The organism is Amycolatopsis endophytica (assembly GCF_013410405.1).
GTDB lineage: Bacteria > Actinomycetota > Actinomycetes > Mycobacteriales > Pseudonocardiaceae > Amycolatopsis_E > Amycolatopsis_E endophytica.
In genome coordinates, this window is sequence record NZ_JACCFK010000001.1 from 4,576,502 (window position 1) to 4,634,172 (window position 57,671).

The 57,671-nt window shown below is 70.9% G+C and carries 53 protein-coding genes (1 of these 53 cut by a window edge); 32 read left to right on the forward strand and 21 right to left on the reverse strand.

The window, feature by feature from the left end:
* Together sufU and HNR02_RS22550 are read left to right on the forward strand one after the other, a co-directional pair.
* Positions 1-282: the 3' portion of a Fe-S cluster assembly sulfur transfer protein SufU gene (gene sufU / locus HNR02_RS22545; protein WP_179775118.1), read on the forward strand. 162 nt of this gene lie to the left of the window's left edge; 282 of the gene's 444 nt are visible here — the last part of the coding sequence; its start codon lies off the left edge, out of view; the stop codon is at positions 280-282.
* Positions 279-671 (forward strand): metal-sulfur cluster assembly factor, encoded by a 393-nt coding sequence (locus tag HNR02_RS22550; RefSeq protein ID WP_179775119.1) that lies wholly within the window; start codon positions 279-281, stop codon positions 669-671. The genes sufU and HNR02_RS22550 overlap by 4 nt, the downstream gene beginning before the upstream one ends.
* On the opposite strand, the gene HNR02_RS22555 is transcribed toward HNR02_RS22550, so the two are convergent.
* Positions 668-1,171 carry a hypothetical protein gene (locus tag HNR02_RS22555; RefSeq protein WP_312861092.1) on the reverse strand — a complete coding sequence of 168 codons (504 nt, stop codon included), beginning with the start codon at positions 1,169-1,171 and terminating at the stop codon, positions 668-670. The two genes, HNR02_RS22550 and HNR02_RS22555, sit on opposite strands and share 4 nt — an antisense overlap.
* A gap of 3 nt (positions 1,172-1,174) precedes the next feature.
* The gene (locus HNR02_RS22560) at positions 1,175-2,881 is read right to left on the reverse strand and encodes a GGDEF domain-containing protein (RefSeq protein WP_179775120.1); all 1,707 of its coding nucleotides are present in this window, start codon (positions 2,879-2,881) and stop codon (positions 1,175-1,177) included.
* 109 nt (positions 2,882-2,990) lie between these two features.
* Here HNR02_RS22560 and HNR02_RS22565 point away from each other — a divergent pair, with 109 nt between their 5' ends.
* The 3 genes from HNR02_RS22565 to HNR02_RS22575 all read left to right on the forward strand — a co-directional run bounded on the left by HNR02_RS22565 (position 2,991) and on the right by HNR02_RS22575 (position 7,135).
* Complete coding sequence (locus tag HNR02_RS22565; RefSeq protein WP_179775121.1) at positions 2,991-4,553, forward strand: deoxyguanosinetriphosphate triphosphohydrolase family protein; 1,563 nt, start codon at positions 2,991-2,993, stop codon at positions 4,551-4,553.
* A gap of 565 nt (positions 4,554-5,118) precedes the next feature.
* Positions 5,119-6,747, forward strand: a complete 1,629-nt coding sequence (locus HNR02_RS22570; RefSeq protein ID WP_179775122.1) for an ABC-F family ATP-binding cassette domain-containing protein — start codon at positions 5,119-5,121, stop codon at positions 6,745-6,747.
* A 178-nt stretch (positions 6,748-6,925) separates the two neighbouring features.
* Entirely contained in the window at positions 6,926-7,135 is a 210-nt protein-coding gene (locus tag HNR02_RS22575) for a helix-turn-helix domain-containing protein (protein ID WP_017982988.1), read from the forward strand.
* Here the strand turns inward: HNR02_RS22575 and HNR02_RS22580 are convergent.
* Entirely contained in the window at positions 7,122-8,423 is a 1,302-nt protein-coding gene (locus HNR02_RS22580) for a glycosyltransferase 87 family protein (RefSeq protein ID WP_179775123.1), read from the reverse strand. The genes HNR02_RS22575 and HNR02_RS22580 overlap by 14 nt on opposite strands.
* Before the next feature lie 164 nt (positions 8,424-8,587).
* Here HNR02_RS22580 and HNR02_RS22585 point away from each other — a divergent pair, with 164 nt between their 5' ends.
* Positions 8,588-10,453, forward strand: coding sequence for an ABC transporter ATP-binding protein (locus HNR02_RS22585; RefSeq protein WP_179775124.1), 1,866 nt, complete (start codon positions 8,588-8,590; stop codon positions 10,451-10,453).
* A 162-nt stretch (positions 10,454-10,615) separates the two neighbouring features.
* Here the strand turns inward: HNR02_RS22585 and HNR02_RS22590 are convergent, their stop codons facing one another.
* Complete coding sequence (locus HNR02_RS22590) at positions 10,616-11,329, reverse strand: sugar isomerase domain-containing protein (RefSeq protein ID WP_179775125.1); 714 nt, start codon at positions 11,327-11,329, stop codon at positions 10,616-10,618.
* A gap of 81 nt (positions 11,330-11,410) precedes the next feature.
* On the opposite strand from HNR02_RS22590, the gene HNR02_RS22595 reads away from it, so the two are divergent.
* The 5 genes from HNR02_RS22595 (at position 11,411) to HNR02_RS22615 (ending at position 16,524) form a co-directional block, all read left to right on the forward strand.
* Positions 11,411-12,088, forward strand: coding sequence for an alpha/beta hydrolase (locus HNR02_RS22595; RefSeq protein ID WP_179775126.1), 678 nt, complete (start codon positions 11,411-11,413; stop codon positions 12,086-12,088).
* 99 nt (positions 12,089-12,187) lie between these two features.
* On the forward strand, positions 12,188-13,354 hold the full coding sequence (locus tag HNR02_RS22600; RefSeq protein ID WP_179775127.1) for an LCP family protein: 1,167 nt from the start codon (positions 12,188-12,190) through the stop codon (positions 13,352-13,354).
* A 67-nt stretch (positions 13,355-13,421) separates the two neighbouring features.
* A complete protein-coding gene (locus HNR02_RS22605) occupies positions 13,422-13,970 on the forward strand; it encodes a GNAT family N-acetyltransferase (protein WP_179775128.1) in 549 nt (182 codons plus the stop codon).
* A 281-nt stretch (positions 13,971-14,251) separates the two neighbouring features.
* Positions 14,252-16,069 (forward strand): diguanylate cyclase domain-containing protein, encoded by a 1,818-nt coding sequence (locus tag HNR02_RS22610; RefSeq protein ID WP_179775129.1) that lies wholly within the window; start codon positions 14,252-14,254, stop codon positions 16,067-16,069.
* Positions 16,069-16,524, forward strand: a complete 456-nt coding sequence (locus HNR02_RS22615) for a peroxiredoxin (protein WP_179775130.1) — start codon at positions 16,069-16,071, stop codon at positions 16,522-16,524. The genes HNR02_RS22610 and HNR02_RS22615 overlap by 1 nt, the downstream gene beginning before the upstream one ends.
* A gap of 16 nt (positions 16,525-16,540) precedes the next feature.
* On the opposite strand, the gene HNR02_RS22620 is transcribed toward HNR02_RS22615, so the two are convergent.
* The 3 genes from HNR02_RS22620 to HNR02_RS22630 all read right to left on the reverse strand — a co-directional run bounded on the left by HNR02_RS22620 (position 16,541) and on the right by HNR02_RS22630 (position 21,888).
* Positions 16,541-17,983 (reverse strand): cytochrome P450, encoded by a 1,443-nt coding sequence (locus HNR02_RS22620; protein WP_179775131.1) that lies wholly within the window; start codon positions 17,981-17,983, stop codon positions 16,541-16,543.
* 69 nt (positions 17,984-18,052) lie between these two features.
* On the reverse strand, positions 18,053-19,120 hold the full coding sequence (locus HNR02_RS22625; RefSeq protein ID WP_312861093.1) for a ribonucleotide-diphosphate reductase subunit beta: 1,068 nt from the start codon (positions 19,118-19,120) through the stop codon (positions 18,053-18,055).
* The gene (locus HNR02_RS22630) at positions 19,117-21,888 is read right to left on the reverse strand and encodes a ribonucleoside-diphosphate reductase subunit alpha (RefSeq protein WP_179775132.1); all 2,772 of its coding nucleotides are present in this window, start codon (positions 21,886-21,888) and stop codon (positions 19,117-19,119) included. The genes HNR02_RS22625 and HNR02_RS22630 overlap by 4 nt, the downstream gene beginning before the upstream one ends.
* 299 nt (positions 21,889-22,187) lie before the next feature.
* Between HNR02_RS22630 and HNR02_RS22635 the strand changes: the two genes are divergently transcribed.
* The 8 genes from HNR02_RS22635 (at position 22,188) to HNR02_RS22670 (ending at position 31,485) form a co-directional block, all read left to right on the forward strand.
* Positions 22,188-22,970, forward strand: a complete 783-nt coding sequence (locus HNR02_RS22635) for a TIGR03084 family metal-binding protein (protein WP_179775133.1) — start codon at positions 22,188-22,190, stop codon at positions 22,968-22,970.
* A complete protein-coding gene (locus tag HNR02_RS22640; protein WP_179775134.1) occupies positions 22,967-24,661 on the forward strand; it encodes an acyclic terpene utilization AtuA family protein in 1,695 nt (564 codons plus the stop codon). Before HNR02_RS22635 ends, HNR02_RS22640 begins: the two co-directional genes overlap by 4 nt.
* On the forward strand, positions 24,658-25,806 hold the full coding sequence (locus HNR02_RS22645) for an acyl-CoA dehydrogenase family protein (RefSeq protein WP_179775135.1): 1,149 nt from the start codon (positions 24,658-24,660) through the stop codon (positions 25,804-25,806). The genes HNR02_RS22640 and HNR02_RS22645 overlap by 4 nt, the downstream gene beginning before the upstream one ends.
* Complete coding sequence (locus HNR02_RS22650; protein ID WP_179775136.1) at positions 25,803-27,401, forward strand: acyl-CoA carboxylase subunit beta; 1,599 nt, start codon at positions 25,803-25,805, stop codon at positions 27,399-27,401. Before HNR02_RS22645 ends, HNR02_RS22650 begins: the two co-directional genes overlap by 4 nt.
* A 5-nt stretch (positions 27,402-27,406) precedes the next feature.
* Complete coding sequence (locus tag HNR02_RS22655) at positions 27,407-29,353, forward strand: acetyl/propionyl/methylcrotonyl-CoA carboxylase subunit alpha (RefSeq protein ID WP_179775137.1); 1,947 nt, start codon at positions 27,407-27,409, stop codon at positions 29,351-29,353.
* Positions 29,350-30,507, forward strand: coding sequence for an acyl-CoA dehydrogenase family protein (locus tag HNR02_RS22660; RefSeq protein ID WP_179775138.1), 1,158 nt, complete (start codon positions 29,350-29,352; stop codon positions 30,505-30,507). Before HNR02_RS22655 ends, HNR02_RS22660 begins: the two co-directional genes overlap by 4 nt.
* 12 nt (positions 30,508-30,519) lie before the next feature.
* On the forward strand, positions 30,520-31,134 hold the full coding sequence (locus HNR02_RS22665; RefSeq protein WP_179775139.1) for a TetR/AcrR family transcriptional regulator: 615 nt from the start codon (positions 30,520-30,522) through the stop codon (positions 31,132-31,134).
* Positions 31,135-31,224: 90 nt separating this feature from the next.
* Positions 31,225-31,485, forward strand: a complete 261-nt coding sequence (locus tag HNR02_RS22670; protein WP_179775140.1) for a hypothetical protein — start codon at positions 31,225-31,227, stop codon at positions 31,483-31,485.
* A gap of 253 nt (positions 31,486-31,738) precedes the next feature.
* On the opposite strand, the gene HNR02_RS22675 is transcribed toward HNR02_RS22670, so the two are convergent.
* The 3 genes from HNR02_RS22675 to HNR02_RS22685 all read right to left on the reverse strand — a co-directional run bounded on the left by HNR02_RS22675 (position 31,739) and on the right by HNR02_RS22685 (position 33,996).
* Positions 31,739-32,197, reverse strand: a complete 459-nt coding sequence (locus HNR02_RS22675; RefSeq protein ID WP_179775141.1) for a nucleoside deaminase — start codon at positions 32,195-32,197, stop codon at positions 31,739-31,741.
* Between the two features lie 9 nt (positions 32,198-32,206).
* Complete coding sequence (locus HNR02_RS22680; RefSeq protein ID WP_179775142.1) at positions 32,207-33,304, reverse strand: epoxide hydrolase family protein; 1,098 nt, start codon at positions 33,302-33,304, stop codon at positions 32,207-32,209.
* A gap of 80 nt (positions 33,305-33,384) precedes the next feature.
* The gene (locus tag HNR02_RS22685) at positions 33,385-33,996 is read right to left on the reverse strand and encodes a TetR/AcrR family transcriptional regulator (protein ID WP_179775143.1); all 612 of its coding nucleotides are present in this window, start codon (positions 33,994-33,996) and stop codon (positions 33,385-33,387) included.
* A gap of 110 nt (positions 33,997-34,106) precedes the next feature.
* On the opposite strand from HNR02_RS22685, the gene HNR02_RS22690 reads away from it, so the two are divergent.
* Genes HNR02_RS22690 through HNR02_RS22700 form a run of 3 tightly spaced genes read left to right on the forward strand, consistent with a single transcriptional unit; the run spans position 34,107 to position 36,257 of the window.
* The gene (locus HNR02_RS22690; protein ID WP_179775144.1) at positions 34,107-34,862 is read left to right on the forward strand and encodes an SDR family oxidoreductase; all 756 of its coding nucleotides are present in this window, start codon (positions 34,107-34,109) and stop codon (positions 34,860-34,862) included.
* Positions 34,859-35,644 (forward strand): SDR family NAD(P)-dependent oxidoreductase, encoded by a 786-nt coding sequence (locus HNR02_RS22695; protein WP_179775145.1) that lies wholly within the window; start codon positions 34,859-34,861, stop codon positions 35,642-35,644. Before HNR02_RS22690 ends, HNR02_RS22695 begins: the two co-directional genes overlap by 4 nt.
* Before the next feature lie 37 nt (positions 35,645-35,681).
* Positions 35,682-36,257: a TetR/AcrR family transcriptional regulator gene (locus tag HNR02_RS22700; protein ID WP_179775146.1), complete on the forward strand. Its 576-nt coding sequence runs from the start codon at positions 35,682-35,684 to the stop codon at positions 36,255-36,257.
* Between the two features lie 372 nt (positions 36,258-36,629).
* On the opposite strand, the gene HNR02_RS22705 is transcribed toward HNR02_RS22700, so the two are convergent.
* The 7 genes from HNR02_RS22705 to HNR02_RS22735 all read right to left on the reverse strand — a co-directional run bounded on the left by HNR02_RS22705 (position 36,630) and on the right by HNR02_RS22735 (position 43,196).
* A complete protein-coding gene (locus HNR02_RS22705) occupies positions 36,630-37,730 on the reverse strand; it encodes an acyl-CoA dehydrogenase family protein (protein WP_179775147.1) in 1,101 nt (366 codons plus the stop codon).
* Positions 37,727-38,914 carry an acyl-CoA dehydrogenase family protein gene (locus HNR02_RS22710; protein WP_179775148.1) on the reverse strand — a complete coding sequence of 396 codons (1,188 nt, stop codon included), beginning with the start codon at positions 38,912-38,914 and terminating at the stop codon, positions 37,727-37,729. The genes HNR02_RS22705 and HNR02_RS22710 overlap by 4 nt, the downstream gene beginning before the upstream one ends.
* Positions 38,911-40,131, reverse strand: a complete 1,221-nt coding sequence (locus tag HNR02_RS22715; RefSeq protein ID WP_179775149.1) for an acyl-CoA dehydrogenase family protein — start codon at positions 40,129-40,131, stop codon at positions 38,911-38,913. Before HNR02_RS22715 ends, HNR02_RS22710 begins: the two co-directional genes overlap by 4 nt.
* A 2-nt stretch (positions 40,132-40,133) precedes the next feature.
* Positions 40,134-41,150 carry a phosphotransferase family protein gene (locus HNR02_RS22720; RefSeq protein WP_179775150.1) on the reverse strand — a complete coding sequence of 339 codons (1,017 nt, stop codon included), beginning with the start codon at positions 41,148-41,150 and terminating at the stop codon, positions 40,134-40,136.
* An 80-nt stretch (positions 41,151-41,230) separates the two neighbouring features.
* Positions 41,231-41,683 (reverse strand): MaoC family dehydratase, encoded by a 453-nt coding sequence (locus HNR02_RS22725; RefSeq protein ID WP_179775151.1) that lies wholly within the window; start codon positions 41,681-41,683, stop codon positions 41,231-41,233.
* Between the two features lie 2 nt (positions 41,684-41,685).
* On the reverse strand, positions 41,686-42,447 hold the full coding sequence (locus tag HNR02_RS22730) for a beta-ketoacyl-ACP reductase (protein ID WP_179775152.1): 762 nt from the start codon (positions 42,445-42,447) through the stop codon (positions 41,686-41,688).
* Positions 42,448-42,518: 71 nt separating this feature from the next.
* Entirely contained in the window at positions 42,519-43,196 is a 678-nt protein-coding gene (locus HNR02_RS22735; protein WP_179775153.1) for a DUF998 domain-containing protein, read from the reverse strand.
* 78 nt (positions 43,197-43,274) lie between these two features.
* Here HNR02_RS22735 and HNR02_RS22740 point away from each other — a divergent pair, with 78 nt between their 5' ends.
* Positions 43,275-44,252, forward strand: coding sequence for an aldo/keto reductase (locus HNR02_RS22740; RefSeq protein ID WP_179775154.1), 978 nt, complete (start codon positions 43,275-43,277; stop codon positions 44,250-44,252).
* A gap of 219 nt (positions 44,253-44,471) precedes the next feature.
* Here the strand turns inward: HNR02_RS22740 and HNR02_RS22745 are convergent, their stop codons facing one another.
* Both HNR02_RS22745 and HNR02_RS22750 read right to left on the reverse strand, forming a co-directional pair.
* Positions 44,472-45,788 carry a glycosyltransferase 87 family protein gene (locus HNR02_RS22745; RefSeq protein ID WP_179775155.1) on the reverse strand — a complete coding sequence of 439 codons (1,317 nt, stop codon included), beginning with the start codon at positions 45,786-45,788 and terminating at the stop codon, positions 44,472-44,474.
* A 167-nt stretch (positions 45,789-45,955) separates the two neighbouring features.
* Positions 45,956-46,738 (reverse strand): thioesterase family protein, encoded by a 783-nt coding sequence (locus HNR02_RS22750; RefSeq protein WP_179775156.1) that lies wholly within the window; start codon positions 46,736-46,738, stop codon positions 45,956-45,958.
* A gap of 149 nt (positions 46,739-46,887) precedes the next feature.
* On the opposite strand from HNR02_RS22750, the gene HNR02_RS22755 reads away from it, so the two are divergent.
* Positions 46,888-47,457, forward strand: a complete 570-nt coding sequence (locus tag HNR02_RS22755) for a hypothetical protein (protein ID WP_179775157.1) — start codon at positions 46,888-46,890, stop codon at positions 47,455-47,457.
* Positions 47,458-47,549: 92 nt separating this feature from the next.
* Positions 47,550-47,996, forward strand: a complete 447-nt coding sequence (locus tag HNR02_RS22760) for a DoxX family protein (protein WP_179775158.1) — start codon at positions 47,550-47,552, stop codon at positions 47,994-47,996.
* 66 nt (positions 47,997-48,062) lie between these two features.
* On the opposite strand, the gene HNR02_RS22765 is transcribed toward HNR02_RS22760, so the two are convergent.
* Positions 48,063-49,049 (reverse strand): PHP domain-containing protein, encoded by a 987-nt coding sequence (locus tag HNR02_RS22765; protein ID WP_179775159.1) that lies wholly within the window; start codon positions 49,047-49,049, stop codon positions 48,063-48,065.
* A 56-nt stretch (positions 49,050-49,105) separates the two neighbouring features.
* Complete coding sequence (locus HNR02_RS22770; protein ID WP_179775160.1) at positions 49,106-50,512, reverse strand: AAA-type ATPase lid domain-containing protein; 1,407 nt, start codon at positions 50,510-50,512, stop codon at positions 49,106-49,108.
* Between the two features lie 197 nt (positions 50,513-50,709).
* Here HNR02_RS22770 and HNR02_RS22775 point away from each other — a divergent pair, with 197 nt between their 5' ends.
* The 7 genes from HNR02_RS22775 to HNR02_RS22805 all read left to right on the forward strand — a co-directional run bounded on the left by HNR02_RS22775 (position 50,710) and on the right by HNR02_RS22805 (position 57,551).
* Entirely contained in the window at positions 50,710-51,723 is a 1,014-nt protein-coding gene (locus HNR02_RS22775; protein ID WP_179775161.1) for an amidohydrolase family protein, read from the forward strand.
* Positions 51,723-52,430 carry an iron-sulfur cluster assembly protein gene (locus HNR02_RS22780; protein ID WP_179775162.1) on the forward strand — a complete coding sequence of 236 codons (708 nt, stop codon included), beginning with the start codon at positions 51,723-51,725 and terminating at the stop codon, positions 52,428-52,430. The genes HNR02_RS22775 and HNR02_RS22780 overlap by 1 nt, the downstream gene beginning before the upstream one ends.
* Entirely contained in the window at positions 52,427-53,452 is a 1,026-nt protein-coding gene (locus HNR02_RS22785) for an NAD(P)-dependent alcohol dehydrogenase (protein WP_179775163.1), read from the forward strand. The genes HNR02_RS22780 and HNR02_RS22785 overlap by 4 nt, the downstream gene beginning before the upstream one ends.
* A gap of 261 nt (positions 53,453-53,713) precedes the next feature.
* Complete coding sequence (locus HNR02_RS22790; protein WP_246338617.1) at positions 53,714-54,073, forward strand: alpha/beta fold hydrolase; 360 nt, start codon at positions 53,714-53,716, stop codon at positions 54,071-54,073.
* 652 nt (positions 54,074-54,725) lie between these two features.
* On the forward strand, positions 54,726-54,878 hold the full coding sequence (locus HNR02_RS22795) for a hypothetical protein (protein ID WP_179775164.1): 153 nt from the start codon (positions 54,726-54,728) through the stop codon (positions 54,876-54,878).
* 419 nt (positions 54,879-55,297) lie between these two features.
* Positions 55,298-56,878 carry an FAD-dependent monooxygenase gene (locus tag HNR02_RS22800; protein WP_179775165.1) on the forward strand — a complete coding sequence of 527 codons (1,581 nt, stop codon included), beginning with the start codon at positions 55,298-55,300 and terminating at the stop codon, positions 56,876-56,878.
* 76 nt (positions 56,879-56,954) lie between these two features.
* The gene (locus HNR02_RS22805) at positions 56,955-57,551 is read left to right on the forward strand and encodes a ClpP family protease (protein WP_179775166.1); all 597 of its coding nucleotides are present in this window, start codon (positions 56,955-56,957) and stop codon (positions 57,549-57,551) included.
* Positions 57,552-57,671: the final 120 nt, after the last annotated feature.

Below are 57,671 nucleotides of genomic sequence, written 5' to 3' on the forward strand. Positions count from 1 at the left end.
GACGTCTCCTACGAGGGGCAGGGCTGCTCGATCAGCCAGGCATCCGCCTCGGTGCTGACCGATCTGGTGACCGGTCACACCGTCGGCGAAGCACTGTCCACGATGGACAACTTCGTGGAGATGATGCAGAGCCGCGGCCAGGTCGAGCCGGACGAGGACGTGCTCGAGGACGCGGTCGCCTTCGCCGGGGTGTCGAAGTACCCGGCGCGCGTGAAGTGCGCCCTGCTGGGCTGGATGGCGTTCAAGGATGCGCTGACCCGCACGAACGGAGCCGAGAAGTGACCGAGGAGCAGACACGCGAGGGCCGCACCGCGGCGGACCTGCCCGAGCAGGCGCAGCCCGCGGCAGCGGACGTGGCCAAGATCGAAGACGTCGAAGAGGCGATGCGCGACGTCGTGGACCCGGAGCTCGGCATCAACGTGGTCGACCTCGGGCTGGTCTACGACATCCGCGTGGAGCCGGACAACAGCGCCACGATCGACATGACACTGACGTCGGCGGCCTGCCCGCTGACCGACGTGATCGAGGACCAGACGGCCTCGGTGCTGGTCGGCCAGGCCGGTGTGGTGACCGACTTCCGGATCAACTGGGTCTGGATGCCGCCGTGGGGCCCGGAGAAGATCACCGACGACGGCCGGGAACAGCTCAGGGCGCTGGGCTTCACCGTCTAGAGCCGGATTTCCGCCCGCGGGACACCGCCGCCGCACCCGGGCCCGTTCGGGTACCCGAGCCGCGCGGCGGTGTTCCGCGTTGTGCGGCCGACTTCGGTGCCGCCGCTGGTGAGCACCACCGTGGTCTCGTAGGGGCCTGCCCGCAGGTCCGGCACGTCGGCGAAGCCGTACCAGCCGCCGGTCGCGCGGGCGCGAGCGCCGCAGACATCGTCCGGGGCCGCTCCCGTGCATCCCTGCGGCTCCATCACCGTGGCCGGGCGCAGCTCTGCGTGGCCGGTCCGGCAGCCGGTGCCGTCGCACACCGTGACCCCGGCGCCCGTGAGGTTCTGCCCCGGCCTCGGCGCGATGTCCAGACTCACGCCCGGTCTCGCGCCGATCGTGGTGCACCCGCGCTCCCCGCCGCCGGACGCGCCGCAACCAGCCAGGGCCACCACGCCGAACGCCAGTACCGGCACGATCCGCATGCACTCCGGACGCGCCACGCGGCCCGCGGGTTGCACGACCTATCCGGCGCGGCTCAGGCCCGCGCCGCGGTCCCGCTGCTCCGGCAGCGCGTGCCGGGACCGGCCGCGTAGCACCTCGACCCGTTCCGAGCCCGGCCGTCCCAGCACCCAGCTCGATCCGGGCACCGCCTTGGCCTGCTTCTTCAACGGCGCCAGACGACGGGACGCCTCCCGGTAGGACTCGATCGTCGCGGTGGCGCAGACCAGCGTCGCCAGCGAGACCGTCACCGGCATGCCCTCGGCCGACCACGGCGTGTCCAGCAGGGCACCGGCGATGGTGCCGATCTCGTCGACGTCACACGCGATGAGGAAATCGTCGCCACCGACGTGGCTGACCACCATCCGCGGCAGACGCGACGCCAGGTCCGTCAGGGTGCGCCCGATCGCGCGGATCAGATCGTCACCGGCGGCGAAGCCGGCGTTGTCGTTGACCGTTTTGAAGGAGTCGACGTCGAGCCAGGCCGCGACGAACGCCTCGCGGCTGCCGACGCGCCGGTCCACGTCCCGCGCCACCGTGTCACTGCCGGGCAGCCGGGTCAGCGGGTTGAGCGACGCCGCCTCCTCGACCTTCGCCTCGGCCACGCCGCGCACCACCTCGGTCACGAGCACCACGCCGAGGCAGCGGCCCTCGTCGTCGACCACCACGACGTCGTCGCCGGTGCGGCCCCAGTCCGCGTCGGTGACCAGTTCGAGCAGCTCCAGCGCCTGGGCTTCGGCGTGGATGGTGTGCGGGGTGTCCGCGAGCCGCTCGGCGCTGCGCTTGGCGTGCAGCGCGTGTCCGTACGGTCCGGTGACCGACACCAGGAAGCGGGTCCGGTCGATCGACCAGCGGGCGAACCCGTCGGGGTCGACGCCGACGATGCCGCTGGGGGCGTCTCCCGCCGCCAGTGCCGTCCGCACGTCGTCGCAGGTCGCGTCGTGCGGCAGGGTGCTGGCGGGGCGCAGGAAGTCACGCACCCGCGGTGTGGTGAGCGGCCCGGGCGCGAGACGGGTGTCCGGGTCGGGGATCGCCGGGGTGAGCAGGTGACCGAGGTTGACGCCGTTGCGGGCGGGGGAGAACAGGTTGCCCTGGGCGATGCGGACCCCCAGGCGCCGCACCGCTTCCAGCTGGGCTTCCGTCTCGATCCCGGTCGCCACCAGCCGCGCCGAGGTCCGGCTGCTGAAATGCAGCAGCGACTCCACGATCGCGACCGAACCGGCGTCGCCGGGCAGCCCGCGCAGCACGCTGCGGTCGAGTTTGAGGACGTCCACCGGCGCCGCCGCGAGCATCGCGAACGGCAGGTCACCGCGGCCGAGACCGTCGAGCGCGAGCCGGAAGCCCAGCTCGCTGAGCCGGTGGAGCCCGGCCAGCAGCTGTTCGGGCCACACCGAGCAGAACGGCGGGCCGATTTCGAGCACCACCTCGCGGGGCCGTTTGCCCAGGCGGGCGAGGGTGTCGAGCAGGGGGTCGACGGCAGGCCCGGCGGCCGCGACCGTGGCGGCGGTCATGTTCAGGTGCAGCGGCAGCAGGGTCTGCTGGTCTGCCTCGGCACGGGCGGCGTCGCAGGCGAGTGCGATGTCGGTCTCGACCAGGCGCCGTTCACGGCGCGCGGCGTCGAGCAGCTCGTGCACGGATCCTTCGGCGGGGCGGGCCAGCGCTTCGAGCGCGACCATACCGCCGGTGTGCAGGCTGTAGAGCGGCTGGAAGGCGAACCGGACTGGGCGCACGGACCGATCTTCGCTGGTGACGCGGCTGGTTGAAAGAGATGTTCACTGATGTTCACCTCGGGGGCGCGTACCGTACGCCCACGGCCCAGAGCGTGGGACAGATACGGTGATGCGCATGGAACCCGATCCGCGGACGCTGCGCCGGGAGAACGCCACGGAACCGGCGTGGTCCGATCTGGCCGACAACCCCTTCCGCGCCGACCGGGACCGCATCGTGGTGTCCCCGTTCTTCGCCCGGCTCGGGGGCGTGACGCAGGTCGTCAGCGCCGCCGGGTCCGGGTTGCTGCACAACCGGCTCACCCACAGCCTCAAGGTCGCCCAGGTCGCCCGCGCGATCTCGCAGCGGCTGCTGGCCTCGGTGGACTCCGCCGAGCTGGTCGCCAAGCTCGGCGGGCTGGACCCGGACGTCGCCGAGGCCGCGGCGCTGGCCCACGACCTGGGGCATCCGCCGTTCGGGCACCTGGGCGAGCAGGTTCTGGACCGCATCGCGCGGCACCGGTTCTCGCTGCCGGACGGGTTCGAGGGCAACGCGCAGACCTTCCGGATCATCACCACCACCGACGTGCGGGGGCCCGGCGCCGTCGGGCTCGACCTCACCGCGGCCGTGCGCGCGGCGGTTTTGAAGTACCCGTGGGCGCGGCTGCACTGGCCGGACCCGCACCCGTCGGCGATGCGTATCCCGCCACGCGGCGCCGCCGAACCGGACGACGCGCCCGGCACCGGTTCGAGCAAGTTCTCGGCATACGGCACGGAGCTGGACGACGTGGTGGCGTCGCGGCGGCCGTTCGCCGGGCGGATCGAGCCGTGGCAGCAGACGGTGGAGGCGTCGGTGATGGACACCGCCGACGACCTGGCGTACGCGATCCACGACATCCAGGACTTCCACCGCATCGGCGTCCTGCAGCACGCCCCGGTGGCCGCCGAACTGGGGGAGTGGCTGGACCACGCTCTCGACCTGGCCGCGCTGGACGCTGCCACGCTTGCCGCGCAGGTGCGCCGCCCCGGCCGTTCCCTGGAGCAGTTGCGACGCCGCATGCACGCGAAGGACGCCTGGATCGTCGACGACGACGCTTTCGCCCACGCGGTGTCCAGGATCCGCGCCGAGCTGGTCGACGGGCTCCTCGCGCACCCCTTCGACGGTTCGATCGAGGCCGAACAAGCCACCGCCGCGTTCTCGGCACGCTGGACCCACCGCCTGGTGGACGGGGTGATCGTGCTGCCGTCCCCGTCGACGAGGGCCGGGCACGTCTCGCTGCGGACCGCGCAGTGGCACGAGGTGCAGGTGCTGAAATTCGTGCACCGGCGCTTCGTCCTGCTGCGCCCGGAGCTGGCTCTGCACCAGCGCGGGCAGGCTTCGCTGCTCACCACGCTGGTCGACGCGCTCGACGCCTGGCTCGGCGACCGCGACGAGGCGTCCCGCTTGCCACGCCGCCTGCACGACCTCGTGGAGCTGGCCCAGTCCGAATTCGAGACGCTGGCCCGCACCGCGCCGGAGCTGCTGGTCGGCGCCACCGGCGAACCAGTCGACGGCACCGACGCCGTCCGCGGCCTGGCCAGGGGCCGAGCGGTGATCGACTTCGTGTCGTCGCTGACGGACAAGCAGGCGGTCGGCCTGCTGGACGCACTCTCGGGCCGCTCCGCGCAACCCTGGTCGGACTCCTTCGTCCTCTAGCGCCAACACGCCGCCCGGAGCGGCCAACACGCGCGTGTTGGCCGCTCCGGGCAGCGTGTTGGCCGTTCCCGCTGGCGTGTTGGCCCTTCCAGGACAACCACCCGGCAACGCAAGCCGACCCAAGAACGGCCCGGACCTCCCCCGCCCCTCATCCCCAGCCCGCCTTTGGTCGCTGATCAGCGGGGTCAAGGTACTCTTTCCCGCCTTGACGCCGCTGCTCAGCGACTGAAACCCTCCTCGAGGAGGGGCGGGGGAGGTCGAACCTGAGGCGACCGACTACTGCACGGCGGCGCGCCCACCTCAAGCGCGCAGCGCTCGGCTTCACAGATCAAGGGATAGTCCTCGCCGGACGGGCTGGCTCCGGGATGACCACCCAGCTCGGATCAGAGCAGGCTCGCTGACGCTCGCCATGCGCCGTCACACGTGAGTCCGGCCACCGCGCCGAAAACCGGTGGACACCGGTCCGTACACTGGAGTCGTGGACGTCCAGTTGGAGTAGCTCCGGAGCCGGTCGCATGCCGGTCCGTCGACGCCCCCTGTCCACCCCCGAAGTCCGGGAGTTCCCTTGATCACGGCCACTGGCCTCGAACTGCGCGCCGGGTCGCGCATTCTGCTGTCCGACACCACGCTGCGCATCCAGCCGGGCGACCGGATCGGGCTGGTCGGGCGCAACGGTGCCGGCAAGACGACCACCCTGAAGGTTCTCGCGGGAGAGGGCGAGCCCTACGCGGGTGAGACCCGTCGCGGCAGTGAGCTGGGCTACCTGCCGCAGGACCCGCGCGAGGGTGACCTGTCCGTCACGGCCAAGGACCGGGTGCTGTCCGCGCGTGGCCTGGACAGCCTGCTGCGCGACATGGAGAAGGCGCAGACCGCCATGTCGGAGCTGGTCGACGACAACGAGCGCGACAAGGCGATCCGCAAGTACGGCCGCCTCGAAGAGCGCTTCGCGGCCCTGGGCGGGTATGCGGCCGAGAGCGAGGCGGCCCGCATCTGCGCCAACCTCGGCCTCGCCGATCGTGTCCTGGGCCAGCCGCTGCGCACCCTGTCCGGTGGTCAACGGCGTCGCGTCGAGCTGGCGCGCATCCTGTTCGCCGCCTCCGACGTCGGCGCCTCCGGTCGGTCGGACACGATTCTGCTGCTCGACGAACCGACCAACCACCTCGACGCCGACTCGATCAACTGGCTGCGCGGCTTCCTCAAGAGCCATGAAGGCGGTCTCGTGGTGATCAGCCACGACGTCGACCTGCTCGCCGAGGTCGTCAACAAGGTGTGGTTCCTCGACGCCACCCGCGCCGAACTCGACACCTACAACATGACCTGGAACCGTTACCAGGAGGCACGCGCGACCGACGAGAAGCGCCGCCGCCGCGAGCGGGCCAACGCCGAGAAGAAGGCATCCGCCCTGCAGGCCCAGGCCGCCAAGCTCGGCGCGAAGGCCACGAAGGCCGTCGCGGCGAAGAACATGGCGCGCCGCGCCGAGCAGATGCTCGCCGGGCTCGACGAGCAGCGCCAGGCGGACAAGGTCGCCCACATCAAGTTCCCGGCCCCCGCCCCGTGCGGCCGCACCCCGCTCACCGCCGACGGACTGTCCAAATCGTACGGCTCGCTGGAGATCTTCACCGGCGTCGACCTCGCGATCGACCGCGGCACCAAGGTCGTCGTGCTCGGTCTCAACGGCGCGGGCAAGACGACTCTCCTGCGCCTGCTGGGCGGCATGGAAAAGGCCGATACCGGCAGCGTCGAACCCGGCCACGGTCTGCGGCTGGGCTACTACGCGCAGGAACACGAGACCCTCGACCACGACGCGAGCGTGTGGGAGAACATCCGCCACCTCGCGCCGGACACCGGCGCGCAGGAACTGCGCAACCTGCTCGGCTCGTTCCTGTTCACCGGCGAACAGCTCGACCAGCCCGCAGGCACGTTGTCCGGTGGCGAGAAGACCCGGCTCGCGCTGGCCGGCCTGGTTTCCAGCGCCGCCAACGTCCTGCTCCTCGACGAGCCCACCAACAACCTCGACCCGGCCAGCCGCGAGCAGGTCCTCAATGCCCTGCACAGCTACACCGGCGCCGTCGTACTGGTGACGCACGACCCGGGCGCGGTCGAGGCGCTCGAACCCGAGCGGGTGATCCTCCTGCCGGACGGTACCGAGGACCACTGGTCGGACGATTACCTGGAACTGGTCCAGTTGGCCTGATGTAAACAAAGGCCGGGGTTTGCTTAGTTGGACTAGGCAACAACCTGAAATGGCGCAATTTTTCCGCCATTGGGCAGGTTTTTCGCCCGTCGTCTGGCATATTCGCGGCTCGTGTTCGATCATTGCGTGACGAGGCCCACTGTGGCCTGCCAACGCGATCGGTGGAAGGCGGAACGACGTGGCTGACCTGAAGAAGGGCGCGCGGATCACCGGCAGTACGCGTGACAAGCTGGCCGCTGACCTGAAGAAGAAATACGAGAAGGGTGCCAGTATTCGAGCCCTGGCCGAGTCGACCGGACGCTCGTACGGTTTCGTGCACCGCGTGCTTTCGGAATCCGGCGTGCAGTTGCGCGGGCGCGGGGGCGCGACGCGCGCTAAGAAGAAGTAGGCCGCGCGCCGGCCTCGGCACGGCGGAAGCACACCATCGCGCCGAGCAGCACGCACGGGTACACCAGGTACCCGAAGCGCGTCGCGGGCGTCAGGAGTGTGAAAGCGCCCAGCCCGACGGCGACGCGCCACAACGCGTCCGAACCGGTCACGGGCGGACGCCGCAGCAACCAGACGAGGATCGCGGCAGCGGCGCCGGCGAGCAGGACGAACGCGGCCACCTTGCCTGCCGGTCCGGTACTGGCGATGAGGTAGCCCGGGAGCGGGCTCGCCGCCGGTGACGTCACCTGGCCGAGCCCGGCCGGGAACCGGATCACGTGCTCGACGAACGCCCGTGGGTTCACCAGCAGCACGGGGATGTTGAGCACGGCGCACGCGGCCACCGTCGTGGCGAGGAAGCGCGCCAGGGCCCCGCGGCCCAAGCGCGCGAAGACCAGCACGGCCAGCACCACGGCGGCCGGTGCCACGATGAGTTTCGCGCTGATCACGAGTGCGAGGACGACGCCGCTCGCCATCGGCCGGTCCCTCGCCGCCAGCGCGGCGGCGACCAGCATGAGGCCGACGATCGCCAGGTCCGGCCCGGCGACCGCCCAGGTGAGCGCGGTGAGCGGGCAGGCCATCGCGAACTGCGCCGCGCGCACCGGGACCCGCGACGTCCGGGACAGCCGCACCGTGAGCCACGCGCACACACACGCGGTGAGGACGAACATCAGCCGCGCGTCGGTGAGGGCGTCGGCCACCGGGCTGCCGCCGAACAGGGCGCGCGGCAGCCCGAACACGGCCATGACCGGGCCGTAGGGCGTGTAGTCGTTGACCTCCGGCGCCCGGGTGAGCGCTTCGATGTCGACGTAGGGCGTGCCGTGGTCGAGGAGCAGGCGCGCCGAGCGCTCGATGACCCACACCTCGGGCTGCGCGCTCCACGAGAACGGCGTGTCCAGCCAATCGGTGCCGGTGAGGCGCCGGATCACCAGCACCGTCAGCGGCAGCAGCATCGACAGCACGCCGATTCCGGCGAGCCCGACCCACCGTGACCCCAGCAGACCTCGTGGTCGTTTCGCCAGCATCAGCCAGCCGGTGTGGGCGGTGGCGAACCCGTAGCCGAACGCGGCGCAGGTGCCCCAGATGCGGAAGCCGTAGAACTCGTTGGTGAGCGCCAGCACGACGGCGTAGACGGTGCAGCCGAGGTAGAAGATCAGGTCGACGGTCAGCGGGTGCGCCGCGAGCAGCGCCCGCCAGCGGTCCGGTGCGGCGGTGGCGGGGGCGCGCACCGCGGTGCGCTCGGTGGTCACCGCGCGCCACCGGATCGTCTCAGGCCGGGTTCCCTCCCCATGGGCAAAGGTTACCGGGGGCGGAATTGACGGCAACGTCCGGGAAGCTTTCGGTGCCGCGGCGCGTTGGCCTCCACGTCGTCGGTGTAGACCTCCAGCATTGTAGAGATTCTAGGGTGGGCGGCGTGGACAACACCTGGTCTTTGATGAGTTCGGCGATGCGCTCCGCGGACGCGCCGAAGGGGCTTGCGCCCGGCACCGTGCGGCGGGTGGCGCGATTCGCCCGGCCCTACTGGCGGAGCCTGTTGCTGTTCCTGGGGCTGACAGTGGTGGCGGCGGTGATCGCCGTGAGCACGCCGGTACTGGCCGGCCGGGTCGTGGACACGATCATCGGCGGCAAGGACGCGGGACTGGTCGTCCTGCTCGCCGTCGTGGTGGCGGCGCTGGCCGTCGCCGACGCCGGGTTCGGGCTGGTCGAGCGCTGGTTCTCCGCGCGCATCGGCGAGGGCCTGATCTTCGACCTGCGCCGCGCGGTGTTCGAGCACGTGCAGCGGATGCCGATCGCGTTCTTCACCCGCACCCGCACCGGCGCGCTGGTCAGCCGCCTGAACAACGACGTGATCGGGGCGCAGCGCACCTTCACCGCGACCCTGTCCGGGCTGGTCACCAACGTGATCCAGCTGGTGCTCTCGCTCGCGGTGATGGTGACGCTGTCCTGGCAGGTCACGCTGCTGGCGCTGGTGCTGTTGCCGGTGTTCGTGCTCCCGGCGCGCCGCATCGGCCGCCGCATGGCCGACCTGCAGCGGGAGTCCGCGCAGCTCAACGCGGGGATGACCACCCAGATGACCGAGCGGTTCTCCGCGCCCGGCGCGACGCTGGTCAAGCTGTTCGGGCGGCCGCGTCAGGAGGCGGGCGACTTCGGTGCCCGCGCCGGGCGGGTGCGTGACATCGGCGTCCGCACGGCGATGCTCACCCGCTGGTTCATGACGAGCCTGACGCTGGTGTCGGCGCTCGCGCAGGCCCTGGTCTACGGGCTCGGTGGCTGGCTGGCGATCCGCGGGCAGCTGGCGCCGGGCACGGTCGTGGCGCTCGCGCTGCTGCTGACGCGGCTCTACAGCCCGCTGACCGCCCTGGCCAACGTGCGGGTGGACGTGATGACCGCGCTGGTGTCGTTCGAACGGGTCTTCGAGGTGCTCGACCTCGACCCGATGATCACCGAGAAGCCGGACGCGCGGACCGTGCCCGCGGGCGGGGTGCCGGTCGAGTTCGACGACGTGCACTTCGCCTACCCCGCGGCCGGGAAGTACTCGCTGGCCTCACTGGAGGAGGTGTCCACACTGGACACCCGTGGCGGGGAGGAGGTGCTGCACGGGATCAGCTTCCGCGCCGAACCGGGGCAGATGGTGGCGCTGGTCGGGTCCTCGGGTGCGGGCAAGTCGACGATCGCCTCGCTGCTGCCGCGCCTCTACGACGTGGACTCGGGTGCCATCCGCCTGTCCGATGTGGACGTCCGCGACCTGGGGTTCGCCTCGATCCGCGACACGGTCGGCGTGGTGACCCAGGACGGGCACCTGTTCCACGACACGATCCGGGCGAACCTCGCCTACGCCCGGCCCGGGGTCGGCGAGGACGAGATCTGGGACGCGCTCGAGCGGGCACGGCTGGCCGCGCTGGTGCACAACCTGCCGGACGGGCTGGACACGGTGGTGGGCGAGCGCGGGTACCGGCTCTCCGGCGGCGAACGGCAGCGCCTCACGATCGCGCGCCTGCTGCTGGCCCAGCCGCGGGTGATCGTGCTGGACGAGGCGACCGCGCACCTGGACTCCGAATCCGAGGCGGCGGTCAGCGAAGCACTGTCGCACGCGCTGGAGGGCCGGACCGCGCTGGTGATCGCCCACCGGTTGTCCACCGTGCGGGCGGCCGACCAGATCCTCGTGGTCGAGGCCGGGCGCATCGTCGAACGCGGTACGCACGAGGAACTGCTCGCCGCGGGCGGCCGCTACGCCGACCTGCACCACACCCAGTTCGACGAGGAACCGGCGGCGGCCTAGCGTCGTTTCATCAGTGGCGGAGCCGCTCGCGGGGGCCGTGCGCCGGCACCGCCTCAGGTTTGACCCGGCTCCGTCGCGCGGAGCGCGTCGGTTGAGGGTGGTGGTGGGCGACGGGTGGGGCCGCCACCCGCGCCGGTCCCGCAAGCCACTCTGAAACAGTCTCTAACGCAGGGCGGGGACGCGGGGGCGGTAGTGCTCCAGGAGCGAGGCGTTCGCCGCGTCCCCGCCCTCGACGTTCGAGCTGCGCCACAGCGGCACCTCGACGCCCTGCTCGCGCGCGGCGGTGAAGACGTGCGCCAGCACCTCGTTCCACAGGTAGACGTTGAGCAGCGACGACAGCGCCACCGTGCGGGGGTCGCCGTCCGGGAAGGCGGCGTCGCCGGGGCGGACGCCGGTGTCGAGCACGACGTCGGCCTGGTCGAGCAGCGTGCTGGACGAACGGCGCGGCGCGGCCGCCACCGAGGCCCGCGAGGTCACCGCCACCACCGGCGCACCCGCCGCGCGGGCTGCCTCGGCCAGCTCCACGGGGTAGGGATTGACGCCGGAGTTGGAGAAGACGAACACCACGTCGTCCGGGCCCGGGGCACGCGCTGCCAGCACTTGCCCGGCCAGTCCGGAGCGCCGTTCCGCCGCGGTGCTGGCGGCCGCGCCGTGCAGGGGCAGCAGGTCCGGGTGGTAGAGCGGGTACACGCAGGCCAGTCCGCCCGCCCGGTAGAACGTCTCGGCGACGGAGGCCAGCGAGTGCCCCGCGCCGGCCGTGAACACGAGCGCGTCGGCCCGCACCGCGTCCAGCACGAGTCCGGCCACCCGCTGGATTTCCCCGGAGTTGCGTCGGCCGGCCTGCTCGAGCGCGCCGGCGACCAGATCGTTGATCACGAGTACCGAGGGTAGGGACCGGACCACCGCGGGCGGGTGGTCGGCGGAAGGTTCCCGGTGCCCGTGGTGTTGGCTGGTGGTGTGACGGAGGAACCGGTGCTGACCACGTGGCGCGCCCGCGGCCCGGTGCGGGCCGTGGTGCTGGTGCTGCACGGTGGCGCCGAGAACGGCCTGAACGTGGTCCGCCCGTGGGGGCTGGCGTATCTGCGGATGGTGCCGCTGGCGCGCACGATCCACCGCGCCACCGCCCGGCACGGCGTCGAGGTGCGGCTGTTGCGCAACCGGGTCCGCGGCTGGAACGATCCCGACCTGCACCCGGTGTCGGACGCGCGCTGGGCGCTGGAGCGGATCCACGCCGAGCGCCCCGGAGTGCCGGTGTTCCTCGCCGGGCATTCGATGGGCGGCCGTGTCGCGCTCCGGGTGGCCGACGATCCGCGGGTCCGCGCCGTGCTGGCCCTGGCGCCGTGGACCCCGCCGGCGGAGCCGGTCGAGCCGGTCGGCGACCGGAAGGTGCTCATCGCGCACGGCACCCGCGACCGCATCACCCCGCCCGGCGAGTCCTTCGCCTACGCCGAGCGCGCGCAGGCCGTCGCGGAGCGTGTGGTGCGCGTCGAAGTCCGGTCGGAGGGGCACGCGATGCTGCACCGGCCGGGGGTGCGGAACCGGCTGGCACGGGAGTTCGCGCTGGAGGCCGCCGGTGTGGCGCCGCTCACGGCCTGGTCGGCGGGCCCCGACCAGCGGCTTCGCCTGTCCGTGTAGTGCCGCGCAACCCTTTCGGGGTGGTGAACGTCCTCGTTCGAGAGGTTTGCGGTTCACTAGGGACGTCCTAGGGCCGGTCGATCGGGGAACGGTGATGGCGTGACGAACCAGGGCGGATACCCACCGCGCGTGCCCCCGCGCGGTCCACGACAGCACCAGCGCGCGCAGATGCTGCCCGTGCCCGGACGCGAGGGCGGCTACCGGCAGCCCCCGCCCCGCAGGCCGGGACCGCCCCCGACCCGCGCCATGCCCGCGGGCCCGCCACGTCAGAACGTGCCGCCGCCCGCCGGGCCGCCGCGCAGGCGCCGCCGCCGGTTCGGGCCCGGCAAGATCCTGCTCACCCTGCTGTCGGTGTTCGTGCTGTTCCTCGCCGGCGTATGGGTGTACCTGGAGTTCTCCATCAACCGGATCGCCGCGCTGGAGGACTACGAGGGACGCCCCGCCGCGGCGTCGGGCACGAACTGGCTCATCGTCGGCTCGGACAGCCGCGAGGGCCTCACCGCCGAGGACGAGGAGCGCCTGGTCACCGGAGACGTCGAGGCCGCGGGCGGCGGGCAGCGCACCGACACGATGATGATCGCGCACCTGCCCGACAACGACACCAAGCCGACGCTGATCAGCCTGCCGCGCGACTCCCGGGTCGCGATCCCCGGCCACGGCACCAGCAAGATCAACGCTGCGTTCTCGATCGGCGGCGCGCCGCTGCTGGTGAAGACGGTCGAGCAGGCCACCGGACTGCACATCGACCACTACGCCGAGATCGGGTTCGGCGGGTTCGCCAACATCGTCGACGCGATCGGCGGCGTGCACATGTGCGTCGACCAGGAGATGCACGACACGATGACCGGCATCACGATCCCCGCGGGCTGCGGGGACCTGGACGGCGCGCAGGCGCTCGGGTTCGTGCGGATGCGGCACAGCGCGGCGACGCCGCGTTCGGACCTCGACCGCGTCGAGAACCAGCGCAAGTTCATCGGCGCGCTGGTCAGCGAGATCTCCAGCCCCGGCACGCTGCTCAACCCGTTCGACGTGTTCCCGCTGCTGGGCGCCGCTCCGGACGCGCTGACCATGGACGAGGGCGACCACCTGCACAACCTGGTCGGCCTGGCATGGGCGATGCGCGGCATCTCCTCGGACGGTGTGCTGTCCACGACGGTGCCGGTCACCTCGGGCTCGGCGGAACACTGGGACAAGACGAAGTCGAAGCAACTGTTCGACGCCCTCCGGAACGACGCCACCGTTCCGGAAAGCGCCATCATGACCTAGCCCCACCGGTTCCGCGCCCCGGGCGGAAAGTCCTGCGGGCACCGCCGGGGGCGGCGATGATCGGTGGATGCAGATCCCCGCGGAGAGCCTCTCGGACGGCGTCATCCTGCTGCGGCGGTGGTGGGCCGGCGACGCGGAGGAACTGCACCGGGTCGTGAACGAGTCGCTGGACCACCTCGCCCCGTGGATGCCGTGGGCCGTGGGCGGCTACTCGGAGCGTGACGCGCGCGAGTTCCTGATGCTGACGCGGGAAAGCTGGCTCGCCGCGGAGACGTTCGACTACGCGATCCTCGCACCGGACGGCGCGGTCGCCGGCAGTTGCGGGCTGATGACGCGCACCGGCCGGGGTGGTCTGGAGATCGGCTACTGGCTGGCCAAGCCGTACACCGGACGGGGATGGGCGACCCGTGCCGCCCGGCTGCTGACCACCGAGGCGTTCCGCGTGGGCGCGAACCGCGTGGAGATCGTGCACGACACCGCCAACCACCGCAGCGGCGCGATCCCGGCGCGGCTGGGGTTCACGCGTCTCGGCGAGCGTCCGTCGCAGCTCCCGGGCGGTACCGCGGGCACCGGTCGCGTGGCCGTGTGGCGGCTGACGGCCCGCCACTCCCAGTGAGATCGACTGCCGCCGAGCGCTGGTCCGGCTACGGCCGATCTGTTGACCGCGCCCGGACGCGGTAGCCGAAAAGATCACGAGCAGTGACGACATCTACACTGATCATCACACGTTCGGCCGGTAGACAAGTCTGTCCGGGCGTGATGGCGTGGCATGACTCCGGGCCGGAACGGTCCCGGAGTGGGCCTGTCGGCTCCCGGACCGGGGCTGACCTGGCCTTCGTCGTTCTCCGGAAGAGGTGGAGCGTGTCGGAACCTGGTCCCGCACCAGGGTTGGCGGACGTGGCCCGGCAATGGGCCGCGCGGTTGGCGGACACGGACGGAGTATCGCTTCCCCCGGAAGAGCTCGAGCGGATCCTGTTCGACCTCGCCCGCGACGCCGTCGCCGAGATCGAATGGCTCCGTGACGCCGCCATCAGCCGGTTCGCCACGCTCTACGGCACAGCGCCCGTCGGCATCGCGATGGCCGACCGCGACGGCACGATCGTCGAGGTCAACAAGCACCTCGCCCAGTTCCTCGGCCAGAAGCCGGACCGGCTGGCCGGCCGCCGCCTCACCGAGCTGGGCTTCGCCGACCGCGACCGCGCGAAGCTGGCCGGCGGGCTGGAGGAGCTCGCGGAGACCGATCTCGAGGAGTTCACCGACCGCGTCCAGCTCGCCCACGCCGACGACGCGGGTGTGTGGGCCGAAATCGTTCTGACCCTCATGCCCGGCGACCGGCCCGGCACGCGCTTCCCGGTGCTGGTGGCCGCCGACGCGAACGAGGTCCACACGCTGCAGGAAGCCCTGCGGCACCAGAGCATCCACGACTCGCTGACCGGCCTGTCCAACGCCTCGCGCTTCCATACGCTGCTGGAGAACGCGCTCAGCCCGTTCGCGACCGGCCAGGTCGCGTTGGTCTACCTGGACCTGGACGGGTTCAAGGTCATCAACGACGGGCTCGGCGCGGGTGTGGGCGACCAGGTGCTGCGCGGCGTCGCCCGCAAGCTCAAGGAGTCCTTCACCGAGCACGACGCGCTCGTGGCGCGGCTGTCCGGTGACGGGTTCGCCGTCCTGCTGTGCGGTGAACTCACCGCGGCCCAGGTCATCACGCTCGTCGAACGGGCGCTGGAGGACCTCGTCGAACCGATCTACATCGGCGAGCACGGCGTCGGCGTGAGCGCCAGCGCCGGGATCGTGGTGCGCGACGTCGGCGAGGGCAGCGTGGAGGACATCCAGCGCGCCGCCGAGATCGCGCTGCACCGCGCCAAGGAAGCGGGCAAGGCGCAGTGGATGCTGTTCGACCCGGAGCTGGACGCGCGGGACCGCGCCCGCTACCGGCTCGGCGCGGAGATCGCCGGTGCGCTGGAGAACGGCCAGTTCGAGCTGATCTACCAGCCGACCGTGAAGCTCGCGAAGCCCGACGAGATCGCGGCGGTCAACGCCGGCCTGCGCTGGCACCACCCGCGGTTCGGCGACCTTTCCGCCGACGAGTTCTACCCGCTGGCCGACACGACCGGCATGACGATCCCGCTCGGCAAGTGGCTGCTGACCGAATCGCTGCGGGCGACCGCGCGCTGGCGCGACCGCTACGGCGACGCGGCGCCCGACGTGTGCATCCGGCTGCCGAACCGGCTCGCGATCGAGCCGGATCTGGTGGCGATGGTGAAGGAGGAGCTCGACCGCAACGAGCTGCCCGCCAAGGCGCTGCGGGTGTGCACGGACAGCTCGTCGATCCTCGACCCGCGCGGCGAGGTGCTCGACTCGCTCACCGTGCTGTCCGATCTCGGCGCGAAGCTGGTGCTGACCGTGCAGGGTTCGTCGGATCTGGAGCTGATCCCGCGGCACGAGCTGTCGGTGCAGCACGTGATCCTGTCCGGACCGGTCGTCGACGCGCTGGCCGACGACGAGCCGGACGTCGCCGCGCGGCATCTGGACCACCTGGTGGAGCGGGCGCGTGAGCTGAAGCTGCGGATCGGCGCGGAGGGCGTGCGCAACTCCGGGCAGGCCGACCGGTTGCGCAGGCACGGCGTGATCGCCGCCCGCGGCGCCTTCGTGGCCGAGACCGCGACCGGTGACGAGGTGGACGAGCTCATCGAACAGCACACCAAGGAGACGTAGTGCGCACAGGGGATCTGGCGCCGGACTTCACCCTGCCCGACGAGCGCGGCGAATCGCGTACGCTGTCGGACTTCCTGGGCGCCGGACCGGTCGTGCTGTTCTTCTACCCGGCGGCGATGACGGCCGGGTGCACCGCCGAAAGCTGCCACTTCCGGGACCTGGCGAAGGAGTTCGCGGAGGTCGGGGCGCAGCGGGCCGGGATCAGCCCGGATCCGGTCGCGAAGCAGCGGGAGTTCGCCGACACGCACGGGTTCGACTACCCGCTCCTGTCCGACGCCGACGGCACGGTCGCGAAGCAGTTCGGGGTGCGCCGCTCGTTCGGGCCGCTGCTCACGCGACGGCACACGTTCGTCATCGGCACCGACCGGCGCGTGCTGGAAGTGATCAAGAGCGAGCTGCGGATGTCCGTGCACGCCGACAAGGCGCTGGCGGTGTTGCGGGCGCGCGGCGCGTAGCCACGCGCCCGCCGCTTCACCACCGCCGCAGCCGCACGGGCAGCCCGTCCACCGGCACCGGCAGTGACACGTAGTCCCACTTGACGCGGTAGCCCTCGGGCACCGACCAGCGGTAGGCGCGCAGCATTTCGTGCAGCAGCAGCTTCACCTCGTTGTTCCCGAAGTGCATGCCGATGCACTTGTGTGCCCCGCCGCCGAACGGCATCCACGCGAAGCGGTGCGATTTGTCCTCCCGGCGCCCCTCGGCGAAACGCTCCGGGTCGAACTCGCGTGGATTCGTCCAGTGGTCCGGTGAGTAGTGGTTGGTGTTGGGCGAGACGCTGCACATCGTGCCCGCCGGGATGTGGTGGCCCAGGACCTCGGTGTCCTTCACCGTCTTGCGGGGCAGTGACGGCACCGGCGCGGTCAGCCGCAGCGCCTCCTTGATCACCAGGTCCAGCGTCGTCAGTGAGTCCAGTGCGTCCAGGTCCGGCGGGTCGTCGCCCAGTGCCAGGGACTCCGCGCGGGCCCGCTCCTGCCAGCCGGGGTGCTTGGCGAGGTGGTAGGCGACCGCCGAGCTGGTGATCGTGGACGTGTCGTGCGCGGCCATCATCAGGAAGATCATGTGGTTGACGACGTCGTCATCGGTGAACTCCTCGCCGTCGTCACCGCGCGCGTGGCACAGCGCCGAGAACAGGTCGGTGCCGTCGCCGCGCCGCTTCTCGGGCAGCTTCTCCGCGAAGTACCGCTCCAGCACACGCCGCCCGTTCAGGCCCGCCGCCCACCGGCCGCCCGGCACCGGCAGCCGCACGAGCGCCGTCGCCGCGCGCACGGTGCCCACGAACGCCCGGTTGATCGCCTCCGCGTCCACGCCGGGACGCATGTCCATGAAGACCCGCGTCGCGACGTCCAGCGTGAGCCGTTTGAGCAGCCAGTACAGCCGCGGCCGCTCGCCGGTGCCCCAGCCGCGCACACCGTCACGCAGCACCGGCGCGGCCTGCCGCAGGTAGCCGGCGAGCCGGTCCCGCGTGAACGCCTCCTGCATGATCCTGCGGTGCAGCAGATGCTCCTCGAAGTCGAGCAGCATCAGCCCGCGGTGGAAGAACCGCTCGATGAAGAACTGCCAGCCCTCCTGCGAGAACGCCTTGTCCTTGTTGACCAGCGCGGCCTGGGTGGCGTCCGGGCCCGCCAGTACGACGATGCGCTGCCCGAACGCCCCCATCCACGACACCGGCCCGTAGCGGTCGAACCGGTGCAGCGCGAAGTCCGGCCCGAACCGCATCGACTCGACGGCGTGCCCGACGACCGGCGCCCCCGCGTCACCGAGGACGGGTTGCAGCCCGCTGCCCGCGGGCGGGGTGGCGAGCTCCCGCACCGGCCACCGCTGGTCCAGCAGACGCCGGTCGACGGCACGGGGGAGGGGGATGGCGGTCAGTGGTGGAACGCGTTCTCGGAACGCCCTGGTGACTGCGCTGGTCACGATCGCGCCTCCTTGCGAAAACGTGGCTGATCACCACCGTCCCGCACCACCCCCGTCCCCGGCAAGGGCTTAGTCCCAGTCCAGCGAACCGCCCGTCTGGTACTCGGTCACGCGGGTCTCGAAGAAGTTCTTCTCCTTGCGCAGGTCGATGGCCTCCGACATCCACGGGAACGGGTTCTCGTTCTCGCCGAAGATCGGGGCCAGGCCGATCTGCTGGGCGCGCCGGTCGGTGATGAAGCGCAAGTACTGCTCGCACAGCGCCGCCGAGAGCCCGAGCATCCCGCGCGGCATCGTGTCGCGGGCGTAGGCGATCTCCAGTTCGCACGCCTGCGTCAGCATCGAGCGCACCTCGGCCTGGAACTCCGGGGACCACAGGTGCGGGTTCTCGATCTTGATCTGGTTGATGCAGTCGATGCCGAAGTTCAGGTGGATCGACTCGTCACGCAGGATGTACTGGAACTGCTCGGCGATGCCCACCATCTTGTTGCGCCGCCCCAGCGACAGGATCTGCGCGAACCCGGTGTAGAACCACATGCCTTCGAAGATGACGTAGAAGGCGACCAGGTCACGCAGGAAGTCCTGGTCGGCCTGCGCCGTGCCGGTGGCGAAGTCCGGGTTCTCCAGGTTGCGCGTGTACTGCAACGCCCACGCGTCCTTCTCCGTGATCGACGGGACCTCGCGGTAGGCGTTGAACAGCTCACCCTCGTCCAGGCCGAGGCTTTCGCAGATGTACTGGAAGGTGTGCGTGTGCACGGCCTCCTCGAACGCCTGCCGCAGCAGGTACTGGCGGCACTCCGGGTTGGTGATCTGCCGGTACACCGCCAGCACGAGGTTGTTCGCGACCAGCGATTCGGCCGTGGCGAAGAAGCCGAGGTTGCGCTTGACCATGCGCCGCTCGTCCTCGGTCAGCCCGGACGGCGACTTCCACAGCGCGATGTCGGCCTGCATCGCGACCTCGGTCGGCATCCAGTGGTTGGTGCAGCCCGCCAGGTACTTCTCCCACGCCCAGTGGTACTTGAGCGGCAGCAGCTGGTTGACGTCGGCGCGGGCGTTGATCATCGCCTTGTCGTCGACGCGGACGCGCTGGGCGCCGCGGCTGATGGCGCCCAGCCCGGTGGTGCCGGTCTCGATGGTCACTGGCAGGCCTCGCAGTCGGGGTCGTCGATCCGGCACGCTGCCGGTTCCGGGGCGGCGGCGGGAACGGTGGCGGGAACAGCGGCGGGCACGGCGTTGAGCTTGCCGTCGGTGCCGCGCAGGGTGGACTTCTCGACGCTGGTCGCCGCCTGCGCCCGCAGGTAGTAGGTGGTCTTGAGGCCCTGGTGCCAGGCGTAGCGGTACAGCTCGTCGAGCTTGCGGCCGCTCGGCGCCGCGAGGTACAGGTTGAGCGACTGGGCCTGGTCGATCCACTTCTGCCGCCGCGACGCGGCCTGGATCAGCCAGCGGCTGTCGATCTCGAACGCCGTCGCGTACAACCGCTTGACGTCGGCCGGGACGCGGTCGATCGGGGCGAGGCTGCCGTCGAAGTACTTGAGGTCGGCCACCATGACCTCGTCCCACAGGCCCCGTTCCTTGAGCGCCGCCACCAGGTGCGGGTTGATCACCGTGAAGTCGCCGGACATGTTCGACTTGACGTAGAGGTTCTGGAACAGCGGCTCGATCGACTGGCCGACCCCGCAGATGTTGGAGATCGTCGCGGTGGGCGCGATCGCCATCACGTTGGAGTTGCGCATCCCGCCGCGAACCTCCTCCCGCAGCGTGCTCCAGTCCAAAGTGGCGGAGTAGTCGACCTCCAGTGCGTCACCTTCCCTGGCCTCGGCGAGCAGCTTGAGGGAGTCGATCGGCAGGATGCCCCGGCTCCACAGCGATCCGTCGAAGGATTCGTAGGCGCCCCGTTCCCGCGCGAGCCGTGCCGATGCCGCGATCGCGTGGTAGCTCAGGTGCTCCATGCTGCGGTCGGCGAACTCGACCGCCGCCGGCGAGTCGATCGGCAGGCCGAGGGTGAACAACGCGTCCTGGTGGCCCATCAACCCCAGCCCGACGGGGCGGTGCCGCAGGTTGGACCGGCGCGCCTCGGGGATGGTGTAGAAGTTGATGTCGATCACGTTGTCCAGCATCCGGACCGCCGTGGTCACGGTGCGCTCCAGCTTCGCCGCGTCCAGCCCGCCGGGCGTGACGTGCCGGGCGAGGTTGACCGAGCCCAGGTTGCAGACCGCGACCTCGTCGGCGCTGGTGTTCAGCGTGATCTCGGTGCACAGGTTGGACGAGTGCACCACACCGGCGTGCTGCTGCGGCGAACGCAGGTTGGCCGGGTCCTTGAAGGTGATCCACGGGTGCCCGGTCTCGAACAGCATGGTCAGCATCCGCCGCCACAGCTCCACGGCCCGCACCCGGCGGAACACCCGGATCTCACCGCGGTCGGCGGCGGCCTCGTACTCGCGGTAGCGCCGCGCGAAGGCGTTGCCGTACAGGTCGTGCAGGTCCGGCGTCTCGTCCGGGGAGAACAGCGTCCACTGTGCGTCGGCTTCGACGCGGCGCAGGAACTCGTCGGGCACCCAGTTGGCGGTGTTCATGTCGTGCGTGCGGCGCCGGTCGTCGCCGGTGTTCTTGCGCAGGTCGAGGAACTCCTCGACGTCGATGTGCCAGGTCTCCAGGTAGGCGCACGCGGCGCCCTTGCGCTTGCCGCCCTGGTTGACCGCGACCGCGGTGTCGTTGGCGATCTTGAGGAAGGGCACCACACCCTGGGACTGGCCGTTGGTGCCCTTGATGTGCGCACCCAGGCCACGGACCGGGGTCCAGTCGTTGCCCAGGCCGCCGGAGTACTTCGCCAGCAGCGCGTTGTTCCTGTAGGACTGGAAGATGGCGTCGAGGTTGTCCTCGACCGTGGTCAGGAAGCACGACGACAACTGCGCGCGGGTGGTGCCGGAGTTGAACAACGTCGGCGTCGAGGCCATGAAGTCGAAGCTGGACAGCAGGTCGTAAAACTCGATCGCTCGGGCCTCGCGGTCGTCCTCGCGCAGCGCCAGCCCCATCGCCACGCGCAGGAAGAACGCCTGCGGCAGCTCGAACCGCACACCGCGCTCGTGCAGGAAGTAGCGGTCGTAGAGCGTCTGCAGGCCGAGGAACCCGAAGTCGAGATCGCGCTCGGGGCGGATCGCGGCCGTGACCCGGTCCAGATCGAAGCGGGCCAGCTCCGGATCCACGAGTTCCAGCTCGATCGCGTGGGTGAGGTAGTCGCGGAAGTAGCCGGGGTAGTCCAGCTCGTCCTGGCGGGCCTGCCGCGGCTGCCCGGCGAGATGACTCAACGCCTCGCCGCGCAGCTTGTCCAGCAGCAGTCGCGCGGTCACTGCCGAGTAGTTCGGCTCGCGCTCGACCAGCGTGCGGGCGGCCATGATCAGCGCCGAGGCCAGCTCGTCGGCGCCGATGCCGTCGTAGATGTTGCGGCGGGTCTCGGCCAGCACCGGCTCCGCCGCCACGTCCGCGATCCCGGCGACCGCGTCCGCCACGACCTGTTCCACCCGGGCCCATCCGGCCTGCGGACGCTCCGGCCCGGCCGGCGTCTCGCGGGCTTTCGCGTGTTCCTCGCGGTAGAGCACGTACGCGCGGGCGACCGCGTGGTGCCCGCCGCGCATCAACGCCAGCTCCACGAGGTCCTGGATCTGCTCCAGGTGCACGGTGTCCGCGTTGGCGTGCTTGAGCAGCGACGCCCCGACCTGCTCGGTCAGCTCCGCGACGAGGTGGCGGATCCGCGACGACGCGGCGGCCTCGTCACCCTCGACGGCGAGGAAGGCTTTGGTCAGCGCGACGGAGATCCGGTTCGCGTCGAACGGCGATGCCTCGCCGTCCCGGCGGATGACCCGCAGCGCGGCACCGGCGGCCGCCGGTGCGGGGGAGGTTTCCACAGACATGCATCACTCCGTTTTTCGGGCGCGTGGAATCGGCACACCGGCCAGGGCGCCGGCGTGCTGACGTGGGCACGACTCGTACCGGACGGGCCCGCTCCCGCCTCGTTGACGTGGGGCCCTGCCGGTGATCGAAGACTACATCTTGGGGTGCACTTGTCGAGGAACCCCAAGATGCGGGCGTGTCTGTGTCGTGTGCTAGCCACCCGGTCGGGCGCCAGGGGGCAAAAACAATCAAGCGTGCTTGATTTTTCTGGGCGGTGGTGCCACGCTCGGCGCGGAGCGTGCGCGAGGAGGCGGATGGCGTGGCGGATCCGGGAGAAGTCCTGAAAGACCTGGCCGACGAGAGCCGGGAGCTGGACGACCTGGCGACCGAGGCCGAGTGGTCGACCCCGACCCCGGCGAAGGGCTGGGCGATCGCGCACCAGATCGCGCACCTGGCGTGGACGGACGCCCGTGCGCTGATCGCCGTGCGCAGTCCCGAGGAGTTTCCGGCGGAGGTGCAGCGCGCGCTGGCCGCGGGTGACGGCTTCGTCGACCGGGGCGCCCGCGAGCTGGCGGCCAAGCCGCGCGAGGAGGTGCTGGCGCAGTGGCGTTCCGGGCGTGCGGAGCTGGCTTCGGCGCTGGCGCGGGTGCCGCCGGGGCAGAAGATCCCGTGGTTCGGCCCGCCGATGAGCGCGACGTCGATGGCGACCGCCCGGCTGATGGAGACCTGGGCGCACGCGCAAGACGTCTACGACGCCCTTGGGCTGCGCCGCGAACCGACCCGGCGGCTCCGGCAGATCGCGCGGTTCGGGGTGCGGACGCGGGACTTCGCGTTCTCCGTGCACGGACTCGCCGTCCCCCCGGACGAGTTCCGCGTCGAGCTGTCCGGAGTGGATGGGACACAGTGGACGTTCGGCCCCGAGGAGGCCGCGCAGCGCGTCACCGGTTCGGCGCTCGGATTCTGCCTGGTCGTCACGCAGCGACGGCATCCGGCCGACACCGACGTCATCGCGGTGGGGCCGGACGCCGAGAAATGGCTGGAGATCGCACAGGCCTTCGCCGGACCACCCGGCTCGGGACGGAAGGCGGGGCAGTTCGCATGAGTGACGTGCTGCGCGTCGGCAACGCGTCCGGATTCTACGGTGACCGGTTCACCGCGGTGCGCGAAATGCTCACCGACGGTCCGCTGGACGTCCTGACCGGCGATTATCTCGCCGAGCTGACCATGCTGATCCTCGGGCGCGACCGGCTCAAGGACCCCGCACGCGGGTACGCCAAGACCTTCCTGCGCCAGCTGGAGCAGAACCTCACGCTCGCGAAGGACAAGGGCGTCAAGATCGTCACCAACGCGGGCGGTCTCAACCCGGCCGGCCTGGCCGAGGCGATCCGGGAGCTCGCGGAACGTCTCGGCCTCGACATCGCGGTGGCGCACGTCGAGGGTGACGACCTGCTGTCCAGGGTGGACGAACTGGGGCTCGGGAAACCGTTGACCGCCAACGCCTACCTCGGTGGCTGGGGCATCGCCGCGTGCCTGGAACGCGGCGCCGACGTGGTCGTCACCGGGCGCGTCACCGACGCCTCGCTGGTCGTCGGCCCGGCCGCCGCGCACTTCGGCTGGGCCCGCGACGACTACGACGCCCTCGCCGGTGCGGTCGCGGCAGGGCACGTCATCGAATGCGGCGCCCAGGCCACCGGCGGCAACTACGCGTTCTTCACCGAGCAGAAGACCGGCACGCCCGGCTTCCCGATCGCGGAGATCTCCGCCGACGGCTCCAGTGTCATCACCAAGCACCCGGGCACCGGGGGAGCCGTGACCACCGGCACCGTCACCGCCCAGCTGCTGTACGAGATCGCGAGCCCGCGCTACGCGGGGCCGGATGTCACGGCCCGGTTCGACACGATGACCCTCACCGAGGACGGCCCGGACCGGGTGCGGATCTCCGGCACCCGCGGCGAGCCGCCACCGCCGACGCTCAAGGTCTGCCTCAACACCCTCGGCGGCTTCCGCAACGAGACGACGTTCGTCCTCACCGGACTGGACATCGACGCCAAAGCGGCACTCGTGCGCGAGCAGCTTCAGGACGCGCTCCGCGATCGTGCGCCCGCCGAGATCCGCTGGACGCTGGCACGCACCGACCACGACGACGCCGACACCGAACAGCGGGCCAGCGCGCTGCTGCACTGCGCGGTCAAGGACGCCGACCCCAAGATCGCCGGACGCGCGTTCAGCGGCGCGGCGATCGAGCTGGCTCTGGCCTCCTACCCCGGCTTTCACGTCACCGCGCCGCCGTCGGACGCCTCACCCTACGGCGTCTACACCGCGGCCTTCGTGGACGCCGGAGAGGTGCCGCACGTGGCGGTCCTGCCCGACGGTTCCCGTGTGGACATCGCGCCGGCCACTGACACTCTTGAACTCTCCGAAGTGGACGAATCCGAGCTACCGGAGCCGTTGCCGGACGGGCCTTCCCGCCACGTGCCGCTGGGGAAACTCATGGGCGCGCGCAGCGGCGACAAAGGTGGTGACGCCAACCTCGGGGTGTGGGTGCGCTCGGACGAGGCGTGGCGCTGGCTCGCGCACCACCTGACCGTCGGGGAGTTCCAGCGGCTGCTGCCGGAAACCGCGGATCTCGCCGTTCGCCGGTACGCGTTGCCCAATCTGCGTGCGGTCAACTTCGTCGTCGAGGGGCTGCTCGGCCAGGGCGTCGCGTCGCAGGCCCGGTTCGACCCGCAGGCCAAGGCGTTCGGCGAGTGGCTGCGCTCCCGCCACGCCGACATCCCGGAGGTGCTGCTGTGACCGACCCGTTCGCCACGCCGGAACGGACCGCGCTGCGCAAGACCGTGCGCCGGTTCGTCGAGGCCGAGGTGCTGCCGCACCTGGACGATTGGGAACGCGCGGGCGAGCTGCCGCGCGATCTGCACCGCAAGGCCGGGGAGATCGGCCTGCTCGGCGTGTCGTTCCCGGAAAGCGCGGGCGGCGGGGGCGGTGATTTCCTGGACGCGATGACCGTCACCGAGGAGATCCTGTACGCGGGCGGATCGGGTGGCCTGATCGCGTCGCTGTTCACCAACGGCATCGCCCTGCCGCACATCGTCACCGCGGGCGACCCGGAGCAGATCGAGCGCTGGGCGCGGCCGACGATCGAGGGCAGGATGATCGGGTCGCTCGCGATCACCGAGCCCGACGGCGGTTCCGACGTCGCCGGCATCCGCACCACCGCCCGGCGCGAAGGAGACCAGTACGTCGTCAGCGGCGCCAAGACCTACATCACCTCCGGCACCCGCGCGGACTTCGTGACCACCGCCGTGCGCACCGGCGGACCGGGCGCGCACGGCGTGTCGCTGCTGGTGATCGAAAAGGACACTCCAGGGTTCACGGTCAGTCGCAAACTGGACAAGATGGGGTGGCACTGCTCCGACACCGCGGAACTGTCCTTCTCCGACGCCCGCGTCCCGGCGGCGAACCTGGTGGGGGAGGAGGACAGCGGGTTCGTCCAGATCGCCACGCACTTCGTCACCGAACGGCTCTCCCTCGCGGTGCAGGGTTATGCGACCGCGCAGCGTGCGCTGGACCTGACTCTGGACTGGTGCCGACTGCGGGAGACCTTCGGGCGTCCGCTGATCTCGCGCCAGCTGGTGCAGCACAAGCTGGTCGAGATGACCCGGCGGGTGGACCTCGCCCGGGTCTACACGCGGCAGGTCGCCCAGCGGTTCGTGGCGGGCGAAGAGGTCATCGCGGAGGCGTGCTTCGCGAAGAACACCGCGGTCGAGACGGCCGAGTGGGTGGTCAACGAGGCGGTCCAGCTGCACGGGGGCCTGGGCTACCTGCGTGAGTCCGAAGTGGAACGGCACTACCGCGATGTCCGGATCCTCGGCATCGGTGGCGGGACCAACGAGATCCTGGCGGGTCTCGCGGCGAAACGATTGGGGTACACGGCTTGAGCGTGATCCGGTCCGTGGTGGACACCGCGAGCGCGGAGTTCGGGGCCAACCGGGAGGCGATGGAGGCCAAGCTCGCCGAGCTGGCGGCCGAACACGCGAAGGCGGTCGCGGGCGGCGGGGAAAAGTACGTGGCCCGCCACCGCAAGCGCGGCAAGCTGCTCGCACGGGAACGCATCGAGCTGCTCATCGACGAGGACTCCCCGTTCCTGGAGCTCTCGCCGCTGGCCGCGTGGGGCACCGACTACCAGGTCGGCGGCAGCGTCGTCGTCGGCATCGGCGTGGTCGAGGGGGTCGAATGCCTGATCGTGGCCAACGACCCGACCGTGAAGGGCGGGGCCAGCAACCCCTCGACGTTGAAGAAGAGCCTGCGGGCGGCGGAGATCGCGGCGGAGAACCGGCTGCCGACCATCAACCTGGTCGAGTCCGGCGGCGCCGATCTGCCCACGCAGAAGGAGATCTTCATCCCGGGCGGGCGCACGTTCCGCAACCTGACGACCTCCTCGGCCGAGCGGATCCCGACGATCGCGCTGGTGTTCGGCAACTCCACCGCCGGTGGCGCCTACCTGCCCGGCATGTCCGACTACGTCGTGATGGTCAAGGAACGCGCGAAGGTGTTCCTCGGCGGCCCGCCACTGGTCAAGATGGCCACCGGTGAGGAGTCCGACGACGAGTCGCTGGGCGGTGCCGAGATGCACGCGCGCACCTCCGGGCTGGCCGACTACCTCGCGCACGACGAGCAGGACGCGATCCGCATCGGTCGCGGCATCGTCAAACGGCTGAACTGGCACAAGCAGGGCCCGTCGCCGAAGCCGGACTACGCCGACCCGGTGCTCGACGCCGACGAGCTGCTCGGCATCGTGCCCGCCGACCTCAAGGTCCCGTTCGATCCGCGCGAGGTGATCGCCCGCATCGTCGACGGCTCCGACTTCGACGAGTTCAAACCGCTCTACGGCACCAGCCTGGTCACCGGGTGGGCGGACCTGCACGGCTACCCGGTCGGGATCCTGGCCAACGCGCAGGGTGTGCTGTTCAGCGAGGAGTCGCAGAAGGCGACCCAGTTCATCCAGTTGGCCAACCAGTCGGACACCCCGCTGCTGTTCCTGCACAACACCACCGGCTACATGGTCGGCAAGGAGTACGAGCAGGGCGGCATCATCAAGCACGGCGCGATGATGATCAACGCGGTGTCCAACTCGAAGGTCCCGCACCTGTCCGTCCTGATCGGAGCGTCCTACGGCGCCGGGCACTACGGTATGTGCGGCCGCGCCTACGGGCCGCGGTTCCTGTTCGCCTGGCCCAGCGCCAAGTCCGCGGTGATGGGACCGGCGCAGCTGGCCGGGGTGCTGTCCATCGTGGCCCGTCAGGCGGCCGCCGGACGTGGCCAGCCCTACGACGAGGACGGTGACGCGGCGATGCGGGCGATGGTCGAGCAGCAGATCGAAGCCGAGTCGCTGCCGATGTTCCTGTCCGGCATGCTCTACGACGACGGCATCATCGACCCGCGTGACACCCGCACCGTCCTCGGGCTGTGCCTGTCCGCCATCCACAATGGACCGATCAGGGGCGCCGATGGCTTCGGCGTCTTCCGGATGTGAGTGACGTGATCGACAACGTTCTGGTCGCCAACCGCGGTGAGATCGCCCGCCGCGTGTTCCGCACGTGCTCGGCGCTGGGCATCGCCCGTACCGCCGTGTTCTCCGACGCCGACGCTTCGTCGCCGCACGTGGCCGAGGCCGACGCGTCCGTACGGCTGCCCGGCAACACTCCCGCCGAGACGTACCTGCGCGCGGACCTGCTGGTCGCGGCGGCGCGGTCGGCGGGCGCGGACGCCGTGCACCCGGGGTACGGATTCCTGTCCGAGAACGCCGGGTTCGCCCGCGCGGTGATCGACGCGGGCCTGACGTGGATCGGTCCGCCGCCCGCGGCGATCGAGACCATGGGTTCCAAGGTCGAGTCCAAGCGGCTGATGGACGCGGCCGGGGTGCCGGTGCTGTCCGAACTGGACCCCTCCGCGGTCACCGAGGCCGATCTTCCGGTGCTGGTCAAGGCGTCCGCGGGCGGCGGCGGACGCGGGATGCGCGTCGTGCGGGCGCTGGGTGACCTGGCCGAGGCGGTGGAGGGCGCGAGCGCGGAAGCGGCTTCGGCGTTCGGCGATCCGACGGTGTTCTGCGAACGCTACCTGGAGACCGGGCGGCACATCGAGGTGCAGGTGCTCGCCGATACCCACGGCACGGTGTGGGCGCTGGGGGAGCGCGAGTGCTCGATCCAGCGGCGGCACCAGAAGGTTGTCGAGGAGGCGCCCTCGCCACTGGTGGACGAGGCGATGCGGACCGAGCTGTTCGACGCCGCGCGCAAGGCCGCGAAGGCGATCGACTACGTCGGCGCGGGCACCGTCGAGTTCCTCGCGACCGCGGACGGGTGCTTCTACTTCCTGGAGATGAACACGCGTCTGCAGGTCGAGCACCCGGTCACCGAATGCGTCACGGGACTGGACCTGGTCGCGCTGCAGATCCGGATCGCCGAGGGGGACCGGCTGCCCGCCGAGCCGCCGGTGTCCCGTGGTCATGCCATCGAGGTACGACTGTATGCCGAAGATCCGGCGGCCGGATGGCAGCCCCAGAGCGGCACGCTGCACCGGTTCGAGATCCCTGGCGTCGACACCGAGTTCGCGCTCGGCGGCGAGGCGGGACTGCGGCTGGACGCGGGTGTGGTGAGCGGCTCGGTGGTCGGTGTGCACTACGACCCGATGCTCGCCAAGGTGATCGCGTGGGCGCCGACCCGCGCGGAGGCCGCCCGGCGGCTCGCGCGGGCCCTGGCCGGGGCGCGGATCCACGGCGTGCGCACGAACCGCGATCTGCTGGTCAACGTGTTGCGGCAGGAAGCTTTCCTGGCCGGAGACATCGACACGGCGTTCTTCCACCGGCACGGACTGCAAGCGCTTTCCCGTACTGCCGCCGACGAGACCGCGGTCCGGCTTTCCGCGAGCGCGGCGGCCCTGGCCGAGGCCGCCGCCCACCGCGCGGCCGCCGCGGTGCTGGGCCGTCTGCCGGCGGGATGGCGGAACATCGTCTCGACCCCACTCCGAAAGCGCTATCTGGCCGGGGACACCGAGGTCGAGGTCGCCTACCGGCCCGGCCTGCACCTGGATGACGCGGAGGTCGTCGAGGCCACTGCGGACCGGGTCGTGCTCGACGTCGACGGGGTCCGGCGGGAGTTCACGGTCGGCCGCTACCCGGGGCTGGTGTGCGTGGACTCCGCGCTCGGCGCGGTCGACCTGGTGCCGGTCCCGCGGTTCACCGACCCCGACGCCGCGCTGGCCGCCGGGTCGCTGGTCGCGCCGATGCCGGGCACCGTGCTGCGGATCGCCGTCGCGGTCGGGGACGCTGTCGCCGCGGGCGACCCGTTGCTGTGGCTGGAAGCCATGAAGATGGAACACCGGATCACCGCGCCCGCCGACGGGGAGGTCACCGAACTGCCCGTCGAGGTGGGCGCGCAGGTCGAACCCGGCGCCGTTCTCGCCGTCGTCACGCCGAAGGAGCAAGCATGAATTTTGTGGAATCCGAAGAGCGGATCGCGCTGCGCACGGCCGTCGGCGACCTGGCCCGGGCGTACGGGCACGAGTACTACACCAAGGTGGCGCGCAGCGGCGGGCACACCAGCGACCTGTGGAACGAGGCCGGACGGCTCGGCTACCTGGGTGTCGCGGTGCCCGAGGAATACGGCGGTGGCGGTGCCGGAATCGGCGACCTGGCCGCGGTGTGCGAAGAGTTCTGCGCGGCGGGCACGCCGATGCTGCTGATGGTGGTGTCCCCGGCGATCTGTGCCACCGTCATCGCCCGCTACGGCACCGACGAGCAGAAGAACTCGTGGCTGCCCCGGTTCGCGACCGGTGAGGTGCGGATGTCCTTCGCCATCACCGAACCGGATGCCGGGTCCAATTCGCACCGTCTCAAGACGACGGCCAAACGGGACGGTGACGACTGGATCCTCAACGGGCGCAAGGTCTTCATCTCCGGCGTGGACGAGGCCGACGCGGTCCTCGTGGTCGGCCGCACCGAGGACTCCAGGACCGGCAAGCTCAAGCCCGCGTTGTTCATCGTGCCGACCGGCACGCCCGGGTTCGAGTACCGGCAGATCGAGATGGACCTGGTTTCGGCCGACAAGCAGTTTGGCCTGTTCCTCGACGACGTCCGGCTCCCGGCGGAGGCGCTGGTCGGATCCGAGGACGCGGCGCTCGCGCAGCTGTTCGCGGGCCTGAACCCGGAACGCATCATGGGCGCGTCGTTCTCGCTCGGCATCGCCCGGTACGCGCTGGACAAGGGCGTGGCCTACGCGAAGGAACGCAGCGTGTGGGGTGCGCCGATCGGTTCACACCAGGGCCTCGCGCACCCGCTGGCGCAGATCAAGATCGAGCTGGAGCTGGCCAAGTTGATGACGCAGAAGGCCGCGGCGCTCTACGACTCGGGCGACGACTTCGGGGCGGGCGAGGCCGCGAACATGGCCAAGTACGCTGGGGCCGAGGTCGCGATCAAGGCGGTCGACCAGGCCATCCAGACCCACGGCGGCAACGGGATGGCGTCGGAGTACGGCCTGGGCACCCTGCTCGGGGCCGTCCGCGTGGGCCGCATCGCCCCGGTCAGCCGCGAGATGGTCCTCAACTTCGTCGCCCAGCACTCCCTGGGCCTGCCCAAGTCGTACTAGGAGGACACGGACGTGCCGGAGCCCCGCCAGGAGCGCAGCCGGACCACCCGCCGCAAGCTCATCGAGGCAGCCGTGGACTGCATGGGCGAGGTCGGGTGGGCCGGGACCACGGTCGCGTTGATCGCGCAGCGGGCCGGGGTCTCGCGCGGGGCGGCGCAGCACCACTTCGCGACGCGGGAGGACCTGGTCACGGCCGCGGTCGAGTACGTCGGCGAGGTGCAGATCGAGGAGATGCGGCGGGGCGCGGAGGGGCTGCCCGCCGGGCGGTCACGCATCGAACCGGTCGTCGACCTGCTGCTCAACCTCTACACCGGTCCCATGTTCCGCGCCGCGCTGCACCTGTGGGTGGCGGCGTCCAGTGACGAATCGTTGCGCACCGTGCTGGTCCCGCTGCAGGCGAAGGTCGGCCGGGAGGCGCACCGGCTCGCGGTGGACCTGCTCGGCGTGGACGAGGCGCGGCCGGGGGTGCGGGAACTGGTCCAGTCGACCCTCGACCTGGCCCGTGGTCTGGGCCTGGCGAACCTCCTCGCCGACGACACCCGCCGACGACAACGGATCATCCGCCACTGGGCCCGGGTCCTCGGCCCCGCCCTCCCCGAGCCGGAGGTCACCTCAGTGGGTCAGTAACGGCGTGTCGCGTCTCACATCGTTAACACTAACGGAGCAGTGTGCGATAACAGTGGCAACTACACGTAACGACGCGAGGGGGAAGTCCCGGTGTCCGGTACAGGTGAAGAGTTGTCCCATCGGGCGAGGGCGATGCTGCGGGCGGTGGCTGCGGGCCGCGCCGTGATGTCGTCCAGCTGCGAGCCGGACCTTTTCATCGACGGCGTCCCGTGCTGCGACCAGATGGCCGCGCACGCCCTCGCCCACGGCGGCTACATCCAGCCCGCCTCCGAGGAGGCGGGCCGCGTGCCCGCCGTGCTGACCTCCGCCGGACGGGCCGTGCTCGCTCCGGCCGTGGGCCACGTGGCCTGAACCCCGGGTGGCCCTGCGGCCAGCAGGTTCACCACGGCGGAGGCCCGGTAGCCGCTGTCACGGACGGCGGCCGGACGGCGACTGTTCGGTACTGCTGAACACGTGAGCTGGCCAGGGGTGGGAGTTGGTGTCGTACACCAACGACAGCACTGTGCTCTGTCCGAAGGCGCAAGGCTTCTCTTCGGTCGGCGCACCGATCGCAGCCCGGTTGTTCTTCAAGCGTTCGAAGCAGGCCGGCCTCGGTCTGCCCGGCTCAGGGCGTCTCCACCCCGATGTCCTCGAACCACAGCTCCGGGCGCCGCTCGATGAACCCGGTCATCAGCGACACGCACGCCGGGTCGTCCAGGATCGTGATCCCCACCCCGAGCCCGGCGAGCCAGTCGTGGCCGCCGGAGAAGGTGCGCGCCTCGCCGATCACCACGTGCGCCATGCCGAACTGCCGCACCAGGCCGGAGCAGAACCAGCACGGCGACAACGTCGTCACCATCACCGTGTCGCGGTAGTGCGGTCGCCGGCCGGCGTCGCGGAACGCGGCGGTTTCCGCGTGCATCGACGGGTCGTCGTCCTGGACGCGGCGGTTGTGGCCGCGGCCGAGCAGCTCACCGTCCACAGTGAACAGCGCCGCCCCGATCGGCACGCCGCCTTCGGACCTGCCGAGCAGCGCCTCTTCGTAGGCGACGGCGAGCAGCGCGCCCGGGTCCGGTTTCAGCATGACCCCACCTTAAAGCGATCCGAAGAACTCCAGCACGTCCGCGGCCAGCAAGTCGGGCTCCTCCATCGCGGCGAAGTGACCGCCGCGGTCGAACTCCGACCAGTGCACCACGTTGTTGTCGCGCTCGGCGAGCCGGCGCACCGGGAGCATGAGGTCGTGCGGGAACACCGCGACACCCAGCGGCACTTCGAGGCGCGATCGCTCGCGCCACGTCCGCCCGGACTCCCGGTACAGGCGCGCCGACGAACCTGCCGTGCCGGTCAGCCAGTAGATCATCACGTTGGTCAGCATCAGGTCGCGGTCGACCGCGTCCTCCGGAGCGTCGGCGGAATCGGTCCAGTCCTTGAACTTCTCCACGATCCACGCCAGCTGCCCGACGGGAGAGTCGTGCAGACCGTAGGCCAGCGTCTGCGGCCGCGTCGACTGCTGCTTCATGTACCCGGACAATTCGCGCTGGTACCGCTCCCCGTGCGCGAGGCGCCGCTTCTCCTCGTCGGTGAGCTCGACCCCGTCCACCGGCACGGTTCCCAGCATGTTGACGTGCACGCCCACCACGTGCGTCGGATCGGAGATCCCCAGCTCGCGGGAGATGGCCGAGCCCCAGTCGCCGCCCTGCGCGCCGTAGCGCGAGTAGCCCAGGCGCCGCATCAGTTCGGCGAACGCGCGCGCGACGCGCGGCACGTCCCATCCGGTCTCGCCGGTCGGTCCGGAGAAGCCGTAGCCCGGGATGGCGGGGATGACCAGGTGATGCCGCGCCGACAGGGCCTCCACCACGGGCAGGAACTCCACCACCGAACCGGGCCAGCCGTGGAGGAGGACCAGCGGCAGCGCGTCCGGATCGGCCGACCGCACGTGCAGGAAGTGAATCCGCTGGCCGTCGATCTCCGTGGTGAACTGGCCGAGCTCGTTCAGCCGCGCCTCGTGCGCCCGCCAGTCGTAGTCGTGACGCCAGTAGTGGGTCAGTTCCCTGACGTAGTCCAGCGGGATGCCGTAGTCCCAGCCCACGCCCGGTAGCTGGTCGGGCCAGCGGGTCAGGTCGATGCGGGCGTGCAGATCGTCGAGCTGGGCCTGCGGGATGTCGAGGCGGAACGGGCGGATGTCGCTCATGATCCCACTCTAGAACCGGCGGGAAGGGGTGAGCGACCGCTTAGTATGTGCGGTAGGGTGGGGCCGTGGCACCGTCGCTGTCAGGGCTGCGCGCCGAGCATGCGCAGCGTCAGCTCCGCGTACTCGCGGCCGAGCACCTTGGGTGTCTTCCCGGTGCGCTCGGTGTACCAGCGCGCCACGTCGACGCCGAGCGAAAGGACCGCTCGCGCGGCGATCTTGACGTCGGCGACCACGAACAGCCCCTGGGACACGCCCTCGCTGATCACGTCCCGCACGATCTGCTCGATGCGCCGCCGCAGATCGGCCACGACCTCGTACTCCTTCTCCGGCAGCGCCTGCAGCTCGTACTGCACGACGCGCGCCACCGTGTGCCGCCGCGCGTGCCAGGCGACGAAATCCGCGACGATGCGCCGCATCCGTTCCTGGGGGTCATCAGTGCGCTTCGCGACGTCCTCGACCAGGTCGAGCGTCTGCTGGTGCCCGCTCTTGCTGATCGCGAACAGCAGCGCGGCCTTCGACGGGAAGTGCACGTACAACGCGGCCGGGCTCATGCCGGCGGCTCCGGCGATGTCGCGCGTGGTCGTGGCGTGGTAGCCGCGGGCGGCGAAGGACTCGACGCCGGCCAGCATCAGCCGCCGCGCCGCGTCCGGCTGCACCTCCGGCCAGAGTTCGGCGGACAGCGAGATCGTCATGGCGGAATCCTCCCAGTAGGGAACCGCCTCGCGGGAGACTTGACACGGCGGTCCGGCCGTTCCCATTGTAAGCGAGCGCTTAGTCAAGGTGGACAGGAGACAGGAGTCCCATGGTGAACTCGTTCAAGGACCGCGTCGCGATCGTCACCGGGGCGAGCAGGGGCATCGGCCTCGGCATCGCCCGTGAGCTGGTGCAGCGCGGCGCGCGGGTGTGCATCACCGCCCGGAAGCCGGAGCCGCTGGCCGACGCGGTGAACGAGCTGGGCGGACCCGGTGTCGCGATCGCGGTGCCCGGCAAGGCCGACGACGCGGCGCACCAGGACGAGGCCGTCGCGAAGACGGTCGAGACGTTCGGCCGGCTGGACATGCTGGTCAACAACACCGGTATCAACCCGGTCTACGGGCCGATCCTGGACGTCGACCCCGAGGCCGCGGCGAAGATCTTCGCCGTCAACGTGCTGTCGCCGCTGGCCTGGCTGCGGAAGGCACGGGACGCCTGGATGGGTGAGCACGGCGGCTCGGTCGTCAACCTCGCCTCCATCGCCGGGCTGCGCGCCTCGCCCGGGATCGGCATGTACGGCGTGAGCAAGGCAGCCGTGATCCGGATGACGCAGGAGCTGGCGGTCGAGCTGGGCCCGAAGATCCGGGTCAACGCCGTCGCACCGGCGGTGGTGAAGACCAAGTTCGCCACCGCGCTCTATGAGGGCCGTGAGGAGGAAGTTTCCGCCGCGTACCCGATGAAGCGGCTCGGTGTGCCGGAGGACGTCGCGGGCGCGGTCGCGTTCCTGCTGTCCGAGGAGGCCGGGTGGATCACCGGCCAGACGGTCGTGCTGGACGGCGGGGTCTCGCTGGGAGGCGGGCTGTGAGCTTCTCGCTGGAAGGTGCCGGTGTCGTGATCACCGGCGGTGGCGGCGGGATCGGCGCGGCACTGGCCCGGCGGTTCGCGGCCCAGGGCGCGCGGATCGTGCTGGCCGACCTCGATGCCGCGGCCGTCGAGGCGGTGGCCGGCGAGGTCGGTGGTGTCGCGATCGCCGGTGATGCGGCCGGTGTGGACGGTGTCGCTGCACTGATCTCGCGGGCGACCGAGGAGCTGGGCGCGATCGATTTGTACTGCGCCAACGCCGGGATCGCCCCGCACGGCGGGCCGGAGTCACCGGAGGAGGTGTGGGCGCGGGCGTGGGACGTGAACGTGATGGCACACGTGCGGGCGGCTCACCGGTTGTTGCCCGGCTGGCTGGAGCGTGGCCGGGGCCGGTTCCTGGCGACGGTGTCCGCGGCGGGGTTGTTGACCAGCCTGGGTTCGGCGCCGTACTCGGTGACCAAGCACGGGGCGCTGGCGTTCGCGGAGTGGCTGAGCGCGACCTACCGGCACCGGGGCGTCACGGTGCAGGCGGTCTGCCCGCAGGGGGTGAAGACGAACATGCTGGCCGCGACGGGCACCGGCGGTCAGCTGATCATGGGCGCCTCGGCGATCGAACCGTCGCAGGTGGCGGACAGCGTGATCGAGGGGTTCGCGGACGACCGGTTCCTGATCCTGCCGCACCCGGAGGTCGCCGAGTACTACGCGACGCGGGCCACGCAGACCGACCGGTGGCTGGGCGGGATGAACAAGCTGCAGCGCAAGGTGGAGCAGGCCCTGGCCGAGTGACGCCCGGTTATGCTGTGGCGGCGACGAAGGGATGCGGATGACCGAGGAACCGGTGCCGGCGCGTCTGTTGTCGGTGGCGACGCGGTTGTTCGCGGAGCGGGGGTTCGACCGCACCTCGGTGCAGGAAATCGTCGCCACGGCGGGCGTCACCAAGGGCGCGATGTACCATTACTTCGGTTCCAAGGACGATTTGCTGCACGAGATCTACAGTCGTGTGCTGCGCCTGCAGACCGAGCAACTGGAGAGGGTCGTCCACAATGGCCGGACGGTGACGCAGCGCCTGCGCTCGGCGGCTTTGGACGTCGTCGTGAGCAGCATCGAAAACCTGGACGACACCACGGTTTTCTTCCAGTCGATGCACCAGCTCAGCCCCGAGAAGCGCAAAGCGGTGCGGGCGGAGCGGCGGCGGTATCATGTGCTGTTCCGCTCACTGATCGAGGAAGGCCAGCGCGAGGGCGTCTTCCGGGCGGACAAACCGGCGGACATCGTGGTGGACTTCTTCTTCGGTTCCGTGCACCACCTGAGCGTCTGGTACCGGGCCGATGGGCGGTTGAGCGCCCAGGAGGTCGGCGCCCATTACGCCGACTTGCTGGTGACTTCGCTGCGCCCATGACCGGCGGCGCACACCACCCAGCGACCCCTCACGAAGGTGAGATGACCGGACAGTCCCTCGATCTCTGAACCCGCGCTTCGCTCGGCGAGGTGACGGCTGGGCGCGTCGGCGTCGAGCAGTCGGTCGCCTTGGGTTCGACCGCCCCCGCCCCTCCTCGCGGATTCGGCTTGGGATGAGGGGCGGGGGAGGTCTGGGCCGGTCGGTTTTCGGCTTGCGTTGCCCGCCGCCGCTCGCCGGGAGCGGCCAACACGCTGCCGGGAGCGGCCAACACGGCGTGGCGCCGTGTTGGCCGCTCCGGTCGCCGTGTTTGCTGTTGCGGTGGGCGTGTTGGCTGTTCCGGGGCGGTGGGGCCACTGCCCCGAGCGTGGGGGGTCAGGCGGGTGGGAGGTTCACCAAGTCCGCCAAAGCCGCCCGGTGGCGGCCGGGTGTGCCCAGTGCCAGTTCGGAGCTCTTGGCGCGTTTCAGGTACAGGTGGGCGGGGTGTTCCCAGGTCATGCCGATACCGCCGTGCAGTTGCACGGCCTGCTCGGCCGCGTGGAGGGCCACCGTCGAGCAGGTGGAGGCGGCGACGGCCACTGCGACGGGGACATCGTCGATCCCGGTGGCGAGTGCGTCGGCGGCGTAGCGGGCCGTGGCGCGGGCCGAGACGATTTCCAGGTACAGGTCCGCCAACCGGTGCTTGAGGGCCTGGAACGAGCCCACTGGGCGGCCGAACTGGTAGCGCTGCTTCAAGTACGCGACCGTTTCGTCCAGGCACCATTGGGCGACGCCGACCTGTTCCGACGCCAGCAAACCCGCGCCGACCAGCAGCGTCTGCCGCAGGACGGCCTCGGCGTCGGTGCCGCTGGCCAGGAGGCGGGAAGGGGCGTTGTCGAGCGAGACGTCGGCCAGGCGGCGGGTCAGGTCCAAGGATACCGCCTCGGTGACCGTCGCCGCGGCCTTCTCCACGACGTACAGACCTGGACCGTCCGGGCCGACGGCGGGCACGATCAGCACGTCCGCTGCGGAAGCATCGGCCACCGTGCGGACCGCGCCGCTCAGCGCGCCCTCGGTGTTGGCCTCGACCCCGCCGGGGAAACCAGTGCCGGGGGCGGAAGTCAGCGGCACGGCCAGCGCACCGATCAGCTCACCGCCCGCCAAGCGCGGCAACAACTCCGCGTCACCGGCAGCCAGCAACGCCGACGTGGCCAGCACCGCGCTCCCGAGGAACGGCACCGGCGCCACCGACCGGCCCAGCTCCTCCATCACCACCGCCACCTCGCGGTACGACGCGCCCTGCCCGCCCAGCGACTCCGGCACCGCGAGCCCGGCCAGGCCGAGGTCGGTGGCCAGCGTGCGCCACAGTTTCAGATCGTAGGGCTCGGCGCTCTCGGTCCGGGCCAGGACCGACGTGAAACCGGCCTGGTCGGTCAGGAGATCGCGCACGCTCGCGCGCAGGTCCTCCTCGACCTCGGAGTACAGCAGATCACTCACCGCGGCAGGTCCTTCCACGCGACGTCCTTGTCCACCCGCGGTTCGGACGGCAGCCCGAGCACGCGTTCGGAGATGATGTTGCGCAGCACCTCGGAGGTGCCGCCCTCGATGGAGTTGCCCTTCGCCCGCAGGTACCGGTAACCAGGGCCGCGCCCCAGCATGTCCACCTTCTCCGGCCTGCGCAACGTCCAGTCGTCGTACCGCAGACCGTCCTCACCGGACAGTTCGATTTCCAGTCCGGTCAGCGCCTGCTGCAGGTTCGCGAACGCCAGCTTCATCGCCGAACCCTCCGGGCCGGGCGCGCCGACCGCGAGCTGCTGGCGCAACCGCGTCCCCGCCAGGCGCGCCGCCTCCGCCTCGACCCACAGTTTCAGCAACCGGTCGTGCAACTCCGGCGTCCGCAGCTCCGGACGGTCCCGCCACGTCTTTGAAACCATCCCGATGAGACCGCCCTCGCGCGGGATCGCGTTGCCGCCGATCGCCACGCGCTCGTTCATCAGCGTCGTCTGCGCGACCTTCCAGCCCTCGCCGACCGCGCCGAGACGGTTCGCGTCCGGGATCCGCACCCCGGACAGGAACACCTCGTTGAACTCGGCCTCACCGGTCAGCTGCCGCAGCGGCCGCACCTCGACACCCGGGTCCGTCATATCGCAGATGAAGTACGTCATGCCCTGGTGTTTGGGCACATCCGGGTTGGACCGGGTGACCAGGATCGCGAACCGGGCGATGTGCGCGACCGAGGTCCACACCTTCTGCCCGTTGACCACCCACGAGTCACCGTCCTGGACGGCGCGGGTGCCCAGCGCGGCGAGGTCGGATCCGGCGCCCGGCTCGCTGAACAGCTGGCACCACACCTCCTCGCCCGTCCACAATGGACGCAGATAGCGCTTCTTCTGTTCCTCCGTACCGAACCGCAGGATCGTCGGCGCGGCCATGCCGAGACCGATGCCGATCCGGCGCGGGTTGTTGTCCGGCGCGCCCGCCTTCGCCAGCTCGGCCTCGACCACGTTCTGCAGCTCGCGCGGCGCGTCCAGCCCGCCGAGGCCGGCCGGGTAGTGCACCCAGGCCAGTCCGGCGTCGAACCGTGCCCGCAGGAACTCCAGCCGCTCGGTGCTCGCGGGCGGGTGGGCGGCGAGCAGGTCGGCCACCCGCGCCCGCAGGTCGTCGGCGGTCAGGGTGCTCATCGGGCCTCCGATCGGTACTTCTTGAGCTCGCGGTGGGCGAGCGAGCGCTTGTGGACCTCGTCCGGGCCGTCGGCGAACCGCAGCGTGCGGATCCCCGCCCACATCTCGGCCAGCGGGAAGTCCTGGGACAACCCGCCCGCGCCGTGCGCCTGGATCGCCTTGTCCAGGATCCACTCGACGGTCTTCGGGGTGGCGATCTTGATCGACTGGATCTCGGTGTGCGCGCCGCGGTTGCCGGCGGTGTCCATCAGCCACGCCGTCTTGAGCACCAGCAACCGTAGCTGCTCGACCTTCACCCGCGATTCGGCGATCCAGTCCTGCACCACGCCCTGCTCGGCGATGGGCTTGCCGAACGTGGACCGGCTCAGCGTCCGGCGGCACATCATCTCGATCGCGCGCTCGGCGATGCCGATCGAGCGCATGCAGTGGTGGATCCGGCCGGGCCCCAGCCGTGCCTGGGCGATGGCGAACCCGTCGCCCTCCTCGCCGATCAGGTTGTCGGCGGGCACCCGCACCTCGTCGAAGACCACCTCGGCGTGCCCGCCGTGCGAGCCGTCGTCGTAGCCGAAGACGTGCATGCCGCGCTTGACGTGCACGCCCGGCGTGTCCCGCGGCACCAGGATCTGGCTCTGCTGCCGGTGCGGTGCGGCGTCCGGATCGGTCTTGCCCATCACGATGAAGATCCGGCAGTTCGGGTTCATCGCGCCGGTGATGTAGAACTTGCGGCCGGTGATGACGTAGGAGTCCCCGTCGCGGCGGATGCTGGTCCCGATGTTGCGCGCGTCGGAGGAGGCCACGTCCGGCTCGGTCATCGCGAACGCCGAGCGGATCTCGCCGTCCAGCAGCGGTTGCAGCCACTGCTTACGCTGCTGCTCGGTGCCGAACATCGACAGCACTTCCATGTTCCCGGTGTCCGGCGCGGCACAGTTGAGCGCGATCGGCGCCAGGCTGGGGCTGCGGCCGGTGATCTCGGCCAGCGGCGCGTACTGCAGGTTCGTGAGTCCGACACCGTGCTCGCCCGGCAGGAAGAAGTTCCACAGGCCGCGCTTGCGTGCCTCGGCCTTGAGGTCCTCGACGACCGGCGGGAACGTCCACTCGTTCTCGCGCTCGGCGAGCTGCTCCTCGTAGACCTGCTCGGCGGGGTAGATGTGGGAGTCCATGAACTCGAGGAGCTTCTCGCGCAGTTCCTCGGTCTTGGCGTCGTAGGCGAAATCCATGATCAGTCCTTCAGGGTTTCGAGGCCGAGCGTGACGAGGGGGACGACCGCGGCGCCGATCTGGTCGAAGCCCTCGCCGACGGTCTGGCCCTGGCTGAAGCGGTAGTAGATGCCCTCCAGGATCACCGCGAGCTTGAAGAACGCGAACCCGACGTACCAGTCCAGCGCCGAGACGTCCCGTCCGGAGCGGGCGGCGTACTGCGCGATCACCTCGTCCGTGCCCGGGTAGCCGGGTGCGGTGCTGACGTTGGACACGATCTCCAGGTCGACCTTGCCGCGTTCGGCGTAGGCGACGAGCAGGGCCAGGTCCGTCAGCGGATCGCCGAGCGTGGACATCTCCCAGTCCAGCACGGCGGTGATGCGGTCCCGGGAATCGACCAGGACGTTGTCCAGGCGGTAGTCGCCGTGCACGACCGCCGCCGGGCCGGAGGCCGGGATCGCGCGGGCCAGCTGCTCGCGCAGATCGTCGATGCCCGGCAGGTCCCGGCTGCGGGAACCGTCGAGCTGCTTGCCCCACCGGCGCACCTGCCGTTCCAGGAACCCTTCCGGGCGGCCGAAATCGCCGAGCCCGACGGCGGACGGGTCGACCGCGTGCAGGTCGACCAGGGTGTCCACCAGCGCTCCGGCGATCGCCTTCGTGCGGTGCTCGCCGAGCGGTTCCAGCTCGCTCGCCGACCGGTAGGGCGTGCCCTCGACGAACTCCATGACGTAGAACGGCGCGCCGATCACGTCGGTGTCCTGGCACAGGGTGATCGTCCGTGGCACCGGCACGGCGGTGTGCCCGAGCGCGCTGATCACGCGGTGCTCGCGGGACATGTCGTGCGCGGTGGGCAGGACATGCCCGAGCGGCGGGCGCCGGACGACCCACCGGCCCGTGCCGTCGCCGACGACGTAGGTCAGGTTCGACCGGCCGCCCTGCACCACCTCGCCGGTCAGGGGACCCTGGACGAGCCCGGGGGAGTGCTCGTCCAGGTGATCGCGCAGGCGCGCGAGGTCGAGTCCGGGCAGTTCCTGGGTCACTGGGCCTCCTTGCCTTCGTTGCTATACCGACCAGTCGGTATGTCACACGGTAGCGGACGCGCCCGCGGGCGCGTCCTCCGTCAGGCGATGTAGCGCACGACCCACTCGGCCACGCACGCCGGCTTGGCCTCGCCGTCGATCTCGATCGTCCACCGCACCACGGCCTGCTTGCCGCCGGGCACGTCGGTGACCTCGGCCAGCTCCGCGCTGCCGCGGATCTTCGAGCCGACCTTGACCGCCTGCGGGAACCGGACCTTGTTCAGGCCGTAGTTGACGCCCATGGTCAGGTTCTCGACGCGGTAGGTGGCCGCCGACAGCTTCGGGAGCACCGACAGCGTCAGGAACCCGTGCGCGATCGGGCCGCCGAAGGGGCCCTGCGCGGCCTTCTCGATGTCGACGTGGATCCACTGGTGGTCGCCCGTGGCGTCGGCGAAGAGGTTGACCTGGTCCTGGGTGACGGTGTGCCAGTCGCTGGTGCCGAGCGGCTCGCCCACGGCCGCGGTGAACTCGTCCAGTCCGGAGAAGACGCGCATGCTCAGTCCTTCGGTCCGCCGGCGACGTAGATGACCTGGCCGGACACGAAGCCCGCGCCCTCACTGACCAGGAACGACACGGTGTGGGCGATATCGTCCGGCGTGCCGGTGCGCTGCACCGGGATCTCCTTGGCCGCGAACGCCTTGAAGTCCTCGAACGGCACGCCCAGCCGCTCGGCGGTGGCCGCGGTCATGTCGGTCTCGATGAAACCGGGGGCGATCGCGTTGGCGGTGATGCCGAACTTGCCCAGCTCGATGGCCAGCGTCTTGGTGAAGCCCTGCATGCCGGCCTTGGCCGCGGAGTAGTTGACCTGGCCGCGGTTGCCCAGCGCCGAGGTGCTGGACAGGTTCACGATCCGGCCCCAGCGTTGCTCGGTCATGTACTTCTGCGCCGCGCGGGTCATCAGGAACGAGCCCTTGAGGTGCACGCCCAGCACCGAGTCCCAGTCCTGCTCGGTCATCTTGAAGATCAGGTTGTCGCGGGTGATCCCGGCGTTGTTGACGAGCACCGTCGGCGCGCCCAGTTCCTCGGCGACCCGCGCCACGGCGGCCTCGACCTGCTCGGCGTTGCTGACGTCCAGCGCCACGCCGATCGCCCTGCCGCCTGCCGAGACGATGTCCTCGGCGCCCTGCTTGACGGACTCCTCGTTGAGGTCCAGCAGTGCGACGGCGAATCCGTCGGAGGCCAGCTTGCGGGCGACGGCGGCGCCGATACCCCGGCCGGCGCCGGTCACGATCGCGACCCGGGAGTGGGACTCGGTCACGGGAACTCCTCCTCGACGATGAGTGCGGTAAGCGAGCGCTTAGAAAGTTACCCGCCTTCCACCCGGCGCGCCTAAGTGACCTGGGTCACCCGGCCGGAGTTCGATCGTAGTAACGGCACCGCCAGCGTGGCGAGCGCGAGCAGTTCGGTGGCCGCGAGCAGCCGCTCGACCAGGCCCAGCGGGATCGTCCGCCACCACGGCCCGCCGCCGGCGAGCATGTAGCCGACCGCGCCGAGGATGAGCCCGAACCAGGCCAGCGAGACGATCGCCAGCACGCGGGCCGCCCATCGCCAGCGCGGCGAGTCCGGGAAGATGCGGCGCGCGGCCAGCAGCAGCCCGACCGGCAGGCACACGAACCCGACGACGCTGGAGTAGCGGTGCACCGTGCCGCCCAGGCTCGGGCCGACGGACCAGTCGGTCTTCGGGAACGCCACGATCACCAGCAGGCTCACCGTCCACAGTGCACCGAGCAGGACCGCGGCCGAGCGCACCGGCAGCGCGCGCATCAGCACGTGCGCGGCGAACAGCACCGCGGACCCGATGGCGATCAGCAGGACCGCGATATCGAAGATCCACTTGTTGGTGCTCAGCGCGTATTCGCTGATCGTGCGGTCCAGCACGCTGATCCGGTCGGTCGGCGGGAGGAACTGCAGGAGCAGTACCAGCGCGGCGCCGACGGCGAGCGCGGCCAGGCAGGCCAGCGCGAGGATCCTCGGGGCGCGGGAGGGGGCCGGGTTCGCGGCGGTCACGACGACCAGTCTAGGCGGGCCGGTGTTGGTGTTTTGTGACCTTCTGGGCGTTTCCGGCGGGGGCTAGGATCTGAAGGCGTGGAGCAACGGGTTCTCGGCCGCACCGGCCGCGCGGTTTCGGTCGTCGGGCTCGGCACGTGGCAGCTGGGGGCGGACTGGGGCGAGGTCGGCGAGGCCGACGCGCTCGCCGTGCTGGAAGCCGCCGTCGAGTCGGGCGTCACCTTCTTCGACACCGCCGACGTCTATGGCGACGGGCGCAGCGAGCAGATCATCGGGCGGTTCCGGCGGGACCACCCCGACGTGTTCGTGGCGACCAAGATGGGCCGCCGCGCGCCGCTGGACCCGGCCGAGTACACGCTGGACAACTTCCGCGCGTGGACCGACCGATCCCGTGACAACCTCGGCGTCGACGTGCTGGACCTGGTGCAGCTGCACTGTCCGCCGACGGCGGTGTATTCCAGCGACGCCGTGTTCGACGCTCTCGACGCACTGGTCGCGGAGAAGCGGATCGCCGCCTACGGGGTGAGCGTCGAGACCTGCGACGAAGCGCTCACCGCGATCGCCCGGCCGGGCACCGCGAGCGTGCAGATCATCCTCAACCCGTTCCGGCTCAAGCCCCTGGAGCGCGTGCTGCCCGCGGCGGCCGAAGCCGGGGTCGGGATCATCGCGCGGGTGCCACTGGCCTCAGGCCTGTTGTCCGGCCGCTACACGAAGGACACGGTGTTCGCCGCGAACGACCACCGGACGTTCAACCGCCACGGCGAGGCGTTCGACCAGGGCGAGACCTTCTCCGGCGTGGACTTCGCGACCGGCGTGGAGGCGGCCGCGGAGTTCGCGGAACTGGCCCCGGCCGGAGCGACGCCCGCGCGGACGGCGCTGCGGTGGATCGTCCAGCAGCCGGGCGTGACCTCGGTGATCCCGGGAGCCCGCTCGCCCGAGCAGGCGCGGGCCAACGCGGCCGCCGCCGGGCTCGCGCCGTTGTCACCGTCCACTCTGGACGCCGTGCGCGACCTGTACGATCGGCGGATCCGCGCCCGGGTGCACGACCGCTGGTAGGTCCCTTCGCGACTCTGGGGGAACGGTGGGCACCCGCGTCGTCGAGGTCTGTCCACACGGGACCTCTTGCGACACCTGACTGATGGCTGTGGAGCCGCCCCAGGTCGCTGCGCCGTCGGCGCCCGCGAACGCGGCTGCTGCCGCTGCAACGGCGCTGCCGCCGTCGGGCGCCGGACCGGGCATCGCAGGCGGTTCGCGGCGAGCAGCCACGGCACCGTCTCACCCCACCGTGTCGATCACGTCCTCGGTCTCCCCGGACGTTACCGGGCGGTCGGTTCCGGTGCCAGGGCCGCCGGTATCGCCAGATCGGGACGGGCGATACCGGCGGCCACCAGGTTCAACGAGCGCGTCCGAGCCGGAATTCCCGCCGTATAACGTCCTATACGGCGGGACTCGGAACGCCAGCACGCCCAGCGCGATCACCGAGAGCAGCACGTAGGAGGACCCGGCAAGGTGCTGCCACCAGGTCCAGTGCCGCTCGACGTCGTGGGTCTGGGGCAGCCACGAGTGCGGTCCGGCGGCGAAGATGGCGAGTACGATCACGGAAACGGTCTTCGAACCACCGCGCCGCACGTGGACCAGCAGCGCGACCGCGCCGGGCAGGATCCAGACCCAGTGGTGGGACCAGCTCACCGGCGACGCGAGCAGCCCGCCCGCGGCGATCGCCAGCAGGGCGGTGACGTCGTCACGGGTGCGGCGGGCCGCCAGCACCGCCAAGACCATCACCGCGGCCGCGAGCGCCGCCCACAACGCCGTGCGGCCGGTGCCCTCGGGCAGCAGCCGCACGAGGACGGCCTGCACGTTCTGGTTGAAGGCGTAGGCGAGACCGCCGATGCGCTCGGGGTCGAACAGGGTCTTCGTCCAGTACTCGACGGTGTCGCCCGGCGCGAGCGCCAGCCCGGCGAGGGCGCAGGCGAGGAAGGAGGCGAACGCGGTGACGGCGGCGCGATACTGGCGCCGGACGAGGAAGAACAGCACGAACACGGCGGGCGTGAGCTTGACGGCGGCCGCGACCCCGATCAGCAGACCGCGCGGCCAGCGCGTGCGGGGCAGCAGGCAGTCGGCGGTGACCAGGGCCATCAGGACCAGGTTGACCTGCCCGAAGCCGATGGTCTGACGGGCGGGCTCGAAGACGAACCACAGCGCGGCGACGCTCATCCCGACGGCGTTCGCGGCGGCCCGGTCCGGCAGGAGACGCCGGGCGGTGATCGTCGTGGTGACCGCCATCGCCGCGGCGGAGGCCAGGGTGACCGCGAACTTCGCGACGTGCCACGGCAGCAGCTGCACCGGCGTGAACACGATCGCGGCGAACGGGGGATAGGTGAACGGCAGCGGCATCCCCGGCACCATCCCCGCGAACCCCGGCGAGTACAGCGGCACGCCGGTGCGCCAGGCCAGTGCCCCGGTGCGATAGACGTGCAGGTCGAGGAACCCCTGGAAGACCAGCACCCACGCGACCACGGACAGCAGCAGGAACGCGGTGGCACCCCAGGTGAGCCGGTGCAGGCGGACGCGCGCGCGGACGGAACCGCTCATCGTGCCCCCCACTCACGACGCGGCCCCCTGCCGCGCCCCCGAAGATCGCCATTCTGGCACGGCCGGTGCGGACGCGACCCGCGGCTGGGGCCGGTGCCGGGTTTGTGCCGGTTCCGTGGCCGGAAAAGGACACAGCCGTGGGACGCGCGCCGGCGCCCTCCCTGGCGTCAGCGCGGGTTCGCGAGAGCCGTGGTGTGGCAGAAGCCGATCGGTCCGGCGGTGTCGTGGAGGGTGCAGTGCCCGACGGCGATCCCGTCCTCGTCGAGGTGCCCGGACGACTCGAGCCCGATCGCGTCCGACAGCGGCAGCCTGCTCAGCGACAACGTGTAGTCGGCGTTGATGAAGTCCAGGCTGTGCTCGCTCGCGTGCGCCAGCGGGCTCGCGGTGTCGGCGGCCAGCGCGGCCCGCACGAACGGCGACAGCGCCTCGCCTGCCACCAGCTCCCGCGACTCGCGCAGCCACGCCCGCCGTTTCCCGGCGCCCCGGGTCGAGGTGAGCGGCTGGTTGTGTTCGTCGAAGCGCCAGATGGCCCAGCCCTGCCTGCGTGGTTCCCACAGCTCTTCGGGCGGTGGGGCGTCCCACGCCGGGGTGGCAGGCACCGGCCCGTGCGGCTGCTCGCCGGTCCGCAGCAGCACGGCGGTCGCCCGCGCGACCAGCCCGTTTTCGGCGTGCACGAGCGCGTCCGCGACGCGGATCCGGCGCCCGTCGCGGATCCGCGTGGTCTCGACCGTGACCGGCGCGAGCGGTGCGTTGCGGAACAGGTCCACGGTCAGCCGGCTGAAGTGCAGGCCCGGCTCCGACTGCTCGCGCTCCAGCGTGCGCGCGGCGAGCCCGCCGAGGAGACGGCCGTGGATCATGGCCGGGTTCCACCAGCTGCGAGACACCCGGCCGGGGTGCAGCTCGTCACCGATTGCCGTGAAGAACGCCTGCTGCTGTTCGGTCTGCGCCACCCGGCGATCTTACGGGCGGCCCGGTCGCCGCGAACCGGTCACGACCGTCACCTCTGGTGGCGAGTTGTGTCGCGAATCGATCACTTCGGCCACATCGGCGCGATCCGTCTGTTTGGATCTCCCGGTTCACCCTCGATCGGAAGGTCGCCATGACGTACCCGCCTCCGCCGGGCCAGTACCCGGCCGCGCCGCCGCCGCACCCCGGCGAGCAGTACCCCAGCATGCAGCCGCCCAGCGGGGGCACCGCCATCACGGCCGGGGTCCTCGCCATCCTCGGCGCCCTGTGGGGTGTCTTCAGCGGGATCGTCGACTTCGGCGCCACCGACCAGGTGGTCGAGGACCTGCAGTGGCTGCTGATCTTCCAGGGCGCGGTCTACCTCATCGAGTTCCTGACCCTGCTGTCCGGCGCGATCCTGTTGTTCCTGCGCAAACCGGCGGGCCGCTGGCTGGTGGTGGCAGGCAGCGTGCTGCACATCGTGCAGGGCATCGTGGTGCTGAGCGTCATCACCTCGGACGACCGGTTCGACGTCGGCGGGGCGGCCGCGATCGGCAGCGGCGTCGGCGGCCTGCTGGTCGTGCTGTCGCCGGCGATCGCCACGCTCGTGCTGGCACTGGTGCCGCTCACCAGGCGGTGGTGCGAGTGGGGCACGCGCAAGCCGCCGCCGCAGCAGCCGGGCTACGGGCAGCAGCCCGGTTACGGCCCTCCGCGGCAGTGGTGAACCGGCTGGAGAAACAATTCCGGGCCGGGTGTCGATCCGCGCCGCCGTCCTTCGACGTGTCTGTGCCAGCAACTTCGGAGGAAGGATCGATCATGGCTCGCATTCCGGTTTCGCAGACGACGCTCACCCCGATCGTGCTCGGTGTGGTGCGGATCGTGGTGGGTGCGTTGTTCGCCTGCCACGGTCTGCAGGGTTTCGGCGCTTTCGGTGGCGTCGACGGGCAGGGCACCGGCGTCCCCTTCGGTCTCTGGCCGGGCTGGTGGGCCAGCGTGATCGAGTTCGCGGGCGGGGCGCTGGTGGCGCTCGGGCTGGGCACGCGGGTGGCGGCGCTGCTGTGCTCGGGCACGATGGCCTACGCCTACTTCACGGTGCACGCGCCGCTGGCCCTGCTGCCGATGCAGAACATGGGGGAGCAGGCCGCGCTCTACGCCTGGCTCTTCCTGCTGATCGGGGTCGCGGGCCCCGGCCGGTTCGCGCTCGCCGGGCTCCGGCGGCGGCGCCCCGCCGCGCGGGAGGAGCGCGTCCCCGCTCAGGTGTGACTCACCGCCGGGTCCTCGTCCCCCAGGATCGGGGACCCGGCGTTCCCCCATGTGGCTACGCCCGGCTCAGCCGCCGAGCTGGGCGGCGCCGAGCGTGTTGAGCACCCGCTCCGGTCCGATTCCGGCGGCCTCCGCCCGCACGGTTCCGTTGCGGAGCCAGTCCAGCTGCCCTGGGGCATGCGCGTCGGTGTCGATGGAGAACACGCAGCCCAGTTCGGCGGCGAGCGTGAGCAGGTCGTCGGGCGGGTCCATCCGTTCGGGGCGGCAGTTGATCTCCACCGCGGTCCCGTTCTCCCGGCACGCGGTGAACACCGCTTCGGCGTCGAATTGCGACTGCGGGCGTCCGCGGCCCACGACGATGCGGCCGGTGCAGTGGCCGAGGATGTCCACCAGTGGGTTGCGCACCGCCGCCAGCATGCGCGCGGTCATCGGCTCGGAGGGCATCCGCAGCTTCGAGTGCACGCTGGCGACCACGACGTCGAGCCGGTCCAGCAGGTCGTCGCGCTGGTCGAGTGAGCCGTCCTCGCGGATGTCCACCTCGATGCCGGTCAGGATCCGGAACGGGGCGAGCTTCTCGTTCAGCTCCGCGATCACGTCGAGCTGCCGCGTCAGCCGCTCCGCGGACAGCCCGTTCGCGACCGTGAGCCGCGGCGAATGGTCGGTGAGCGCGATCCACTCGTGCCCCAGCGCCCGCGCCGCCTCGGCCATCTCCGCGGGCGGGCTGCCGCCGTCGGACCAGTCGGAGTGCGTGTGACAGTCACCCTTCAGCTCACCCCGCAGCCCCGACAGATCCGGCGCGGGCGCCTCCTCGAGCAGTTTCGCCAGGTAACCCGGCTGCTCACCGGCGCACGCCTGCTCGACGACCTGCGCCGTCGCGGGCCCGATGCCCGGCAGGGCTTTCAGGGTGCCCTGCCGGACCCGCGCGGCCAGCTCGCCCGCCGTCAGCTCCTCCACCACCGCCGCGGCCCGCCGGAACGCCCGCACCCGGTAGGTCGGTGCGCCGGCGCGCTCCAGCTCGAACGCGATCTGCCGCAGCGCCTGTACCGGATCCACGACACCACACCTACCGCGCCGCGGCGGGCTTCGCACGGTTTCGGACCGGAGAGGCGTCAGCGGCGCGGCACCTTGATCCCGTACTGCGCGATCTTGCGGTAGACCGTGGCGCGGCTCATCCCCAGCATCGACGCGGCCTGCGCGGCCGTCGTGCCCGGTTTCGTCAGGCAGCGCACGATCTCGTCCCGCTCGACGGACTCGATGCGCGTCAGCCTGCGGCCGGGGCTGGTGAACACTTCGGGCGGCAGGTGGCGGGTGTCGACGACGTCGGCCTTCGCCACGGCTTCGCGCACGATCTGCCGCAGCTGCCGGACGTTGCCGGGCCACGGGTACGCGGTCAGCGCGCGCGAGGCGGCCGGGGTGAAGGTGACCGGCCGTCCCCGGCTCTCCCGCGCGAAGTGCGCGGCCAGCGGAAGGACATCGTCCGGCCGGTATCGCAGCGCCGGGACCTCGACGACGGTGTCGATGAGCGCGCGCAGCGCTTCCGGGACACCGGAGTGGTCCGCGGCGGTCATGACATACGCGCCGCGCGCCGAGGTGAACACCTGCGCGAGCTGCTCGCCCGCGTACGCGGGCAACGCGTCGGTGCCCGAGACGACTACGGTGGTGTCGTCCTTGCCGACCTCCGGAGTCCACAGCGCGAGCCACGACGCGGCGTCCTGCGGTGCGGGCGGCCGGGCGTTGAGGATGCGCTCCCGCGGGCGCAGCGCCCGCCGGGCCATCGAGGCGAGCGCGGCCTTGCCCGCGCCGGGTTCGCCGGTCACGCACACCACCCGGCCGCGGTCCATCGCCTCCCGCGCCTCGGCGAACGCATCGTCCCAGCCCTGGGACAGGGAGATGCCGGGCAACCGGTCGGAGAAGACGCGGAACACCTCGCCGCGCGGCTGCTGCGGCGCGACGTGCCCGTGCGAGCGGGCCAGCATGAGCGCCGCGGTGTTGCCTGCCGCGGACTGGGCCAGCGCGAGCAGCAGTTCCTTCGACGAGCGCGACCACGTGGTCAGGTTGACGCTGCCGACCAGGCGGTTCGTGCCGATCTCGACCACCGGGGCCGCGGCGCAGGTGTAGCCCCACAGGCCGGAGCAGTAGTGCTCCTCCGCGGACACCAGCGTCGGGGCGCGGTCGGCGAGCGCGAGGCCGAGTCCGTTGGTCCCGGCGTCACGCTCCGCGTAGGAGAAGCCGGGGGCGAGGTGGACCCGGTCGAGCGAACGGATGATGGAGGTGTCGTCGCAGAGCCTGCTCAGCACCAGTCCGTCACAGTCGGTCAGCATCAGGCTGACGGGTTCGCTGGCCAGTGTCGCGTGCAGGTCCCGCAGCACCTGCTGGCCGCACTCGTAGAACAGCGATTCGCGGTCGACGGTGCCGGAGAACGCGGGACGCACCGCTTCGGGCGAGACGCCGTACTGTTCGCTGCGCTGCCAGGACGCGGCCAGCCGGGGCGGCAGGACCGCGTGGTCGTCGTGCATGGCCGCCTCCCGTCCGCATCGTCGCGTTCTGGCGAGGCTACCCGCCGATCGCGGCGGACCGGGTGGTTCGCCGTCTCAAAATGAGACGCCACCCCGTCTCACATTGAGACGCCACCGGGCCCCGCCGCGGCCCACGGCTACCTACGGTCACCGGTGAACGTGCCACGGACGTCACGTCAACGGAAGGACCCGGACTGATGTACACCAAGGACGGCGAGAACTACTTCATCGTCGACGCGCACATCGCGCTGTGGGACGCGCGCCCGGAGAACCAGCGCAACATCCACGGCAAGCAGTTCATCGACTGCTTCTACGACTACCACCGCAACCTCAGTCCCGAATCCGAAGTCTGGCCCTACGAGGACTACCTCTACCAGGGCGGGCAGCGCCTGATGAAGGACCTGTTCGAGGACGGCTACGTCGACCACGCGATCTTCCAGCCCGCGCACCTGGGCGCCTTCTACCACAACGGTTTCGGCCAGACCGAGGAAGCCTTCGCGCTCACGCGGGCCAACCCGGACAAGCTCACCTACAACCACTGCTGGGACCCGCGCTACGAACAGGCCGGGCTCGACCAGCTCCGCCGCGACGCCGAACGCTTCGGCCTCAAGGGGTGCAAGCTCTACACCGCGGAGTGGCACGGCGACTCGCGCGGGTACAAACTGGACGACTACTGGTCCCGCAAGTACCTGGAAACCGCGCAGGAACTCGGCATCCGCAACATCCACGTCCACAAGGGACCGACGATCCGGCCGCTGGACCGGGACGCCTTCGACGTCGCCGACGTCGACAAGGTCGCCACCGACTTCACCGAACTGAACTTCGTCGTCGAGCACTGTGGTCTGCCCCGGCTGGAGGACTTCTGCTGGATCGCCACCCAGGAGCCCAACGTCCACGCCGGACTCGCCGTCGCGATCCCGTTCATGCACACGCGGCCGCGGTACTTCGCGCAGATCATCGGTGAGCTGTTGTACTGGCTGGACGAGGACCGCATCCAGTTCTCCAGCGACTACGCGCTCTGGACGCCGCGCTGGCTGATCGAGACCTTCGTCGACTTCCAGATCCCGGAGGACATGACCGAGTACGCGCCGCTGACGACCGCGCAGAAGAAGAAGATCCTCGGGCTCAACGCCGCCGCGATGTACGACATCCCGGTCCCCGCCGAACTGCAGCTCCCGCGCGAGGAGCCGCAGGCCGTGGCGGTGGCGTGATGGTCACCGAAGAACAGGCCCGCCGCGCGCTGGACACCGTGATCGACCCGGAGCTGGACGAGCCGATCACCGACCTCGGGTTCGTGCGGTCGCTGGAGATCTCCGGCGCCGGGTTGACCGTGCACCTGCGCCTGCCGACGTCGTTCTGCTCCCCGAACTTCGCCTACCTCATGGCTTCCGACGCCCGGGACGCGCTGTCCGCGCTGCCCGGCGCGGACGAGGTGGCGGTGTTCCTCGACGACCACCACGATTCGGACCTCATCAACCGCGGCTTGGCCGCCGACGCCGGCTACCGCGGCACCTTCGGCGACGAGGCCGAGGAAAGCCTGGACGAGCTGCGCGCGATCTTCCGCCGCAAGGCGCACACCGCGGCGATGGAGCGGGTCCTCACCGCGATGCTGCGGGCGGGGCTGCCCGAGGAGAAGCTGCACGACGTCGTCCTCGGGGATCTGCCGCCCGGCTCGTCGACCGCGGCGCTACTGCGGCGACGCGAAGCACTCGGCCTGAGCACGGAACCGTCCTCGCCCGTGCTCGTCGACGACGAGGGAAACCAGTACCCGCGCGAAGAAGTGCCGCTGCGGCTGCGGATGGCGCGGTCGGTGCGCATTTCGATCGAGGGCAACGCCCATTTCTGCCGCGGCCTGCTCCGGACGCGTTATCCGGAGTCCGGGGCGGACCAGTCACCCGTGAAGGAGAAAGTGTCGTGAAGGCAGTCCAGGTCGTGGGGTACCACGAGAACCTGCGCATGACGGAGGTGCCGGAGCCGCGGGTGACCGGGCCGTGGGACGTGGTCGTGAAGATCGGCGGCGCCGGGGTGTGCCGCACCGACATCCACATCCTCGAAGGGCAGTGGGCGGAGAAGTCCGGCGTCACCCTGCCCTACACGATCGGTCACGAGAACGCCGGATGGGTGCACGCCGTCGGCAGCGCGGTCACCAACGTGGCGGAAGGCGACAAGGTGATCGTGCACCCGCTGATCACCTGCGGGCTGTGCGCGGCGTGCCGCTCGGGTGACGACGTGCACTGCGCCACGAGCGCGTTCCCCGGCATCGACACCCACGGCGGGTACGCGGAGTATCTGAAGACGTCGGCCCGCAGCGTCGTGAAGATCGACGATTCGCTGGAACCCGCGGACGTCGCGGCGCTGGCCGACGCCGGGCTCACGGCCTACCACGCGGCGGCGAAGGCGGCGCGGCGGTTGCGGCCGGGGGACCGGTGCTTGGTGATCGGCGCGGGCGGCCTCGGGCACATCGGCATCCAGGTGCTCAAGGCGCTGACCGCGGCGGAACTGGTCGTGGTGGACCGCAATCCGGACGCGGTGAAGCTGGCCGTGTCGATCGGTGCGGACCACGGGGTGGTCGCCGAGGGCGGGTACGTCGAGGAGGTGCTGGAGCTGACCGGCGGCGCCGGGGCCGAGGTGGTGCTGGACTTCGTCGGCGAGGGCGGCGCGACGCGGGACGGGGTCGCGATGCTGCGCCGGGCCGGGGACTACCACGTGGTCGGGTACGGCGAGAACATCGACGTGCCCACGATCGACATCATTTCCGCCGAGATCAACTTCATCGGCAATCTCGTCGGGTCCTACACCGACCTGTGCGAGCTGATGGTGCTGGCGGCGCAGGACAAGGTCCGGCTGCACACCGCGAAGTACCCGCTGGAGCGGTTCCAGGACGCGCTGGACGACCTCGGTGCGGGCCGCATCCGGGGGCGGGCGATCCTCACCCCCTGACCGCTCGTGCTCCCGTCCGTGGCCCCGCCCCGTGCGGGCGGGCCGGACGGGGCACGTTCGTCGTGCTCCTGCTTCGAACGGGTTTGCCGGTATCAGGTTGTTGATATGACGTTCGAGTGGGGAGAAGACATGAACACACCCACTGCCGCGGGCACCCGCGTCCGCACCCTCCGGATCGACTCCGCCGGGACGGTCGAGGTCACCGACGACGACACGACCAGGTGATGCTGCCCACCCATCCCGGCTTCGGTGGCGCCCCCAATGACCGACGTGAGCGGCCTGTCGCGGGCCGAAATCGCGGCGTACTCGTTCCACGATCCGAGCAAGGCGCCCGTTCCGCCCGCCGCCGGTGAACCCGGCCCGAGCCCGGACGTCCTGGCCCTGATCGGGTACACCGGTCCCATCATGACCGACCCGACGCTGGCCGGACGCCTCGCGACCGTGGATCTTCCGGTGCGGGTGCTGTGGGGTGAAAGCGACCGCATCGTCGGCCCGGGCTACGGCAGGGCCTACGCCGCGGCCATCCCGGCCTCGACGTTCACCCTGCTGCCCCGCGCCGGTCACCTGCCGCAGGCCGAGGCGCCCGAGGAAACGCTCGCCGCGCTGCTCGGCGAGCACTGACCGCCTGCCGCGCCCGGTGCTCCCGGATGTCGGCGATCATGCGGAGCCGTGGGTGTCGAGCACGTCTGGGACGTGACGTCCGGCGATATCAGTTGCAGCGTCGCAACCGCCGTCGTTGCAGCAGGTCGGGCTCGCGGTGAAGCGGCTGCAGTGGCGGCACCACCGCGAGGCCAACCGGCGGCTGTCCGCGCTCGGCGGGCTTTCCCTGGTGCAGTGGGACGTTCTCCGGCACCTGCACCCAGCGGCCGGACGCCACGCTGCACGCCTTGGCGGAACTGACCTTCCAGACCGATCAGTCGATGGGGACACTCGCCAGGCGGATGATCGACCGGGGGTTGCTCCGGCGGGCGGACGGGCCCGGCCGGGCCCGTCCGGCACGAGCTGACCGACGAGGGTGAGCGCGCCTACGAAGCCGGGTCAAGCATTCTGGACGCGGTCCTGTCCGAATCGCTTGGCACGCTGACCGGTGCCGAGCGGGTCGTCCTGCACGACCTCCTGCTCAAAGCCGCCCACTGTGGGCGGAGCGACCAGCGCGGCTGACGGTCCTGGTTCCGGCGGCACGGGGGACCGGGTCACCGGATTTCGAGTGCCCCTCCTCAAGAACGGCAAGAATGCCGCCGTGATCCACGTGGCGCGGAACAAGGTGTCGTTCATGGTGTTTGAGGCCGGGGACATCGAACCCGTCAAGGGCGTCCTGAGATCCCTGGGCAACGGCGACCGCAAGGCCGCCGACTTCGCCGAGGGCCAGGACGTCGGCTACGACCTGCTCGCCGGGGTGCTCGCCAGGACCAGCGGCAAGCTCTGACCGTCCTCCTGGCCGCCCATCGCGCCGAGAACCCTTTCCGCGTCACGAAAACACGCCTCGCCCTCGCGGGAGCGCCAGCTGCGAGCCCGGAGCCGCGCCCAGGGAGCGGACGGGAGCGGCAAACACGCCGCCGGGAGCGGCCAACACGCCGCCGGGAGCGGCCAACACGGTGCCGGGAGCGGCAAACACGCCGCGGCGAGCGGCGTGTTGGCCGCTCCGGTTGGTGTGTTTGCTCTTCCGGGGTGCCACTCACCCACGTAACCCCAGCTGCCCAGCTGGCCGCCGCTACCGGGGGGCCGGGCCGGTTCGTCGCTGGCACACCAGCCGCGGGCGTGGCGCGCGGTTGACAAGTGGGCGAGCGCCCATTAAAAATGGGCAGGCGGTCACTTTAGCGCCGCCACGAACGGGAAGGTGTGTCCATGGGGGTTGCAGCAATGACGGATGTGCTGGTCGTCGGTGCCGGGCCGGTGGGGCTCACCCTGGCGTGCGACCTCGCCCGCCGCGACGTCCGGGTGCGGATCATCGACCGTGCCACCGCGTATCCGGCTGGGACGCGGGCTCGCGGTGTCCGGGCCCGCACCCAGGAGGTGTTCGAGGACCTCGGCGTGCTCGGCCGACTGGCCGGGCACGCCGAGCCGCCGCTTCCCACGCGTTTCCACGACGCGCAGGGGAACGTGGTGCGCGAGGCGGTCATGTACGACGCACCGCCGGTGCCCGGCGCGCCCTATCCGGGCAGCCTGATGGTGGGGCAGCAGTTCACCGAGGCCGTCCTGCGCGAGAAGCTGGAATCGCTGGGCGTCCGGGTGGAACTCGGCACCGAACTGGTCCGGCTCGGACAAGATCGTGAGCACGTCAGGGCATCCGTCCGGATCGACGGGCAACGCCGGGACATCCGGGCGCGCTACCTCGTCGGATGCGACGGCGGCGGCAGTACCGTCCGCAAGGAGGCGGGGATCAGCTTCCTCGGCGAAACCCGGGAGCGGCAGCGGATGCTGTTCGGCAACCTCCAGGTCGACGGGCTGGATGCGTCGGTCGCGCACATGTGGGCGAACGGCCCCGGCGGGATGCTGACCCTGGTCCCGATGCCGAGCAGTGGCACGTGGTTCTTCACGGCGCCGCTGCCACCGGAGGGCGGTCCGGAGCAGGTCTCGGTGGACACGTTCGCGGACATCTTCGCGGAGCGGGTCGGGCTGCCCGGAGTGCATTTCCGTGACGCGATCTACCTCTCGGTGTATCAGGTCAACATTCGCATGGTCGACCGGTACCGCGACGGCCGTGTCCTCCTGGCGGGGGACAGCGCCCACGTGCACACGCCGGCGGGCGGACAGGGCATGAACACCGGAATCCAGGATGCCTACAACCTCGGCTGGAAACTGGCGAACGTCCTGCGCGGGGCGCCCGATCCGCTGCTGGACACCTATGCGGAGGAGCGCCTGCCGATCGCCGAGCACGTGCTGGCCTCGACCACGGCCCGGGGCAGGTTCTGGAGCGGCAGCGACTCCGCGCGGGTGTCGGAGCGCATCGTCGGCGCGTTCCAGGGCCGGGATCCGTTCAGCGACGTCAGCCAGCTGAGCATCACCTACCGGGGCGCCGGCCTGGCCCGCGAGCTGGACGACGCGATCGGCATCCGCGCCGGCGACCGGGCCCCGGACGCCTGCTGCGCCGACGCGTCGACCGGCGAGCGGGTGCGGTTGTTCGATCTGTTCCGCGGCACGCATTTCACGCTGCTCGTCTTCGGTTCCCGGCCCGTGCCGCGGATCAGCGGCGAAGTCCACGTGCATCGCATTCTCCCCGCGGGAGGCCAGGACGGCGACGGGGAGAACGTGCTCGTCGACCCGGCGGGGGAGGCGCACGGCCTCTACCAGGTCGACGGCGACGGTCTCGTGCTGGTCCGTCCCGACGGCTACATCGCGCTCACCGGAGGCAGCTGGGACGACGATTCGGTGTCCGGCTACCTCGAACACGTGATGGGCGGCCAAGCGTTGACCGCCGCAGGTTGATCGCCCTCGGCGAACCCGCCACGCTCAGGGCGAACATCGCTGCCGCCCGGCCGTTGTGCCGCTTACGTTCGGGAGCATGACTCTGCGAATCCTCCCGTCGGCCAGTGCTTCGGCGTCGCTGGACGACTCGGTGTACGAACAGCTGCTGCGTGACCGGATCGTGTTCCTCGGCTCCGAGGTGACCGACGCCGTCGCCAACCGGATCACCGCCCAGCTGCTGTTGCTGGCGGCCGACGACCCGCGCAAGGACATCACCTTCTACATCAACTCGCCGGGCGGTTCGGTCACCGCGGGCATGGCGATCTACGACACGATGCGGCTGGTGCAGCCGGACGTGTCGACATGGGGGCTGGGCTTCGTGGCGTCGATGGGGCAGTTCCTGCTGTCGTCGGGGACGCCGGGAAAGCGCTATCTGCTGCCGAACACGCGCATCGTGATGCACCAGCCGTCGGCGGGCATCGGCGGGGAGGCGACCGACATCGCGATCCAGGCTGAGGTCTTCGGCAGGATGAAGCGCCGCCTCGCGGAAATCACCGCGCGGCAGACGGGCCAGCCGGTGGAGCGCATCACGGCGGACGCGGACCGCGACCGCTGGTTCGACGCGGAAGAGGCGCTGGCGTACGGATTCGTGGACCACATCGTGGGAGCGGGGGAGGAGGCGGTGAGCGCGTAGGCTCCATTGTGGCTCGTCGCGGCCGCGTTGTCCCGCGTCTTGACGGATTCTTGGCGCGGACGTCAACGTCGCGTTCGGAAAACGGCAAGAGTGCCTCCGTCGCGGCCGAATCCGCGGTGC

Excerpts from the sequence above, each read along its gene's own strand:
- HNR02_RS22565 (WP_179775121.1), top strand. The coding sequence starts at position 2,991 with ATGCGCATGGAACCCGATCCGCGGACGCTGCGCCGGGAGAACGCCACG.
- HNR02_RS22605 (WP_179775128.1), top strand. The coding sequence starts at position 13,422 with ATGCAGATCCCCGCGGAGAGCCTCTCGGACGGCGTCATCCTGCTGCGG.
- HNR02_RS22630 (WP_179775132.1), bottom strand. The coding sequence starts at position 21,888 with ATGTCTGTGGAAACCTCCCCCGCACCGGCGGCCGCCGGTGCCGCGCTG.
- HNR02_RS22640 (WP_179775134.1), top strand. The coding sequence starts at position 22,967 with ATGAGTGACGTGCTGCGCGTCGGCAACGCGTCCGGATTCTACGGTGAC.
- HNR02_RS22660 (WP_179775138.1), top strand. The coding sequence starts at position 29,350 with ATGAATTTTGTGGAATCCGAAGAGCGGATCGCGCTGCGCACGGCCGTC.
- HNR02_RS22675 (WP_179775141.1), bottom strand. The coding sequence starts at position 32,197 with ATGCTGAAACCGGACCCGGGCGCGCTGCTCGCCGTCGCCTACGAAGAG.
- HNR02_RS22680 (WP_179775142.1), bottom strand. The coding sequence starts at position 33,304 with ATGAGCGACATCCGCCCGTTCCGCCTCGACATCCCGCAGGCCCAGCTC.
- HNR02_RS22685 (WP_179775143.1), bottom strand. The coding sequence starts at position 33,996 with ATGACGATCTCGCTGTCCGCCGAACTCTGGCCGGAGGTGCAGCCGGAC.
- HNR02_RS22690 (WP_179775144.1), top strand. The coding sequence starts at position 34,107 with ATGGTGAACTCGTTCAAGGACCGCGTCGCGATCGTCACCGGGGCGAGC.
- HNR02_RS22700 (WP_179775146.1), top strand. The coding sequence starts at position 35,682 with ATGACCGAGGAACCGGTGCCGGCGCGTCTGTTGTCGGTGGCGACGCGG.
- HNR02_RS22710 (WP_179775148.1), bottom strand. The coding sequence starts at position 38,914 with ATGAGCACCCTGACCGCCGACGACCTGCGGGCGCGGGTGGCCGACCTG.
- HNR02_RS22715 (WP_179775149.1), bottom strand. The coding sequence starts at position 40,131 with ATGGATTTCGCCTACGACGCCAAGACCGAGGAACTGCGCGAGAAGCTC.
- HNR02_RS22725 (WP_179775151.1), bottom strand. The coding sequence starts at position 41,683 with ATGCGCGTCTTCTCCGGACTGGACGAGTTCACCGCGGCCGTGGGCGAG.
- HNR02_RS22745 (WP_179775155.1), bottom strand. The coding sequence starts at position 45,788 with ATGAGCGGTTCCGTCCGCGCGCGCGTCCGCCTGCACCGGCTCACCTGG.
- HNR02_RS22755 (WP_179775157.1), top strand. The coding sequence starts at position 46,888 with ATGACGTACCCGCCTCCGCCGGGCCAGTACCCGGCCGCGCCGCCGCCG.
- HNR02_RS22760 (WP_179775158.1), top strand. The coding sequence starts at position 47,550 with ATGGCTCGCATTCCGGTTTCGCAGACGACGCTCACCCCGATCGTGCTC.
- HNR02_RS22770 (WP_179775160.1), bottom strand. The coding sequence starts at position 50,512 with ATGCACGACGACCACGCGGTCCTGCCGCCCCGGCTGGCCGCGTCCTGG.
- HNR02_RS22775 (WP_179775161.1), top strand. The coding sequence starts at position 50,710 with ATGTACACCAAGGACGGCGAGAACTACTTCATCGTCGACGCGCACATC.
- HNR02_RS22780 (WP_179775162.1), top strand. The coding sequence starts at position 51,723 with ATGGTCACCGAAGAACAGGCCCGCCGCGCGCTGGACACCGTGATCGAC.
- HNR02_RS22790 (WP_246338617.1), top strand. The coding sequence starts at position 53,714 with ATGACCGACGTGAGCGGCCTGTCGCGGGCCGAAATCGCGGCGTACTCG.
- HNR02_RS22795 (WP_179775164.1), top strand. The coding sequence starts at position 54,726 with ATGGTGTTTGAGGCCGGGGACATCGAACCCGTCAAGGGCGTCCTGAGA.
- HNR02_RS22800 (WP_179775165.1), top strand. The coding sequence starts at position 55,298 with ATGGGGGTTGCAGCAATGACGGATGTGCTGGTCGTCGGTGCCGGGCCG.
- HNR02_RS22805 (WP_179775166.1), top strand. The coding sequence starts at position 56,955 with ATGACTCTGCGAATCCTCCCGTCGGCCAGTGCTTCGGCGTCGCTGGAC.